General features: G+C 74.2%; 38 protein-coding genes (1 of these 38 running past the window's edge). 8 read left to right on the forward strand and 30 right to left on the reverse strand.

The window, feature by feature from the left end; genetic code table 11:
- From ACFVGO_RS24340 to ACFVGO_RS24355, 4 genes are all read left to right on the forward strand, one after another.
- Positions 1 to 730, forward strand: a 730-nt coding sequence (locus ACFVGO_RS24340) for an AAA family ATPase (RefSeq protein ID WP_380633985.1), incomplete at its 5' end; no start/stop codon positions are given.
- Entirely contained in the window at positions 730 to 3,012 is a 2,283-nt protein-coding gene (locus tag ACFVGO_RS24345; RefSeq protein WP_359899669.1) for a DUF5682 family protein, read from the forward strand. The genes ACFVGO_RS24340 and ACFVGO_RS24345, both read left to right, overlap by 1 nt.
- Entirely contained in the window at positions 3,009 to 4,151 is a 1,143-nt protein-coding gene (locus ACFVGO_RS24350) for a VWA domain-containing protein (protein WP_380357142.1), read from the forward strand. The genes ACFVGO_RS24345 and ACFVGO_RS24350 overlap by 4 nt, the downstream gene beginning before the upstream one ends.
- Positions 4,148 to 6,181 carry a hypothetical protein gene (locus ACFVGO_RS24355; RefSeq protein ID WP_380633988.1) on the forward strand — a complete coding sequence of 678 codons (2,034 nt, stop codon included), beginning with the start codon at positions 4,148 to 4,150 and terminating at the stop codon, positions 6,179 to 6,181. The genes ACFVGO_RS24350 and ACFVGO_RS24355 overlap by 4 nt, the downstream gene beginning before the upstream one ends.
- 375 nt (positions 6,182 to 6,556) lie before the next feature.
- Here the strand turns inward: ACFVGO_RS24355 and ACFVGO_RS24360 are convergent, their stop codons facing one another.
- The 7 genes from ACFVGO_RS24360 to ACFVGO_RS24390 all read right to left on the reverse strand — a co-directional run bounded on the left by ACFVGO_RS24360 (position 6,557) and on the right by ACFVGO_RS24390 (position 11,819).
- Positions 6,557 to 6,757 carry a hypothetical protein gene (locus ACFVGO_RS24360; protein WP_359899675.1) on the reverse strand — a complete coding sequence of 67 codons (201 nt, stop codon included), beginning with the start codon at positions 6,755 to 6,757 and terminating at the stop codon, positions 6,557 to 6,559.
- 227 nt (positions 6,758 to 6,984) lie between these two features.
- Positions 6,985 to 7,824 (reverse strand): SDR family NAD(P)-dependent oxidoreductase, encoded by an 840-nt coding sequence (locus ACFVGO_RS24365; RefSeq protein ID WP_380633991.1) that lies wholly within the window; start codon positions 7,822 to 7,824, stop codon positions 6,985 to 6,987.
- Positions 7,825 to 7,955: 131 nt separating this feature from the next.
- Entirely contained in the window at positions 7,956 to 8,303 is a 348-nt protein-coding gene (locus ACFVGO_RS24370; RefSeq protein WP_359899679.1) for a hypothetical protein, read from the reverse strand.
- Positions 8,304 to 8,361: 58 nt separating this feature from the next.
- Positions 8,362 to 9,105, reverse strand: a complete 744-nt coding sequence (locus tag ACFVGO_RS24375; protein ID WP_380633994.1) for a class I SAM-dependent methyltransferase — start codon at positions 9,103 to 9,105, stop codon at positions 8,362 to 8,364.
- Between the two features lie 81 nt (positions 9,106 to 9,186).
- The gene (locus ACFVGO_RS24380) at positions 9,187 to 10,665 is read right to left on the reverse strand and encodes an MFS transporter (protein ID WP_380633996.1); all 1,479 of its coding nucleotides are present in this window, start codon (positions 10,663 to 10,665) and stop codon (positions 9,187 to 9,189) included.
- An 85-nt stretch (positions 10,666 to 10,750) separates the two neighbouring features.
- Positions 10,751 to 11,197, reverse strand: a complete 447-nt coding sequence (locus ACFVGO_RS24385; protein ID WP_380633998.1) for an RrF2 family transcriptional regulator — start codon at positions 11,195 to 11,197, stop codon at positions 10,751 to 10,753.
- Positions 11,198 to 11,315: 118 nt separating this feature from the next.
- Entirely contained in the window at positions 11,316 to 11,819 is a 504-nt protein-coding gene (locus tag ACFVGO_RS24390; protein WP_359899687.1) for a nuclear transport factor 2 family protein, read from the reverse strand.
- A gap of 188 nt (positions 11,820 to 12,007) precedes the next feature.
- Here ACFVGO_RS24390 and ACFVGO_RS24395 point away from each other — a divergent pair, with 188 nt between their 5' ends.
- Entirely contained in the window at positions 12,008 to 12,793 is a 786-nt protein-coding gene (locus ACFVGO_RS24395) for an SDR family oxidoreductase (protein ID WP_359899689.1), read from the forward strand.
- A gap of 59 nt (positions 12,794 to 12,852) precedes the next feature.
- Here the strand turns inward: ACFVGO_RS24395 and ACFVGO_RS24400 are convergent, their stop codons facing one another.
- Positions 12,853 to 13,641: an SDR family oxidoreductase gene (locus ACFVGO_RS24400; RefSeq protein ID WP_380545428.1), complete on the reverse strand. Its 789-nt coding sequence runs from the start codon at positions 13,639 to 13,641 to the stop codon at positions 12,853 to 12,855.
- On the opposite strand from ACFVGO_RS24400, the gene ACFVGO_RS24405 reads away from it, so the two are divergent.
- Complete coding sequence (locus ACFVGO_RS24405) at positions 13,629 to 14,318, forward strand: response regulator transcription factor (protein WP_380634002.1); 690 nt, start codon at positions 13,629 to 13,631, stop codon at positions 14,316 to 14,318. The two genes, ACFVGO_RS24400 and ACFVGO_RS24405, sit on opposite strands and share 13 nt — an antisense overlap.
- A gap of 174 nt (positions 14,319 to 14,492) precedes the next feature.
- On the opposite strand, the gene ACFVGO_RS24410 is transcribed toward ACFVGO_RS24405, so the two are convergent.
- The 11 genes from ACFVGO_RS24410 to ACFVGO_RS24460 form a co-directional block, all read right to left on the reverse strand.
- Positions 14,493 to 15,668 carry a nucleotide disphospho-sugar-binding domain-containing protein gene (locus ACFVGO_RS24410; RefSeq protein ID WP_380634004.1) on the reverse strand — a complete coding sequence of 392 codons (1,176 nt, stop codon included), beginning with the start codon at positions 15,666 to 15,668 and terminating at the stop codon, positions 14,493 to 14,495.
- A gap of 53 nt (positions 15,669 to 15,721) precedes the next feature.
- Complete coding sequence (locus tag ACFVGO_RS24415) at positions 15,722 to 17,077, reverse strand: ATP-grasp domain-containing protein (RefSeq protein WP_359899697.1); 1,356 nt, start codon at positions 17,075 to 17,077, stop codon at positions 15,722 to 15,724.
- Positions 17,078 to 17,264: 187 nt separating this feature from the next.
- Entirely contained in the window at positions 17,265 to 19,415 is a 2,151-nt protein-coding gene (locus ACFVGO_RS24420; protein ID WP_380634007.1) for a PEP/pyruvate-binding domain-containing protein, read from the reverse strand.
- A 407-nt stretch (positions 19,416 to 19,822) separates the two neighbouring features.
- Positions 19,823 to 21,661, reverse strand: coding sequence for a glycoside hydrolase family 15 protein (locus ACFVGO_RS24425; RefSeq protein ID WP_380634009.1), 1,839 nt, complete (start codon positions 21,659 to 21,661; stop codon positions 19,823 to 19,825).
- Between the two features lie 159 nt (positions 21,662 to 21,820).
- The gene (locus ACFVGO_RS24430) at positions 21,821 to 25,087 is read right to left on the reverse strand and encodes a hypothetical protein (protein ID WP_380634011.1); all 3,267 of its coding nucleotides are present in this window, start codon (positions 25,085 to 25,087) and stop codon (positions 21,821 to 21,823) included.
- A gap of 134 nt (positions 25,088 to 25,221) precedes the next feature.
- Positions 25,222 to 31,476 (reverse strand): beta-ketoacyl synthase N-terminal-like domain-containing protein, encoded by a 6,255-nt coding sequence (locus ACFVGO_RS24435; protein ID WP_380634013.1) that lies wholly within the window; start codon positions 31,474 to 31,476, stop codon positions 25,222 to 25,224.
- A gap of 177 nt (positions 31,477 to 31,653) precedes the next feature.
- A complete protein-coding gene (locus ACFVGO_RS24440; protein ID WP_380634015.1) occupies positions 31,654 to 34,950 on the reverse strand; it encodes a tetratricopeptide repeat protein in 3,297 nt (1,098 codons plus the stop codon).
- Positions 34,951 to 34,977: 27 nt separating this feature from the next.
- Entirely contained in the window at positions 34,978 to 35,292 is a 315-nt protein-coding gene (locus ACFVGO_RS24445) for a trypco2 family protein (protein WP_359899709.1), read from the reverse strand.
- 185 nt (positions 35,293 to 35,477) lie between these two features.
- The gene (locus ACFVGO_RS24450) at positions 35,478 to 37,193 is read right to left on the reverse strand and encodes a sulfate permease (RefSeq protein WP_359899711.1); all 1,716 of its coding nucleotides are present in this window, start codon (positions 37,191 to 37,193) and stop codon (positions 35,478 to 35,480) included.
- A 28-nt stretch (positions 37,194 to 37,221) separates the two neighbouring features.
- Positions 37,222 to 39,987, reverse strand: a complete 2,766-nt coding sequence (locus ACFVGO_RS24455) for a cation-translocating P-type ATPase (RefSeq protein WP_380634018.1) — start codon at positions 39,985 to 39,987, stop codon at positions 37,222 to 37,224.
- Positions 39,988 to 40,132: 145 nt separating this feature from the next.
- On the reverse strand, positions 40,133 to 41,050 hold the full coding sequence (locus ACFVGO_RS24460; RefSeq protein ID WP_359899715.1) for a polyphosphate kinase 2 family protein: 918 nt from the start codon (positions 41,048 to 41,050) through the stop codon (positions 40,133 to 40,135).
- A 318-nt stretch (positions 41,051 to 41,368) separates the two neighbouring features.
- Here ACFVGO_RS24460 and ACFVGO_RS24465 point away from each other — a divergent pair, with 318 nt between their 5' ends.
- Entirely contained in the window at positions 41,369 to 41,860 is a 492-nt protein-coding gene (locus ACFVGO_RS24465) for a DUF1269 domain-containing protein (protein WP_359899717.1), read from the forward strand.
- Between the two features lie 81 nt (positions 41,861 to 41,941).
- Here the strand turns inward: ACFVGO_RS24465 and ACFVGO_RS24470 are convergent, their stop codons facing one another.
- From ACFVGO_RS24470 to ACFVGO_RS24495, 6 genes are all read right to left on the reverse strand, one after another.
- Complete coding sequence (locus ACFVGO_RS24470; protein ID WP_359899719.1) at positions 41,942 to 42,568, reverse strand: hypothetical protein; 627 nt, start codon at positions 42,566 to 42,568, stop codon at positions 41,942 to 41,944.
- Positions 42,569 to 42,826: 258 nt separating this feature from the next.
- Positions 42,827 to 43,564 (reverse strand): nicotinamide mononucleotide transporter family protein, encoded by a 738-nt coding sequence (locus ACFVGO_RS24475; protein WP_359898441.1) that lies wholly within the window; start codon positions 43,562 to 43,564, stop codon positions 42,827 to 42,829.
- A 214-nt stretch (positions 43,565 to 43,778) separates the two neighbouring features.
- Complete coding sequence (locus ACFVGO_RS24480) at positions 43,779 to 44,204, reverse strand: riboflavin kinase (protein ID WP_359898440.1); 426 nt, start codon at positions 44,202 to 44,204, stop codon at positions 43,779 to 43,781.
- Positions 44,197 to 44,772 (reverse strand): flavin reductase family protein, encoded by a 576-nt coding sequence (locus tag ACFVGO_RS24485; RefSeq protein WP_380634022.1) that lies wholly within the window; start codon positions 44,770 to 44,772, stop codon positions 44,197 to 44,199. The genes ACFVGO_RS24480 and ACFVGO_RS24485 overlap by 8 nt, the downstream gene beginning before the upstream one ends.
- A gap of 32 nt (positions 44,773 to 44,804) precedes the next feature.
- On the reverse strand, positions 44,805 to 46,151 hold the full coding sequence (locus tag ACFVGO_RS24490; protein WP_359898438.1) for an NtaA/DmoA family FMN-dependent monooxygenase: 1,347 nt from the start codon (positions 46,149 to 46,151) through the stop codon (positions 44,805 to 44,807).
- 101 nt (positions 46,152 to 46,252) lie between these two features.
- A complete protein-coding gene (locus ACFVGO_RS24495) occupies positions 46,253 to 47,191 on the reverse strand; it encodes a ribokinase (RefSeq protein WP_359898437.1) in 939 nt (312 codons plus the stop codon).
- A gap of 124 nt (positions 47,192 to 47,315) precedes the next feature.
- Between ACFVGO_RS24495 and ACFVGO_RS24500 the strand changes: the two genes are divergently transcribed.
- A complete protein-coding gene (locus tag ACFVGO_RS24500; protein ID WP_359898436.1) occupies positions 47,316 to 48,308 on the forward strand; it encodes a LacI family DNA-binding transcriptional regulator in 993 nt (330 codons plus the stop codon).
- A 140-nt stretch (positions 48,309 to 48,448) separates the two neighbouring features.
- Here ACFVGO_RS24500 and ACFVGO_RS24505 read toward each other — a convergent pair whose 3' ends face one another.
- From ACFVGO_RS24505 to ACFVGO_RS24525, 5 genes are all read right to left on the reverse strand, one after another.
- Positions 48,449 to 49,480 (reverse strand): NAD-dependent epimerase/dehydratase family protein, encoded by a 1,032-nt coding sequence (locus ACFVGO_RS24505; protein ID WP_359912749.1) that lies wholly within the window; start codon positions 49,478 to 49,480, stop codon positions 48,449 to 48,451.
- 16 nt (positions 49,481 to 49,496) lie between these two features.
- Entirely contained in the window at positions 49,497 to 50,075 is a 579-nt protein-coding gene (locus ACFVGO_RS24510; RefSeq protein ID WP_359912752.1) for a flavin reductase family protein, read from the reverse strand.
- Positions 50,072 to 50,569 carry an acyl-CoA thioesterase gene (locus tag ACFVGO_RS24515; RefSeq protein WP_380358024.1) on the reverse strand — a complete coding sequence of 166 codons (498 nt, stop codon included), beginning with the start codon at positions 50,567 to 50,569 and terminating at the stop codon, positions 50,072 to 50,074. The genes ACFVGO_RS24510 and ACFVGO_RS24515 overlap by 4 nt, the downstream gene beginning before the upstream one ends.
- Positions 50,569 to 56,445 carry an SDR family NAD(P)-dependent oxidoreductase gene (locus ACFVGO_RS24520; RefSeq protein WP_380634037.1) on the reverse strand — a complete coding sequence of 1,959 codons (5,877 nt, stop codon included), beginning with the start codon at positions 56,443 to 56,445 and terminating at the stop codon, positions 50,569 to 50,571. The genes ACFVGO_RS24515 and ACFVGO_RS24520 overlap by 1 nt, the downstream gene beginning before the upstream one ends.
- Positions 56,446 to 56,821: 376 nt before the next feature.
- On the reverse strand, positions 56,822 to 57,671 hold the 3' portion of the coding sequence (locus ACFVGO_RS24525) for a carboxymuconolactone decarboxylase family protein (RefSeq protein ID WP_380634026.1). It continues 212 nt past the right edge of the window; the window shows 850 of its 1,062 coding nt (coding positions 213–1,062); the start codon falls outside the window, past its right edge — the gene reads right to left on this strand; its stop codon occupies positions 56,822 to 56,824.

Here is a 57,671-nt window from a genome sequence, read left to right on the forward strand (position 1 = left end):
CCAGATCAAGTACTCGTGGAACTACGCCCTGCTGGTCTCCGAGGGCCCCTCCACCCGCTCACTGGTGCCCGCGCCGATGCTGCGCGGCATGGCCGACGGCCGGCTGGTCCGGTTCGAGGAGATCACCCGCTGCCCGCTGGAGGTGCAGGACTCACTGCTGTCCCTGCTCTCCGAGCGCGTGGTGGCGATCCCCGAACTGGACGGGCCGGAGGGGATGGTCTTCGCCAAGCAGGGCTTCAACGTGATCGCCACCGCCAACACCCGCGACCGCGGGGTGAACGAGATGAGCGCGGCGCTCAAGCGCCGGTTCAACTTCGAGACGGTCTTCCCGATCCCCGACCTGGACACCGAACTCGCCCTGGTGGAGGCCGAGTCCGCGCACCTGCTGCGCCGCTCCGGGGTGGCCGCCGCGCCCGACCGGGACCTGCTGGAGGTCCTCGTCACCACGTTCCGCGAGCTGCGGGCCGGTGAGGGCGGTGACCGCCTGTCCGCGGTGATGAGCACCGCGGAGGCGGTCTCGGTCGCCCACGCGGTCGGGCTGCGCGGCTGGTACCTGCGCGGCGAGGCCGGCAACGCGGCCGACCTGGTCGCCAGCCTGGCCGGCACCGCCGCCAAGGACAGTCCGGAGGACCTGGCCCGGCTGCGCCGCTACCTGGAGCAGCGGGTCCCGCGGCGGCGCGGCCCGCACTGGCACGCCGTGCACGAAGCCCGCCACCTGCTGGCCGGCTGATGCCCGCGGTCTTCCTCGGGGTCCGCCACCACTCCCCCGCCTGCGCCCGTCTGGTGGCGGACACCGTCCGACGGCTGCGGCCCGCGTACGTGCTCGTCGAGGGGCCGGCCGACCTCAACGGCCGCCTGGACGAGCTGGCCCTCGGCCACGACCTGCCGATCGCCGTGTTCAGCCACTACCGCGACGCCGAGCGCACCGCCACCACCTGGACGCCGCTGTGCGACTACTCGCCCGAGTGGGTGGCGCTGCGGGAGGGCCGGGCAGCCGGCGCGGAGGTGCTCTTCGTCGACCTGCCGTCCTGGCACCCGGCGTTCGAACTGCGCGCCAACCGGTACGCCGACGCGGAGGCCCGGTACGCCGAGGCCACCGCCCGGCTGTGCTCGCGCTTCGGCACCGGCTCGGTGGACGCGCTGTGGGACGGCCTGTTCGAGGTGGCGCCGGCGGACGGGCTCGCCGGGCGACTGGACGCCTACTTCGACCTGGTCCGCGGGGACGCCGAGGCGGACGAGGGCGACCGGGCCCGCGAGGCGTACATGGCGGCCTGGATCCGCGCCGTCCTGGCCGAGGCGGGACCAGCGACCGTGCTGGTGGTCACCGGCGGCTTCCACACCCCCGCGCTCCGCACCCTCGCCGAGCGGCCCGCGGAGGTGCCCGGCCGGCCCGCGCTGCCGGCGCCGCGACCCGGCGCGGTGTCCGGCAGTTACCTGGTGCCCTACTCGTTCCGGCAGCTGGACGCCTTCGCCGGCTACCAGTCGGGCATGCCCTCGCCCGCCTACTACCAGCGGCTGTGGGAGGACGGCCCCGAGGCCGCCGCCGACCATCTGCGGCAGTCCGTGGTGTCGCGGCTGCGCGGGCGCCGCCACCCCGTCTCCACGGCCGACCTGGTCGCCGCCGCCGCGCTCACCGGCGGCCTGGCCGCGCTGCGCGGCCACCCGGTGCCGGCCCGTACCGACGTGCTCGACGGCCTGGCCGGCGCGCTGGTCAAGGACGACCTGACCCGGCCGCTGCCCTGGTCGGAGCGCACCCCGCTGGCGCCCGGCAGCCACCCGGTGGTGGTCGAGATGGTCGCCGCGTGCAGCGGCTCCCGCACCGGGCGGCTGCACCCGGACACCCCGGCCCCGCCGCTGGTCCACGACGCCGCCGCCCGGCTCGCCGCGATCGGGGCCACCGGCACCCGCCCGCTGACCTGCGAGCTCACCACCGAGGACGGTCTGACGGCCAGCCGGACCCTGCACCGGCTGCGCGTCCTCGGCGTGCCCGGCCGCCACCGCACCGCCGGCCCCGCCCACGGCGCCGACCCGGTCACCACCGAACGCTGGGAAGCCGGACCGGACACCGGCCGCGACGCCGCCCTGATCGAGGCGGGCGCGTACGGCGCCACCCTCGACGAGGCCGCCGCCACCGTCCTCGCCGAACGGGCCCGCACCACCGGGCCCACGGACACCGAACTCGCCGCCCTGCTCCTCGACACCGTGCTGTGCGGCGCCACCGCCCTCACCGACCGCCTGCTGACCGCGCTCACCGCCGTCCTCGCCCGCCACCCCGACCCGGGTGCCCTCGGCTCCGTCCTCGCCACCGCGCTCGGCCTGTGGCGGCACGACCGGGTGTACGGCACCGCCCGCAGCCCGCTGCTGGCCGCCGTCGTCGACGGCGCCGTCACCCGCGTCCTGTGGCTGGTCGAGGGCGCGCACGGCCGCTCCGGCACCGACCCGGCGCGCCTCGCCGCCCTCGCCGCCGTCCGCGACGCGCTGTGCCACGCCCCCGACCTGCTCACGGTCACCCCCGAGGACGCCGCCGCCCTCGCCCTCCGCATCGCCCGCGACCCGCACGCCCCCGCCGACCTGCGCGGCGGCGCCCACGGCCTCCACCTCGCCCTCACCCCCACGGCCGATCCCGACCTCGCCTCCGCCGCCCTGCACGCCGCGGGCGACCCCGGCGCGCTCGGCGACTGGCTGGCCGGCCTGTTCGCACTCGCCCGGGAGGAGGTCACCGCCGACGCGGGCGACGGCTCCCTGCTGGCCGCCGTGGACTCCGTCCTCGCCGAGCTCACCGACGCCGAGTTCCTCATCGCCCTCCCCGCCCTGCGCCAGGCCTTCGCCTGGTTCCCGCCGCGCGAGCGCGAACGGATCGCCCGCCGTCTGATCGAGCGTCGCGGCCTGCGCGGCTCCGCCCGCGCCCTGCTCCGCACCACCGCCGACCCCGCGCACCTGGCCGCCGCCCGCGCCCTGGAGGAGAACGTGACCGCCCTGCTCGACCGCCACGGCCTGCGGAGCGCCCGGTGACCGCGCCCGAGCCGGCACCCGCAACGGCACCCGACCCCGCCCTGGAGCGCTGGCGCCTGGTCCTCGGTTCCCCCGCCGAGCCCTGGACCGGCAGCCCGGGCGCCGACGGCGCCGCCCGCGACGCCGCCCTGGAGTGGCTGTACGGCCGCGACGAGGACCTCGACCGCCGCGGCATCCGCGGTGCCGGCGCGGAACCGTCCCGGGTCACCGCGGTCGACTGGCTGGACGACATCCACCGGCTCTTCCCGCGCGAGACGATCGAGCGCCTGGAGCGCGACGCCGTCGAGCACTACGGCATCGACGAGATCGTCACCGACCCGACCGTCCTGGAGCGGGTCGAGCCGAGCGCCGCCCTGCTGCGCGCCGTGCTCCGCACCAAGCACCTGATGAACGAGCAGTTGCTCGGCCAGGCCCGCCGCATCGTGGCCGCGGTGGTCCGGCAGCTGATGGAACGCCTCACCCCGGAGCTGCGCCAGGCGTTCACCGGCGCCCGGTCCGCCCGCCCGAGCCGCCGCCCGCTCGCCCGCGACTTCGACTTCCGCCGCACCGTCCGGGCCAATCTCGGCCGCTACCGGCCCGCCGAGCGGCGGATCCTGATCGAACGCCCGCACTTCCACTCCCGCACCCGCCGGCACCTGGAGCAGTGGCAGCTGATCCTGCTCGTCGACCAGTCCGGTTCCATGGTCGGCTCGGTGATCCACTCCGCGGTCACCGCGGCCTGCCTGTGGAGCCTTCCCGGCCTGAAGACCCATCTGGTCGCCTTCGACACCCAGGTGGTGGACCTCACCTCCGACGTCACCGACCCGGTGGAGCTGCTGATGCGGGTCCAGCTCGGCGGCGGCACCGACATCGCCCGTGCCGTCGACTACGCGGCCGGGCTGGTGGAGAACCCGCGGCGCACCGTCCTCGCGGTGGTCAGCGACTTCTACGAGGGCGGCGACCGGTACCGGCTGCTGCGCACCGTCCGCTCGCTGACCGGGCAGGGCGCCACCGTGCTCGGACTCGCCGCGCTGGACGAGGAGGCCGCCCCCGCGTACGACCGCGAGCTGGCCGGGCAGCTCGCGGACGCCGGCGCGCACGTGGGCGCGATGACGCCGGGGATGCTCGCCGAGTTCGTCGCCGAGCGGCTCGGCCGATGACCGCCGCGACGCGGGCCGATCTGCTCGCCCTGGACACCGACACGCTCGCCGCACTCGCCAATCGCGGCCTGGTGAAGCGCGCCGCCCGCGAAGTCGCCGCGGGCGACGGGCCGGTGCCCGACCTCGACCCGAACGGCACGCTTCGCGGCAGCTGCCCGGACGGCAACTCCGTCGTCCTGCCGCCCGGCACCGGGCTGGACGGCGGCAGCTGCACCTGCGGAGCCCCGGGCGTGTGCCGCCACCGGATCGCCCTGGTCCTCGCCCATCAGCAGGCCGCCGCCGACGACGCCGACGCCGCCCCACCGGGTCCTCGCCCCGGCCCCGCCGCTTCCGGCAGCCCCGGCACGCCCGACACCCCCGCGCCCGCCCCCGCGTGGTCCCCCGGCGCGCTGGACGACGAGGCGCTGACCGCCGCCGTCGGCGCCCGCGCCGTGGCCGCCGCCCGCCGGACGCTGGAGCGCGGTTATGCCGCGCGGCTGCACCACGCGCGCCCGGACGATCCGCAGCCGGTCGCCGAACTGGCCGCCTGCACCGTCCGGTTCCCCGTCCCCGGCGAGCTGGGCTTCGCGGTGACCGACGCCGCGCAGGACCGCCGCGGCGAGATGATCGCCCTCGCGGTCTGGGCGTTCCGGGCCGCCGACGGCCGCCCGGCCGTCACCCTCGGCGGCCGTCCCGAGCCCGATGCGGGCATCCCGCCGGTCCTGGACGCCGCCCTCGGTCTCGCCCGCGAGCTGCTGCTCGACGGCGCCGTGCACGCCGGGCCGGTCCTCACCGCCGATCTCCACCGGGTGCGCGACGAACTCGCCGACCGTTCCCTGCACTGGCCGGCCGGCCTGGTCGCCGACCTGATCGGCCAGCTCGACGCGTACGCCGCCCGGTCCGCCGACCACCGGCCCGAGAAGCTGGCCCTGCTGCTGGCCGAGCTCCACGCCCGTCACCGCGCCGCCGCCCGCCCCGGCGCGTCCAGGTCGGAGGTACTCGGTGTCCGGGAGACCGCCGAGACCCCGCTGCGCCGGATCCGCCTGACCGCACTGGGCTGCCGGATCCGCGGCACCGCGACGACCCGGTCCGCCGAGGTCTACCTCGCCCACCCGGCCGCCGGCACCGTCCTGGTGCTCCGCCGCGGCTGGGACGTCCCGGCCGACGGCCGTCCGCCGACCGGGCACGCGCTGGCCGCCCGCCGGATCGCCGGCCACCGCCTCGACGCCCTCGCCGCCGGCAACGTGGTCAGCGAAAGCGCCGTCCGCAGCGCCGCCCGTGAACTCCGCCTCGGCCGCGGTCGGACCGCCGCCACCACCGTCACCCCGGTCGGCGGCTCCTGGACCGACCTGCCCGCCCCGCTGCTGCTCACCGACCTCGACGCCCACCTGCGCACCCTGGAGGGCCGGCCGCCGCGGCTGATCCGGCCCCGCATCGCCGCCGAGTCCCTGCACGTGGTGCGGCTCTCCGCCGTCGAGGGGGTCCGGTACGACGCCGCCGAGCAGCGCCTGGAGGCCGCGGTCCGCGACGCCGCCGGCAACCCGGCCACCCTCGCCGCCACCTACGACCCGGCCTGCCCCGGCTCCCTCGACGCGCTCGCCGCGGCGCTCGGGTCCGGCGCCGTCACTCACGTCAGCGCCACCCTCCGACGGGCGGCGGGCCGCACCGTCCTGGAGCCCGTCGCGCTCCTCGCGGGCGGCACCGTCGTCGTCCCCGACCTCGCTCCCGGCACCGCGTCCACGGCCCTCGGCCCGGCCGCACCGCCGTCGGCCGACCCCGTCGCCGCCGACCTCGCCGAGGCGCTCGCCACCCTCGCAGACACCGCCCACCGGGGCCTGCGCCACCCTGACGGCCCCACCCTGACCCGCCTGGACCGCACCGCCGCCCGGCTGGACCGCGGCGGCCTGGCCACCACCGCCGAGCTCCTGCGCGCCCTCGCCCACGCCGTACGCGCGGGCGACCCGGACGCCGCCGCCCGTACCTGGTCGGACGCGGCCGTCCGGCTCGCCGTCACCGTCGAGGCGCACCGGGAGACCGCCGGCCGCCCCTGAGCACCTTCGCCGAGGACGCCCCCCGAGGTCCCCGAGGTCCCGTACAGAATCCTCCCGCTCTCCCGGGCCCCGACGCCGGGCGCACCGTACGGAGTCGATCTCAAAAAAGTCAACGTTTCGTTTCAAGGACTGAGATACGGCGGAAGTTTCATTCTTGCGGCGCCGAATTCTTCACGAAAGCGCCACCATGGCGCCATGGACGGCGAGTCGGCCTGCTCGGCCCCCGGGGACCGACGCCGCATCCGCGTCGTGCAGGGGCGGCGGCCGCGCGGCTGACCCCCGACCGCGCTGCCGCGAGCGGCCCGGAGCCGCCCTCCGGCCAGGAGGGCGGCTCACCCGCGTGCGACGTTCCGCCCGGGGCGTCCCCCGGGCGGATCACCACTCGGCGGGAAGGCTCTTGACCCCGTACACCAGTGATTCCGTGCGGTACTCGATCTCCTCGAACGGGACCGCGAGCCGCAGGCCGGGGAAGCGACGGAACAACGCGCGCAGCGCGATGCCGAGTTCGAGGCGGGCGAGTTGCTGACCCGACCTCGTGGCGGGCGTCGGACAGCACGGTGCGGGCGTCGTCCTCACGGGTGACGAGTACGGCTCCGACTTCACCGAGCTGGGAGTTCGGCACCGGAACCCGGTGCAGCGACGGGTCCTCGTGCAGTTCCACGAGCGCGGCCCCGGGCCGGAACGGACACTCGGCCCGACGGTGGTTGTGGGGCATCGACACCGGTTCGGTCATGGCGTTCACTGCCTTCCTGACGGCACGGGGGCGATTCGGCGGAACGTGGGCACCGGCTGCGGACCGTTCGTCATGAGGCGCTTGCCGTGTCGCGCAGGAGGTCCCGTGTGATGCTGTCGAGCCGCGCCGCGGCGCCCTTGTCGAACGCCGGGCGGAGGAGACTGAGAGGTGTGCCCTCCACGAAGGCGCTCAGCGGTTCCCGGGGCGGAGCGTCGATGATCTCGACGATCGGCGGGACGGTGAACTCGACCGGCTGCGCGGCCCGCTTCATCTGCTCGATGTGCGCCGCGGTGGCGGCGTCGAACTCGCCCGCGAAGCCGGTGCGTGTCCCGCCGGGGAACAGCAGCACGTACCGGGCGCGACGCGTGCTCCCTCCCTCGGCGAACGAGACACCGAGGAGGTCGTTGAGCCGGCCGCCCTGGAACATGGCCGACCAGCCGTCGTAGCCGCGTTCGAAGCCGAGGTCGTTCCAGTGGATGCCCGGCGCCCCCACCCCAGGACCGGCGATGTTCATCACGACCGGCGTTTCGGCCTTGTTCATCACATCGGCCAGGCCGTATCCGAGCAGGTACCGGCTGAGGTAGTACAGCGCGAAATTGTGCTCGATCCCTTCGGAGGTCACCATCCGATGGCTGCGGAAGTACCGCGCGCACAGCACGAGTACGTCCACCGCCGCGAACCGGTCCGTGATCTCCGTGACGACGCGCCGGTTCTCGCTGACGAGGCTGAGATCGGCCTCGACGAAGACGGCACGGTCGGCTGCGCCCAACTTCCGTGCCGTGTCGAGGAACTGATTCCCCTTCACCGGATCCGGGGCGATGACGACCACCCGGTCCCCCCGGCCGAGACAGGTGTTCGCGAGCGCCTGCCCGATACCGGACGTGCCCCCCGTGACAACAATGGTCTTCACCGTGGTCCTCCTCGGAACACTGAGTCGTGAGATTCCGCGCGGCGGAAAGCTCCCGCCCGCGGGCAGACTTCACCCCTGGACGGGGTGGCGGGAAAAGAGAGAAATCGGGAAAGGAAGGCGGAGAAGGGAACTCAGCCGGCCGCGGCGGCGATTTCCGCCCGGACCACGTCACCGGCGAGCCCGACCGCCGCTTCCGCGGCACCAGTGGAACCCAGGGTCGACCCGTTCACGTAGACGCCGTCGATGATCAGCATGATCCGGTCGCCCAGCCGGTCCGGGTCCGCGGCCGGAGTCCTGCGTGCGAGGTCCCGCAGTTGCTCGCGCACGCGCCGGAAGTGCTTCAGGGAAACCTGATGCGCCGGATGGTCCGGGTCGGGAAACTCCGCATGCGTGTTGCGGAGGGGGCAGCCCCTGGCGTTCGGCGCCATGCCCTGGACCGCCCGGACCAACTCGACGAGCCGCTCCTCGGGCGCGTCCACCGGGTCCGGGCCCTGCGTCCCGGGCCGCGCCACCCACGCGGCCCAGGACGGCGGGGCCTCACCCGCGCTGCGCACGCACGTAGGACATCGGTGTCAGCACCCGCCCGCGTTCGTCCACCTGGATCGCGTCCGGGCCCGGCCTGGCACCGGTGTCCTGGGCACCCGCCGTGCCCAGCTTGGCCAGGAGTTCGCGGGTGAAGCTCGTGGCGAAGACGGCTTCGGAGATGTCCTGGATCTCCCAGTACCGGCCGAGGTTCGCGTGCAGGTTGGCCTCGCTGATCAGGGCCTCCTCCACGATCGGCGTCCCCGACGGCACGGATTGCGCGAAGCAGAACAGGTGGAGCACGGCACCCGGCCGGCACACCCGGTGGAGCGCGGCAGCGTACGCCGACCTCTGCTCGTCGTTCAGGCAGTGGTAGAGGCCGCTGTCGAGCACGGTGTCGAAATCGCTTCCGACACCGTCCAGTTCGGTGGCGTCCGAGGTCAGGAACCGCACCTGCACGCCATGGGCCCCGGCCCGTCGCGCCGCCTGCTCGATCGCGCTGGGTGAACCGTCCACGCCGGTCACCTCGTACCCTTGGCCCGCCAGCAGAATGGCGTTCTCACCCAGTCCGCAGCCCGCGTCGAGCACCTTGCCGCTGAAGCCTCCCGCGCGCGCCAGCTCCACCACGGCTCGCTGGGGCTCGCCGATGTCCCAGGGAATCAGCACCTCACCGGGGGCGGCGCCGTCGAAGGACGCGCGCCCCGCGTACAACGCTTCGTATTCCTTGTCCTCTTGGGAGAAAGTCCGCTGCGTGGTCATGCCGGTCCCCTTGTCGCTCGCAAGCTCGTCACCCAGCACGTGCCGGATCTGATGCGCCCCGGACGCGGGGCAGCCGCGTCCCTAGTGGACGTTGTTCGCTTCCTGCGTCGGCGCGGCCGCCGGGGCCGCCTCGGCCTTCGGCCCGGTCCCGGCCCCGGCCGTGGGACGCATCCGTGACGCGACGACGAGCGTGAGGACGACGACCGCGGCCATGGCCAGGAAGACGTCGGAGTAGGCCGAGCCGTTGTGACCGGAGTAGAGCGGGTTGATGGCGTCACTGCCGCTCTGCTGCCGCGCGGACACCAGCACACCGAACACGGCGGGGCCGGTACCGGCCCCGAGGAACTGGGCCCCCTGGAGGATCCCGAGGCCGACACCGACCTGCTCGGGGGGCAGTTCGCTCGCCGCGGCGCCGATGATGGTGGTCATCACGAACATGAAGCCGATGCTCAGCCCGAGGATCCCGATACCGGCGAAGACCACCGAGGAGCCGCCGGTGAAGGACGAGAGGAACAGCGAGAACAGCCCGATGAGGCCGAGCCCGGAGAACACCAGGACCCGCGCCTCGACACGGCCGGCGAGGCGTCCGATCCACGGCGAGAGAAGCGCGGTCACGACTCCGGCCGGGATCATCACCAAGGCGCCCTTGCCCGGGGTGAGTTCGTTGACATCCACCAGCAGCAGCGGGACGAACACCAGACCGCCGAGGTTGACGACCATGGCCAGGAACGCGACGAGGATGCCGGTCCGGTAGACGCGATTGGTGAACAGCGCCGGCGGAACGAACGGCTGGTCGACACGGACGGTGCGCACCCCGAAGAGCACGAGCGCCGCGACCGCGACCAGGAGGCTGCCCCAGGACAGGGGGTCGGTGAAGCCGGAGACCTGCGCCCGGGTCATGCCGAACAGGACGAGACCGGCTCCGAGGCCGAGGAGCACGCCACCGGGGAGGTCGAGCCGGCCCGAGCCCTGCGGAGTCTCGTCCGGGAGTACCCGCAGGGCGGGGAAGAGCAGCAGCAGCGCGACCACGAGCATGATCCAGAACAGCGCGGGCCAGCCGAGCGCTTCCCCGATGCCGCCGCCCAGCGCCGGTCCGGCCGCGGTGCCGACGCCCGCACCGGCGGAGACGACGCCGATCCCGACACTGCGCCGCTCCGGCGGCAGCAGCGTCGTGACCGCGATGATCGAGAGCACGGGGATCGCGGCCGCGCCGATGCCCGTCACGATCCTCCCGGTCACCAGCACGCCCAGGTTCGGGGAGATCGCGCAGATCAGGCTCCCGACGGCGTAGGTGAGGAGCGCGAAGGCGAAGAGACGGCGCAGGCTCACCCGGTCCGAGATGCGGCCGTACAGGGGAATCCCGACCGAGAACATCAGCAGGAACCCGGTGACGACCCAGGCGAGTTCCGCCTCGGAGACCCCGAACTCGGACCCGATCGTCGGAAGCATCAGGTTGACCATGTCACTGGCCGTGACGGTGGCGAGGATCGCCGGCATCAGCACGGCCAGTAAGCCCAGTTCTGAGCGGGTCCGCCCGGTCGTGGTCGACGTGGAAGTCATGCGAGGCCCTTCGGGTGACTTTCCGCCACCATGATAGTTACAGTTAGGGCAAAAGGACGGCGGAGGACATTGCCTCCGCCATCGGTCAGCTGGTGACGCGTTGCGCGACCTCGCGCTCGCTGGCCAGCACTTGTCGGACGAGGTGGGCGATCGTGGTCCGCCCGAGCCGTTCCTTCATGGCCCGCTCCGCGTCCTGGAACTCCGCTTCGAGCAGCTTCTGCATGCTCCGCCCCACCTCGCATTCGGCGCTCGGTGGATGCGGGTGCCGCGAAAGGATCGGCCCCGCCTCCACGGCGGCGTACGCGTCGTAGAGCGTGATCTCGCGGGCGGGCCGGGCGAGCGACCAGCCGCCGTTGCGCCCCTCGGTGGACCAGACCAGGCCGGCGTCCCGCAAACTGCCGAGGATCCGCCGCACCAGGACCGGATTGCTGGCCAGGCTCTCCGCGATCTCCGCGGAGGTCAGCGAGCGGTCCCAGCGCCCCAGCATGGTGAGCGCGTGAATCGCGACCGCACTCCTGCTGCTGATGCTCACCGTGACCCCTTCGCGACGATCGCCTCGCCGATCCAACTGCAACAACGCTAGTAGCAGTTGGATCCACGTGTCAATCCGGCACACCGGCCGCGGGGACCGTCCGGGACCGCGTGCGGCATCACCAGGGCCAGCGCCATTCCTTGTTCTGCGGAACCACCCAGTAGTGGTCCAGTTCGACGCGCTCGAACAGCCATCGCCCGTCCTCGATCACATAGGTGTCGGAGAACCGGCCGACGCTCTGGTGCACGAGGTCCGCCTTGTCGAACCTGACGTGCTCCACGAAGAAGCAGGCCCCGGACGCGCGGTCGCCGTCGACCTCCACCTGATGGGCCTGGTTGAAGTTCCTCAGGGCCACCTCGGAGGCACCCTGGAGCTCGACCATCTTCGGCAGCAGCGCGCTGTAGTACTCCCGGATCGCCACACGCCCACGGGCATCGCCGAAACTTCCGTAGGCCAGGTGCGCGTCCCTGGTGAACAGGGCGCCGAGGCCCTCCCAGTCCTGCGCGTTGAGGCAGTGGTGGAAGGCGTTGCGCAGCCTCGTGAGCTCACGGATCGCTTCGAGTTCGCGCACTCTGGCCGACAGTTCGCCGATCCGGGCCGCCAGGTCAACCTCGTCCGCCATCGTGCATCCTCTCCTGCGCCACCGGATCCCGTTCCGCCTCGTGCCGAAACCGGACCGAGAGTCGCAGCCGCACGACACGAGCCACAAGGCCCGCGCGCCTTTCCTGTGGTCGGTCCGCAATCCTCGAATTCCCTCGGGCGCTTAGGGTCGAGCCGCAGGAACGCCGGCGACACCCAACGGGAGACACCGTGAACCAGTCGAAGCGCATCGCCCTGATCAGTGGTGCGGGCCGCAACATCGGCGCCGCGACGGCCAAGGAACTGGCCGGCCGCGGCTACCACGTGATCGTGAACTACCGGAGCGACGCCGACGCGGCGGCGGACGTGGTCGCGGAGATCGAGTCGCGCGGCGGCACGGCCGAGGCGGCGCGGGCCGACGTCTGCGACGCCGGACAGGTCGGCGCCCTCGTCGAGCGGGTGCGGGCCGACCACGGGCGCATCGACCTGCTGATCTGCAACGCGAACACCGTGACACCGCCCTTCGCGTCCTTCGCCGAGCTGGACTGGGACGCGTTCGCCGCGAAGATCAACGGGGAACTCGCCGGCTCCTTCTTCCTCACCCAGTGCACGCTCGCCGTCATGCGCGAACAGCGGTCGGGCAGGATCATCTACATCTCCAGCACGGCGTCGGACACCATCGGCATGGCCCTGCCCCATTCCGTCGCCAAGGCGGCGCTGAACACGTTCGGCCGCCACATCGCCGGCATCGCCGCCGAGCACGGGGTGACCGTGAACACCGTCGCCCTCGGCGCCGTGCACACCGACGCCACATCGGAGTTCAGCGAGGAGTTCTGGAAGTACACCACCGCCCGCTCGGTGGCGGCGCGCAGGGTGGAACCGGAGGACGCCGCGCGTGCCGTGGCCCTCGTAGCCGACGACGGCTTCGGCTTCACCTCCGGCCAGGTGATCCGGGTCGACGGCGGATTCGAGGTCCTCGACCAGCAGTTGCATCCGCTGGCGCAGAGTCTCCGCTGAGGGCGGGCCGTCGGCAGCCGGCCCCACGGGACGCCCGGTGCGAGCGGGCGCCCGCCGGTCTACTCGAAGTGCCGCACCATCGGGTTGAGTTGACGGTCGAGAACCTCGAACCCGCCGTCCACGCGCAGCACTTGGCCCACCGATGCGGTGAAGTCCTCGTCGGCCAGCATCGCGATGCTGCGGGCCGCCTCGTCGGGCTCCAGCAGCCGGCCGGATGTCGATCGGCTCTCCATGAACGTGCGGAGGTCGTCCGTCATGACACCCGCGGTGGCGTCGGTCCGCACCGCGCCGAGCGCGACCGTGTTGACGACGACCCCGTACTGTGCGGCGACTCCCGCGACGTGCCGGCTGAAGGTGTTGAGCGCGGCCTTGGCCGTGGAGTGGGCCGCGACGGTGCCGATCGAATCCGCCGCGGTGCTCGACACGTAGACGATCCGGCCCTTCCGTTCCTCCGTCATGCCGCGCAGCACGCCCTGGGTGAGGAAGTACGCTCCCGCCAACTCCCCCTGCACCTTCCCGATGAAGTCGTCCCAGGAGAGCGTGAGCAGGGGCTGGAACGGCGGATTCACCGTGTTGGCGTTGCAGACCAGGGCGTCGATGCGGCCGCGGTCGGCGCGGATGCGGTCGAGCATCCCGGACACCTGCCCGGGGTCGCAGACATCGGCCCGGACGGCCTGGGCCGATCCGCCCGCGGCCTCGATCGAGCTCACCACCTCCGCCGCCGCGTCGCTGTTCTGACGGTAGTTCACGACCACGTGGTAGCCGCGCCTGCCCATCTCCCGCGCGGTAGCCGCTCCGATCCCGCGACTCGCGCCGCTGATCAGCACCACCCGCTGTGACTGCTCCACGTTTCCTCAGCGGGCAGTTCCGGCACGCCATCGACGACTACATGGCCTGCGGTTGGGTCCTCGACACCTGCTTCGTGGTCAATCCGGCAGTGATCCCCTGGCGTTCGAGGGCCGTGTTCGCAGCGCTGGGCATCCGCCGGTACGACCTGGCGCTCGCCCTCGCCGAGGAGGAGCTCATCGCGGCGAGGACCTGGGGATCGCCGCGCGGCATCGGCATCGCCCTGCATGCCGTGGGCGTGGCACGCCGGGACCACACCTCGGTCGCCGTGCTGGAGGAGGCCGTGGCACTGCTGGCCCAGGGGCACGCGCGCACCGAGTACATGCAGGCCCTCTACGACCTCGGCACGACGCAGATCCGGCGGCAGGACGTGACGGAGGGACGCAGGCGGCTCGTCGAGGCGGCCATGGTGGCGTACGAGTGTCGCAACGGCTTCTGGCAGGAGCGCATCCGCTTCGCCCTGGAGCGCCTCCAGGCGCCTGCCAACACCTCGAAGCTCACCCGGCAGGAGGAGAAGATCGCCTACCTGGCCCGCGCCGGACACAGCAACCGGCACATCGCGCACATGACGTGCCTGACGGTCCGGACCGTCGAGTTCCACCTGTCCAGCGTGTACCGGAAGCTCTCCATCTCCGGCAGACGGGAACTCGTCACCGCGCTGAGCTCCGTTCCGTCGTAGCTCGCCCGCGCCTTCGGGTCGGTGAGGACACCACCGGTGAGGACGCGACCGGTGCGGGGACCGGTCACCGCGATGACGCGTGCACCGGTGCGGCCCCTGCCGAGGAGCCCCGCCGGAAGATCCGGCGGGGCTCCTTCCTTTCCACGGTGGATCCCGTACGGGCCGGCGGCTGCCTCAGCCCGCGGTGCCGGCGAGGCCCGCGGTGCCCTCGAGGCCCGCGGTGCCGGTGAGGCCGGCGAGGCGTTCCGCGACTGCCCGTGGGCTCGGCATGGCCGCGATCTCGGCGCTGACCTCTCGCGCGGCCCGGGTGAGCTCGGTGTCGGTGAGCAGCCGGGTGAGCAGGGCCGGGCCGATGTCCTCGGCGGCGGCACGGAGGCCGGCGCCCCGGTCCCGTACCGCGTCCGCGTTGATGAAGCGGTCGGAGCCGTCGGGGAGGACGAGTTGCGGGATGCCCGCGTCCAGTGCGCCCAGGGCGGTGCTGCTGCCGCCGTGGTGGATGGCGGCCGCGCAGGTCTCCAGCAGCGCCCGCCACGGGACCCAGCCGTAGGCGCGGACGTTGTCCGGCAGGGTGTCGAGCGTGCTGAGGTCGAGGTCCCCGGTCGCCAGCACGAACTCCGCGTCGATGTCGGCGGCCGCCTCGATCACCCGCTCGATCCTGGTCAGGCCGTCCGTCTTGGGCGGAACGGTGCCCAGCGTCACCGCCACGCGCGGGCGGTGGGCGGGCACGGCCAGGTCGGCGGGGAGGCCGCCCTCCCCGTTGTAGGCGACGGGCCGCATCGAGCAGCCGTACCGCTCGTCCCCGGCCATGCTCGGTGGCGCGAGGTCGATGACCTCGGCCGGCTCGGGCAGCCGGTCGATTCCGTGCCGGGCGAAGGTGTCCGCCATCTCCGCGAGCATCAGCGCGCGCAGCTTCGGGGTGCGGACGAACCCGAGGTCGTGCTGGACCGCGGGCACGCCGAGGCGGGTCGCCGCGAGCAGGGCCACCGGGAACTGGTAGTCGTACACCACCAGGTCCGGCCGCCACCGCGCGGCGAGCTCGACCACGTCGTCGGCCACCCGGCTGTTGACGAGGGCGGCCAGCGGGACGAACGCCTCGCGATCGGCCGAATTGCTCTCGACCACCCGCTGCATCAGGTCGGGCCGCTGGGTGCGGCCGGCCTCTCTGATGACCTTGCGCCAGTCGAGCCCCGGCGCGATGGGCAGGTACGGCAGACCGGCCCCGGCGACGTCTTCGCCACCGTCCATCGAGGCCGTCGCGACCTCGTGGCCGAGCTCGTGCATCGCCCTGGCCAGCGGGACCAGCGGGAAGAGGTGGCCGATGCCGGGTACGCCGGCGAACAGTACACGCATGGAGGAACCTCGCTCGGAGGGATGGGAGTTGGGGACGAGGGGATTGGCGGGGTTCAGGAGGCGGCCCGGTGCAGGGCGGCTTCCATGCCGTTCAGCACGGCGTTGCAGTCGCGCTGCAGGGTGGCGGCGTCGACGGCGCTCAGCAGGTAGACCCCGAGCCAGTTGCGCGAGCCCGCGGACGGGTCGAAGGCGGGGACCGTCCGGCCCGCGGGCATCGCGAAGGCGGGTACGGCCTCGATGGTGCTGCCCGGGGAGAGCAGGCTCTGCCAGTCCACGGCCTGCGGGTTCCAGACCGGGCTGCTCCGCCAGGGCGCTCCCGAGGCGTCGGCCGGGACGACGGCCAGCGACGCGGCGGCCCTGACCCCGTCGGTGAGCATGGCCTCCGGGTAGTCCACCCGCTCGCCGAGCAGCTGCCGGACCAGCATGCCGATCGGGTCGAGCCCGAAGACCTCGTGGACCTGCCTGGTCGTCAGCAGGCCGCCGAACCTGGCCGCCGTCTCGATGACCACCAGCTCGCCGTCCTTCATCAGCTTCAGCTCGGTGTGGGTGCCGCAGTTCTCCAGCCCGAGCGCGTCGACGGCCTGCCGCGACACCTCCTCGATCCGGCGTTGCAGCGGCACCGGCAGGACGGAGGGCGAGGTGCTGGCCACCTCGACGAAGGACGGCACGGTCGGCAGCTTGGCGGTCATGGCCAGCGGACGGTAGACGCCGTCCGCGACGATCCCCTCCACGCTCACGTAGTCGCCGTAGCCGGGCTCCTGGTACCAGCCCTCGGTGGAGCCCTGGGCGATCGTCTCGACCAGGCGGTCCCGGTCGGTGTCCTCGGCGTACAGCTCGTTCATGCCGACCTGGCTGCCCGCCCGCAGTCCGCTCTCGATCCCGGCCCATGCCGGGGCGGCCTCCTCGACCGAGTCCAGCACGATCTGGGCGACCGACCCGGCGCCCCAGGCCGGCTTGAGCAGCAGCGGGGCTTCGAGTTCGGCCAGTGCGGAGGTCAGGTCACCGAGGCTGTCGACCCGGCGGAACGCGGGTATCGGCACCCCGGCGGCGGCCCAGGCCTCCCGCATCAGCCGCTTGTCCCTGGCGCGGACGATCCCCTCCCCCGGACCGGCCAGGTGGAGACGGCTCGCGGCGTGCGCGACGGCCAGGACCGCGAACTCCGAGAGGGTCAGCAGCGCGTCGGCCCCGATGGCCTTCGCGTACTCCACGATCAGCTCGACCAGTTCGTCGCCGCGCGGCGCCTCGGGCACCAGCTCGATGCTGGTACAGCTGGGCCGCCACACGTCCTCCCCGGACGTGGGCAGCGGCGCCAGCGCGAGGACGTGCAGCTCGCCGCAGGCGGCGATGCGCGGGAAGGCGTACTCCAGCGGGGCGCCGCCCTTGACGTAGACGTACAGGATCTTGTTCAACGTACTTACTCCTGAAGGAAGTTCAATCGTTCGCGGGCGTGCCGGAGCCACGCCGCACCGGCCCGCGGCAGGTCTGCCCGCGGCGTGTCGGCTCGCGGCGGCGTGTCGGCCCGCGGCGTGTCGGCCCATGACAGGCCGGGCCGCGGCACGCCGGGCCGGTGCGGTGCGGCGCGGCGCTCCGGCAGCGTCAGCCGGCGGTGCGGAAGGGGCGCAGCTGCAGCAGGCTGATCCGGTCGCCCTCGATCGCCCACTCGATGTCGACAGGGGCCCCGTACGTCTCGTCGGGCGAGAAGTGCGACTGCAACAGCCTGCTGATCAGGGCCAGTCGGCGCACGAGGTCCTTGGTCGCGGCATCCAGGTCGGTGGCGGCGGTGCCCAGCGAGACCGTCCGGCTTCCGCCCTCCATGGTGTTGCACAGGTACTGGAGCGGGGCGCCCCGGCCGGTCACCACGTCGGCCACCGAGCGCGGCGAGATGTTGAGGTAGACGTCGCGGAAGTCCTGCGGGCTCAGCGGGTTGCAGGTGACCAGGACGCCGCCGACGGTGGATCCGACCTGCTCCTGGACGACCACGCCCATCCGGCAGTGGTCCAGGGCGATGCCCGCCTGGCGCCGCAGCAGCACCGCGCGCGGCGAGAAGAGCGAGGCCCAGACCTCCCGGACGGCGTCGAGGACCGCGTCCGTGCCGCTGACGTGCGCCACCGATTCGTAGAGTCCGGCGGCGGAGAAGCCGGACAGGTCCTCGGCGTTGGAGGAGCTGCGGACGACCTGGACGGTGGCGCCGTACAGGTGGCGGTCGATCGCCCGGTCGACCTCGGCGCGGATCGGGTCGGGCAGCGGGGTGCTGCGGATCAGCCGCTGCACGTCGAGGCAGAGTTCCTCGATCCGCGACGTCTCCGCGTGGAGCGACGCCCGGCTCGGACCCCCCTCCCTGAGTGACGTCCCCTCCTGGGGCGAAGTCCCCTCCTGGAGAAGGGAGTCCAGCCGGTCGACGGCGTTCCGGAGCTCCGCCGAGGAGTCGAGGAAGCGCTGCTGGAGGGAGAACGGCAGCACGATCCCGCGCGGCACCTCGGCGTACTCCTTCACCAGGAGCTGCGCGGCGGCGTTCAGCTCGGCCACGTCCGCGTCCTCCGGGAGGCCGAGTTGCCGGGCCAGGTAGCGCAGCAGGTCGGCCCGGGGCGGCCGGGGCACCTGGTAGAAGCCGAGCCAGCGGGGAGAGCCGTGCTGCAGCAGGTGGGTGAGTTCACCGAGGTTGGCGGCCTTGGTGCCGAACCGGACGTGGTCCCCCGCGCGCAGTTCGGACAGCGGGGTGATCGGCGTGGGCGTGAGGTCGGGCCGGTCGACGACGATGTGATCGGCCGGCGGAGTCGGCCGGACTCCCCCGTGGCCCTCGCCGCCCTCGCGGCTGCCGTGGCCCTCGTGGCTCCCGTCGCCACCGTGGTCCCCCGGCTGAGCTGCTTCGAGGAGGAGGTCCCCGCCCTCGGCCTCGACCCGGTAGCGCACCCACCGGCCGTCCAGCCCGGCGCGGTCGATCCGTTCGACGGCGCCGATGCCGACGGCGTTGGGGATCCGCCACCCGGCGGCCATCACGTTGATGTGGGAGAGCGGCGTGGTGTGCTCGGTGTGGATGATGCCGGACACCCGGGGGATGTCCTCGGGCACCCGGGGCATCACCACGATGTCGTGCCACTCCAGCGGTTCGGCCTCGGCCCGGTACTCCTCCTCCGAGCGGAACACCCGCAGCCGCCCGTGGGCCTCCCCGGGGTTCAGCGGCACGAACGAGGCCACGGAATAGAGCTCATGGGACAGGACGCGCGGAATCTCGCTCTCCGGAATTCCGGCGAGGTAGCCCTCCTGCTGGTGGCCGGCCGGCTTCAGGACCAGCCGCAGCGAAGGATCGACGTGCTCGCGCACCCGGTGATAGAAGAAGCGCAGCATGTCCTGGGACATGGTGTCGACGTCGACCGTTTCCAGGGACAGGAAATCCTCGGCCTCGTGGCCGCTTTCCGTGGGCCGGTCGGCGCGGCCGGTATGGCGGGCGAGCGTGCCGAGATAGAAGCGGCGGTCGGGATTCCGGTAGACGTCGTCGTTGAACGAATCGAGCCTGCCGGCGAGTTCGTCGATCGACATGCCGAGGATCTCGCACGCGATGTAGCGGACATGGAGAGTGCCGTCGGCACTGTCGATGAAGTGAAGCACCGACTCGTCGCAGTCGAGCACGATCTTCACATAGGGATAGCCGCCGACCTGGCCGGCGAGCTCGGAGAACTCCTCAAGGGTGAGCTTTTCGTCCAAGAAGCGGGGCCGCGTGGTCGCGTCGTTGCGATCCGAACGGGTCATGCGCACAGAGTTCAGCCATTCGTCATCGTGTACACGATCCGTGCACACCTGTTGCAGAAGGGTCGGGTACGACCACGCCCACACTGCCATTCGGTATGAACGTTTGACGAATGATCATGCGACATCTGGCCATCATGCATCGATCCGGCCATAAGAATCCGGTCAAGGAAGCCACGACTCCGCATAAAGCTGTGGCAAAGGTCACAGCACGGGACGGCGGGCTCGTGACGGGCAATCGGGGATTTCCGGAAGTGTTGATTCCTGAACGACTGTACGACCTCGGAGGGCGGCGCACTCGCCCACCTCGCCCGTCGGCAATGCCGACAAGTGGATCGAATCATTCCTCCGAATTCCGGGCTTCCCGGCCGCGCCGAATGTCAGCCGTTCCGGACGGGGCGCCGCATTCGTCAACCGAGCGTGCGGTCCAGGTTGAAAGCGGCGCTGATCAGCGCGAGATGGGTGAACGCCTGCGGGAAGTTGCCGAGCTGCTCACCGGTCGGCCCGATCTCCTCGGCGTACAGGCCGAGGTGGTTGGCATAGGTGAGCATCTTCTCGAAGGCCAGCCGGGCCTCCTCCACGCGTCCGGCGCGGGCGAGGGCCTCGACGTACCAGAAGGAGCAGATCGAGAAGGTGCCCTCGGCCCCGCGCAGACCGTCCGGGCTGGCCTCCGGGTCGTAGCGGTAGACCAGCGAGTCGGAGACGAGTTCCGCGCTCAGCGCGTCCAGGGTCGACAGCCACTTGGGGTCGCTCGGCGAGATGAACTTGGCCAGCGGCATCATCAGCACGGAGGCGTCGAGGACGTCGCCGCCCAGGGTCTGGGCGAACGCCCTGCGGTCGGCCGACCAGCCGCGTCGCATGATCTGCCGGTAGATCGCGTCCCGGCTCCGCTGCCAGCGCGGCAGGTCCGCCGGCAGCCCGCGCCGGTTCGCCAACCTGATGGCCCGCTCGATCGCAACCCAGCACATCAGCCGTGAGTACAGGAAGTCCTTCCGGCCGCCCCTGGTCTCCCAGACGCCTTCGTCGGGCTGGTCCCAGTGGTCGCAGAGCCAGTCCACCACGGCACCGACCTCGTCCCAGTGCGCACTGCTGATCGGCTGCCCCCACTTGTCGTACAGGTAGACGGAGTCGATCAGCGCCCCGTAGATGTCCAGCTGGAGCTGGCCGGTGGCCGCGTTCCCCACCCGCACCGGGGCGGAGCCCAGGTATCCCTCCAGGTGGGACAGCTCGCGCTCGGGCAGGTCGCCGCGCCCGTCGATCCCGTACATGATCTGCAGCGGTCCCGTGGCGCCCGCGCCGCCCCGCAGGATGCCCCGGTCGGAGAGGAAGCCCATGAAGGCCTCGGCCTCCGCGGTGAAACCCAGCCGGAGCATGGCGTAGACGCAGAAGGCCGCGTCCCGGACCCACACGTACCGGTAGTCCCAGTTGCGCTCGCCGCCGATCCGCTCGGGCAGGCTCGTCGTCGGCGCGGCCACGATCGCACCGGTCGGCGCGTAGGTGAGCAGTTTCAGCACCAGCGCGGAGCGGTGCACCATCTCGCGCCACCGCCCGTGGTAGCGCGAACCGGCCAGCCAGCGGCGCCAGAACCGCACCGTCGCCTCGAACTGCTCCTCCGCCTCGGCCCGGGGACACGCCCGCGGGGCCAGGTCGCCGCCGACCCGGTCGAGGGCGAACACCGCCGACTCGCCTTCGAGGAGCTTGAAGTGCGACCCCACGTCCACGCCCTCGCGTTCGAGCGGCACGGTGGCCGTCAGCGCGAGCGCCATCGAGGGGGACTCGAAGACGGCCTCGTGGGCCCGGACGCTCACGGTGTGCGGTTCGGATCCGTAGTCGAAGCGGGGAGCCACCCGCGCCCGGAACGGAAGCGTTCCCCGGGCACACACCACCCGCCGGATCAGCCGGTGGCGACCGGCCTCGCGCGACTCGTCCACGACCGGCATGAAGTCCTGGATCTCCGCCACCCCGTCGGTGGCGAAGAACCGGGTGATCAGGACGTTGGTGTCGGGGAAGTAGAACTGCCGGGTGCGCGTCGGCACATCGGCGGCCAGCTCGAACGACCCGCCCCGGTCGGCGTCGAGGATGGACGCGAAGACGCTGGGGGCGTCGAAACGCGGGCAGCAGTACCAGTCGATCGTGCCGTCGGTCCCCACCAGCGCGGCGGAGCGGAGATCGCCGATCAGGCCGTGCTCGGCGATCGGCAGATACCGCGAGCCGTCCGCCGGCCCGATTCCGGTGCCCTGCGGTGCCATACCGGCCTCCCTACCGCCGCGGCGTGGACGCCGGGCAGAGCCGTGCCCGTTGACGGTGGAACACCGTCGTCGCGGACCTTGTTCCGGCTCACCCTGCGTATCGGGGGGCGGGAGCGGCCACGGGCCGACCCGCAGGGGTCCTCGAACGCAGGGGTCCGCTCACGCAGGGTCGGTGAACACCGCGAGCGCGGCGTCCCGGACGTCCGGCCGCGGGTGGCGGCGCAGCGCGTGCAGCACCTCCCGCCACTCGGCGGGCCAGCCCAGCTGCGCCCCCGTGCTCGTCAGTGCGACGGCGAACAGGCCGGGCGCGAGTCCGTCGTCGGCGGCCAGTCGGCGGGCCGCCGCCAGCGCGTGCTCCGGTGCCTCCCGTCGTCCGTTGCCCTGGCGGTTCAGTGCGTCGGCGGCGGCCACCGCCAGCACCGGACGGTCGGCGACCAGGACGGCCAGCTCGGCGACGCGCTCGCCCAGGTCCGGTGCGTCGAGGTCGAGCGCCTCGACCAGTCGCCGGGTGGCCTCGGGCAGCAGCGCGGGTTCGGTGAGCAGAATCGCGGCGACCTCCCGCCGGGTGGCGCGGACGGCCCGCGCGGTGGCGTTCGGGCTCCACATCCAGCCGGTGAGCGCGTCGATCCGCCGCCGGGCCGGCTGGTCGCGGCCGGGAAGCTCCGGTTCCCCGGCGCGCAGGGTCTCGATCAGGGCGGTCAGGGCATCCGCCAGGACGCTGCCCGGCGCGCAGCCGCCGAGCGGGTGCGGGGCGTCCGACAGGGCCATTCCGGTCAGCGCGCGGGCCGCTCCCTGGCAGCGGTCCTGCTCGGCGAGGTCGGTCACCAGCGGGACGAGTGCCCGCACCGCCTCCGGCGCGTACCGGCCCCAGGAGACGAGCTGCCCCTGCGCGGGTGAGGCGGTGAGGAGGTCGGCGTCGACCGCCAGCCGGGCCATCAGGCCGGCGAACGCCGGGCGGTGCTCCGCGGCTGTCCGTTCCCCGCTCAGGTGCAGGACCAGTGCGTTTCGCAGTCCCTCCGGCCCGTCGGCAGCGTCGGTGAGCACGTCCCACAGCGGCAGGTCGGCGATCCGGTCACCGACCGTCGCCAGCACCGCGGCGCGGACGTCGTGGTGCTGCCCCGGCGCGGTGTACGCCTCGCGCAGCAGGGCGGCCGCCTCGTCCAGGAGCAGGTGCGCGGCGGCGAGCCGGACGGCCTGCTTGCGGCTGGTCACCTTCGCCGCCGGATCGAGCGCGATCCGCCGCAGCGCGGGGCCCAGTTCGGAGCTCCGCGCGAACCGGGCCGCGCGGCCGGCCGCGTGGAGGGCGACCCGGGCGCGGTCGTCGGCGGCGTGGGAGAGCAGTTCGGGCAGCGCCCCGGCGGGGCGCTCGGTCCAGGGCAGCGCGGCGAGCGCGGCCTCGGCGAGGACGGTCTCGGCGGAGCCCGCGTACCGGCGCAGCAGGGCCTCGCCGTGGACGGGGATCCGGGCCGCGGCGCGCAGGGCGGCGGCGCGCTCGGCCAGGGCCCGGGTGGGGTCGCCGACCGTGCGGGCGAGCCGTTCGGCGGCCGCGTGCTGCTGTGCGGGGAGCCAGCGGTCCGCGTCGGCCAGGTCGGTCGCGGTCAGGGGGGTGTCGAGCAGGGGCCCGAGCAGATCGGTGCGGATCCGGGTCACGACGGCCCGCACCGGGGCCAGGGTGACGGCCGACGGCCTGAGCGCGAGCAGCCGGGCCACGCGTTCGCCGCCGGTGGCGGGGTCGCGCAGCAGCGGTGCGGCGGCCCGTTCGACGGCACGGTCGCCGCCCGAGCGCAGGACGCGCTCCAGCAGTTCGGCGAGGGCGGGAGCACGTCGTGCCCGGTCGCCGAGCGTCCCGGCCAGCGCGAGCAGCAGTGCGGCCTCGCTGGATCGGGCCGAGCGTTCCAGGGCGGCCCACAGCGCGTCGACGACCGCGGCCTCGCGCCGGGGCGGGACGGTGAGGCCGGCGCCGTCGGTCCGTTCGAGGGTGCGGACGGCCCAGGCGAGCAGTTCGCGGGCCGGCCCGCCCACGTGCTCGCCGAGGACGGCGCCGGCGAGGCGGCCGAGTGCGGTGCGCGTGCGCGCCGAACAGTCCCGGGCGGCCAGGGCGTCGTCGGTGAGCCGCTCCAGCGGGCCGGCGGCGGCGTCGTCGAAGAGCCGCGGCGGCACTGCCGCGACCTCCTCCAGCGCCGTGCCGCGGACCGGGTCCTGCTCGTTGCGCAGTCGGGTGAGCAGTTCGAGCGCCTCGGGCAGGGCGCCCGGTTCGCCGGAGAGTGCGGCCTGCCGGACCAGCTGTGCCCAGGCCCAGCCCCGGTCCCAGGCGTCGGCCACGCGGGTCTCGGCCAGCAGCCTCGGCCGGGCCTCGGCGACCGGCAGCAGGACGAGCGGGACGACGTCCTCGCTGTCCGCCGCCAGCCGGGCCCGCGCCCGCACGTGCCGCTCCTTCGCGGGCAGCACGGCGAGGACGTCGACGGAGTACCAGGAGCGGTACGGCCCGGGCTGCGCCGCCACCTCGTCGTAGAAGGCGGCCCGCCGGGCCGGGGGCAGCTGCCGCAGCAGCGCGAGGTGGCTCCCGTGGTGGCGGTGCGCGAGCGCGGCGAGTCCGTCCGGCCGGGCCGCGGCCAGCCGACGGGCCACGCCGGCGCGCAGCGGCGGCTCGTGGCGGTGCCGGTCGATCGCGAGCAGCAGGCGGACGGTCCGCTCGGCGGAGACGGCTGCGAGGCCGGCGAGCCGGTCGCGCAGCGGGCCGGGCAGGCCGGCCACGGGGGGGCGCTCCAGCAGCTCCAGCATCCGGGCCGGTTCGCGGCCCGCGGCGGCGGCCAGGCCGAGGGCGTGCCGGTGCCAGAAGGTGCGCCTCAAGCCGTACGGCAGGTCGGCGAGCTGACGCTCGGCCTCGTCCAGCACCGCGCCCGGGTGGCGGTGTCCGAGCGAGGTGGAGAAGGCGATCGCGTGGGCCAGCGCGGGCAGTTCGGCGGCGACGACCTCGGTCGAGCAGACCGGCAGCAGCCGGGCCGCCTCGGCGGCGCCCCAGCGCTCGCGGACGACCGGCACCAGCCGCTCGGCCACCGCTGTGCGCCCGGCCCGCAGGACGGCGCGGGCCAGCTCGTCGCGGACCGCCTTCGGGGCGGTGAGCATCGCGGCCTCGAGGTCGCCGTCCGGGAACGGCAGCTCCCCGATCGCCCGGTGCGCGTAGCGCCGCACGACGGGGTCGGGGTCGTCGATCCGGTCGATCAGATGGCGCGCTTGCCGTCCGGCGAGGGCGGCGAGCGCGGCGAGTCGGCGTTCGTACGGGCCACGGCCGTCCAGCTCGGCGAGCAGGGCCGTCAGGTCGGAGGGGGCGAGGGCGGCGGCGGTACGGGCCACCTCGCGCAGCCGGAGCGGATGGGGCAGTGGTTCGACGGCGGCGAGCAGCCGGTCGGCAGTCAGGTGAGGCATCGGCGCCGATTGTGCCCGACGGGCCCGGCGCGGGCATCCGGTTTTTCACGGCGGTACGCCAGCCGACGGCCCGGGTCCGGGTCGGTTCGGCGGGGGTCGGCTCGGGCCGGGGCTGCACGCCGACGGGCGTCCGGTCATTCCGGCTCGGTCGGCAGGGTCCGGGCGAGCCACTCCCGGACGGCCTTCGCCGTCGTGCCCACGTGTTCGTCGAGGATGGAGTAGTGGTCGCCCGGCACGTCGCCGGCCCGCAGCTGCAGGGTCGGGACGGTCGGCTCCGGCTCCTGGCGGTCGAGGAAGATGCGGGCGTAGGCGCCCATGGCGGCGAGGGCGGGCTCGTCGAGCCTGGTGGCGCTGCGGGCGGCCAGTTCGGCGAGCCGGCCCTCGTCGCGGACGGGGTGGGTGTCGAGCAGGACCACCGCCTCGGCGCCGACGCGTTCCGCGACGGCTTGGGCGACCAGCCCGCCGGAGGAGCGGCCCAGGAGCACGACCGGGCGGTCGAGTCGCCCGATCGAGGCGGCGTGGGTCCGGACGAGGCTCTCCACGTCCTCGGGGACGGGGCCGCCGTCGTACCCCGGGTGCGGGAGCAGCCACAGGCCGGGCAGGTGCCGGGCGAGGAGGGCGTACTCCCCGGGGGGAGAGGTGAGGGCGGGGAAGCAGACGACGGCCGGGCCTTCGCCGGCGCTGAGCCGCCGCGGGGCGACGGACGGGAGGGTCGTCGCCGACGGCAGCGCCCAGGAGGCGGAGACGAGCAGGTGCATGGCCTCCTGGGGCCGGCCCAGCTCGCACAGTTTGCGGTACAGGAAGGTGAGCGTCCCCGGGGCCGGTGGTGGGCGCAGCTGCTCGGCGAGGGCCCTGGGGGTGGCGGCGTCGAACACCACCGTGGCGGGGAGGCGCAGGCCGGTCCGTTCCTCCAGTCGGTTGCGCAGTTCGATGGAGGTCAGCGAGTCGAAACCGAGGTCGGGGATCGGGGTGTCCGGGTCCACGTCCGGGTAGCTGAGGACGGCGGCGACCTCGGCGCGCACCATCTCCAGCGTGCCGGCCGGCGGGGTCGGTTCCGGTGTGCTCCGCGGTTCCGGACGGTGCGGGTGGTGGGGCTGGTCGGGGCAGGCGGGCTCGGTCGGACCGTTCGGGTGGTCGAAGGCGATCGGTACCAGGACGGGTTCGTCGGTGCCCAGTGCCGCCTCCAGGAGTGCCAGGCCCTCGGCGGGCGCGAGGGGCAGCAGACCGGCGGCGGCCGTCCGGTCGGCCATCATGCCGATCGTCCAGGGCCCCCAGGCCAGGGAGAGCGCGGGGAGTCCCAACCGCCGCCGGTGGCGGGCGAGTTCGTCGAGAGAGCTGTTGGCCGCCGCGTAGTTGGCCTGCCCGGCGTGGCCGAGCACACCGGACGCCGAGGAGAACAGCACGAAGGCGTCCAGGTCCCGGTGTGCGGTCAACTCGTGCAGCTGCCAGGCGGCTTCCGCCTTGGGGCGCCACACCGTCGCCAGGCGGGCCGGGGTCATCGACGTCAGGATGCCGTCGTCGAGCACTCCGGCGGTGTGCACGACGGCCCGCAGGTCCTCGATGGAGTCGACCAGTGCGGCCAGCGCCGCCCGGTCGGTGACGTCCAGGCGCGTCTCGCCGCTGCGGCCGGCGACGACGACGCGCACTCCCCTGCCCCGCAGGTGCTCGGCGACCGCCCGGCCCAGTGCGCCGCCGCCGGTGACCAGGACGGTGCCGCGCCAGGTGAAGGTGCCGCCCGGCACGGGGACCAGGTTCGCGCGTTCGGCCACCGTGTCGGTCCGCCCGTCGCCGAGTTCGGCCAGGGTGAACCGGCCCGGGTGCTCCGTCTGCGCGACCCGCACCAGGCCGGCCACCGCCGCTCCCGCCGGATCTCCCGGCCGTACCAGGACGGTGAGGTGCTCGTGGTCGGCCTGCAGTTCCCGCAGTGCGAGCGCCAGGGCGGCGGGGGCGTCGCCGGGCCGCACCTCGTGGACCCGACCGCGCGGCCGGCCCGGGGTCCGCTGCCACTCCGGGCGGAACAGCCCGCCCCGGCCGGCCCCCGGCACGGGGTGGCCGGTCGGACGCGGTCCGGTCGAGCGGGTACCGAGCGGACCGGTGTCGGCCGCAGGGGTACTCGTCGAACGGGGTCCGAGCGCGCGCACGGTGAGTGATTCGACGCAGGCCACCGGCCGGCCCTCGTGGTCGGCGACGGCGATCCGCCCGTCACGGATGCGGACCCGCAGCCCCGTGGCCCCCCGCGCCAGCAGGTGCACCCCGCGCAGGGCGAACGGCACTCCCCCGCCGAGCAGCCGCGCCGGGTGCAGCGCCGCGTCGAGCAGGGCGGGGTGGAGCGCGAAGCGCCCCGCGTCCGGGAAGTCCCCGCGCACCTCGCCGAAGAGGTCGTCGCCGCGGCGCCACACCCTGGACAGCCCGCGGAACGCCGGTCCGTACTCGGCGTGGTCGACGTCGAGTTCCTCGGCCTCCGGCGGGGGCCACGGGCCGATGTCCACCGGCGGCGCGGGGCGGGAGTCCAGCCGGCCGCTGGCACAGAGGACGCCGTTCGCGTGCACCTCGAACGGCCGCACGCCACCGGTCCCGGGACGTACGACGATCTCGGCGCGCCGGGTCTCCGGCAGGCGCATCACCGTGTGCAGGACCAGGTCGTCGACGGTGCCGCAGCCGGCCCGCTCCCCCGCGTACAGCACCATTTCCAGGATCGCCGTGGCGGGCACGACCGCCGTTCCGTCGACGACGTGGTCGAGCAGCCACACGGGGGTGAGGTCGGCGGTGCACACCACCTCCCCGGAACCGGGCACGACGACGGTCGACTCGATCAGGGGGTGCTCGGCGGCGCGGTCGAGCCAGTAGCGCCGGCGCTGGAAGGCGCTGGTGCCCCGCAGCCGGGCCGCCGTCCGCTCGGGGTCGGTGGTGGGGATGACACCCTCGATGCCCTCCACGCCCTCGATGCCCTCCACGCCCTCCATGCCCTCGACGTCCTCCATGCCCTCCAAGTCCCCAACGCCCGGGCCCAGGTCGACGAGGGTGACGCCGTCGACCGCGGCCACCTGCTCGGCGAGGCCGACCGTCTCGTGCCGGCGCCGCAGCCAATGCTCCGGATCGTCCGGGCGGGCGCCGATGACCGGAATGAGCGGCGGGCGGTACGTCAGGGTCCGTGCCGTCTCCGCGAACTCCTCCGGCCCGCGGGCGGTGAGCAGCCTCGCCGCGTCGGGCAGGGACAGGACCCCGGCCACGTGAGCCGCCGCGATCTGCCCGGCGCCGTGCCCGATCAGCGCGTCCGGGCGGTACCCCCAGGACTCCAACAGGCGGAACAGCGCCACCTCGTGGGCGAACAGGGCCGCCCGGGCGAGGTCCGTCCGGTGCGCCGGGTCCGGTGCCGTGTTCAGCACCGGATCCAGCTGGGCGCGCGCCTCCTCGAACGCGGCGGCGAACACCGGGTACTCGGCCGCCAGGTCCCGGGTCGTCCCGCGCTGCCGCGCCCCCTGCCCGGGGAACAGGAACGCCACGCGCAGCTGCTCGTACTCCTCGACGATCACATGCGCGTTGGTCCCCGAGATCCCGAAGGCCGACACCGCGGCCCGGCGCGGACGGTTCTGCGTCGGCCGGGACGCCGACCGGCCCACCGAGCGGGACGCCGGCCGGCCCGTCGGCCAGGGCGTCGGCTCGGTGACCAGCCGGACGGCCCCGGCGGACCAGTCGACGTGCGGGCTGGGCTCGTCGACGTGCAGCGTGGCGGGCACGGTGCGGTGCCGCATCGCCATCACGGTCTTGATCACGCCGGCGACCCCGGCGGCCGCCTGGGTGTGCCCCAGGTTGGACTTGACCGTACCGACCAGGAGCGGCGCCGACCGGTCCCGGTCCTGGCCGTAGGTGGCGAGCAGCGCGGCCGCCTCGATCGGGTCGCCCAGGGCGGTGCCGGTTCCGTGGGCCTCGACCACGTCCACGTCGGCGCCGGTCAGCCCGGCATCGGCCAGCGCCTGCTGGATCACGGCCGCCTGGGCGGGGCCGCTGGGCGCCGTGAGGCCGTTCGACGCCCCGTCCTGGTTGACCGCGGAGCCGCGCAGCAGGGCAAGGATCGGGTGACCGTTGCGCAGCGCGTCGGACACCCGCTCCAGGACCAGCAGCCCCACCCCCTCCGACCAGGCGGTGCCGTCGGCGGCGGCGGAGAACGGCTTGACCCGTCCGTCCGGGGCCAGGCCGCGCTGCCGGCTGAACACGACGAAGCTGTCCGGCGTGGCCATGACGGTCGCGCCGCCCGCCAGGGCCAGGTCGCACCGGCCGTCGCGCAGGGAGTCCGCCGCGAGGTGCGTGGCGACCAGCGAGGAGGAGCAGGCGGTGTCCAGGGTGAGCGCCGGGCCGTGCAGTCCCAGGTGGTAGGCGATCCGCCCCGAGGCCACGCTGCCCGCCGCGCCCAGGGCGAGTTGGGCCTGGAGCTGGTGGGCGCTGCCCCGGAAGCGGCCGGCGTAGTCGTTGTACATCAGGCCGACGAAGACGCCGGTGTTGCTGCCGCGCAGCGATTCGGGCGCGATGCCCGTCCGTTCGAACGCCTCCCAGGCCGTCTCCAGCAGCAGTCGCTGCTGCGGGTCGGTGGCCAGGGCCTCGCGCGGCGACATGCGGAAGAACGCCGCGTCGAAGTCGGCCGCGTCCTTGAGGAAGCCGCCGCGGGTGACGTAGCTGGTGCCGATGTGGTCGGGGTCGGGGTGGAACAGGTCGTCCAGGGGCCAGCCCCGGTCGGTGGGGAACTCCGTGATCGTGTCCCGGCCGGCGGCGACCACGCGCCAGAGGTCCTCGGGGCTGCTGATCCCGCCGGGGTAGCGGCAGGCCATGCCCACGATCGCGATCGGCTCGGTGGCCGCGGCCCTGCGGGCGGGCGGTGGCGGGCCGGCGGCCGCGCCCGTGAGGTAGTCGGCCACCGCGCGGGGCGTGGGGTGGTCGAACACCAGGGACGGCGGCAGGGCGACGCCCAGGTCCGCGCCCAGCCGGTCCCGCAGCCGTACGGTGCCGAGCGAGTCCAGGCCGGCTTCGGCGAACGGCTGGTCCGCCCCGGGCGACCGGCCGGTGATCCCCGCGGTCTCCCGCCGGACCACGTCGAGCAGGTACTGGTGGCGCAGCCGCCGCCGCGCCGGTTTGCCCGAGGAGGTCTGCGGGATCCGGCTGACGGGGCGGATCTCCTGCGGCACCCGGTGCGGTGGCAGCAGGCCGCGACAGTAGGCCAGGAGCGCCGCCGGATCCGCGTCGCCCACCACGTAGGCGACCGGTACCTCGCCGAGCACCGCGTCGGGCTCTCCCGCCACGGCCACCTCCCGGACGCCGGGGTGGCGGGCCACGATCTGCTCGATCTCGGCCGGGTGGACGTTCTCCCCGCCCCGGATGATCACGTCGCTCGCCCGCCCGGTCACCACCAGTCGGCCGCCCTCCTCGTGGCCGAGGTCCCCGGTCGCGTGCCACCCGTCGGCGCCGGGCATCCGCACCCGGAGCTCGCCGTCGACGAACCGGGTGTCGATCCCGGGCAGCACCACGCCGTCGACGGCGATCTTCCCGGACGCCTCCGTGCTGCCGTAGCCGTCGTGCAGCTCACGCCCGAACGCGCGGCGGAACCGGGCCCGCAGCTCCTCCGGCAGCGGGGCACCGGCGGACAGGCAGCGCGGCGGCAGCGGCGCCCCGGCGTCCAGGAGCTGGGTGAAGACCGTAGGGACGCCGCCCAGGGCCGTGAACGGCGTCCGGCGCAGCAGGGCGGCCGCCCGGTCCGCGGTGAACCGGTCCATCACGTAGGCGCTCGCGCCCAGGGCCAGCACGCCCACCACGCACATCGAGTGCCCGAACGCGTGGAACAGCGGCAGCGGCCAGAGCAGGTGGTCGTCACCGGACATGCCCAGCTGTCCCCGGTAGGCGAGATCGGCCGACCGCAGCCAGGCCCGCTGCGCCGACAGCACGCCCTTCGGGTCCCCGCCGGTCCCCGACGTGTAGTGCAGCCAGGCGGGCTCGTCCGGTCCGAGGTCGTCCCGCGGCGGCGTACGGGTGACCCCGAGCAGCTCGTCGACGGTCACCACGCGGGCGCCGGCCACCCGCCGGACCCGCGCCAGGTGCTCGCGGTCGGTGACCAGCACCTCGGCGCCGCTGTCCGCCACCCGGAACCGGAGGTCGTCCTCGCCGCTTCGCGGGTCGAGCAGGACACCGACCGCGGCCGCGCGGGCGACCCCGAGGGTGGCCGTGACGGCGGGCACCCCGCCGGCCAGGCACAGCGCCACCCGGCCGCCGCGCCCGACCCGCAGGTTGCCCGCCACCCGGGCGGTGCGGCGGGCGAGTTCGCCGTAGTCCACCGTGCCGTCGGCGTCGGCGAAGGCGGTCTTGGCCCCGCGATCCGCTGCGTGACGGAGGATCAGTTCATGCACCTTGCACCCCTGTGGTCGGTCACGTGGCCACTCCGTCACGCGGTAACCCGGTAACGCGGCAACGGTGTTCACCGTAGCGAACTCGGAGTCCCGGTCACTGCGCACACCGAGCCCGTGTCTCCCGGCGGCCACCACGACGACGTACGGGAAGGCGAAGCCGCCGACCCCGCGGCCCGATCAGGCTCGCAGGCCCGCGAGTTCGGCCGCGACCGACGGCGCCTCCCGGGCGCCAAGGCTGTCGTACACCGCCAGAGCCTCGCGCAGGCGTCTCTCGGCCGCGTCGACCCGACCCAGGTCGCGCTCGCACCGGCCGGCGCCGAGCAGGGCCGCACCCGTCTGGCGCGGGCTTCCCAGTTCGCGGGCCAGTGCCAGGGCCGACTCGTAGTCGGCCAGCGCGGACGCGGGGTGCGACGGACGCCGCAGTGCGCCCCGGACGTTGAGGGTCTGCGCCTCGCCGTGCCGGTCGCCGATGGCCCGCGCCAGGTCGAGCGCGGCGTCGAGGTCCCGAGCCGCGAGCTCGCGCTCACCAGAGGCCAGCCGGACCTCGGCCCGGGTCCGGAGGGTGTTCCCCTGCCCTCGCCGGTCGCCCAGTTCCTCCGCGATGAGCAGGGAGCCCTCCGCCGCGGTGCCGGCCGGGAAGAGGTCGCCCCGGAGCCGGTGGGCCGCGCTGAGGTGGCGCAGCGCGTGCGACTGGGCCCGCCGGTCGCCCAGTTCCCGGGCGAGGTCCAATGCCTCCTGGTGCGCCAGGGCGGCGGCGGCCGGATCGCCCGCGGACCGGTGCACCGCCCCCAGGTAGTTGAGGCTGTAGACCTGGCCGCGCCGGTCGCCCAGCTCGCGCGAGATCCGCAGCGCCTCGTTCTGCAGGTCGAGCGCCTCGTCGGCCCGGCCGGTCAGCGACCGCAGCACGCCGAGGGCGTGGATGATGTAGGTGCTGCCGCGGCGGTCACGGATCCCGCGGGAGAGCGCGAGGGCCTGTTCGACGAGGCGGGTCCCGGAGTCGTAGTGACCGGTCTGGCGGTGGACTATCCCGAGATTGGCGAGGGCGACGGCCTCGCCCCGCCGGTCGCCGAGGTCGTGGAAGAGTTCGGCGGAGCGGGCGAGTTCCGCCTTGGCCTCGTCGTAGCGACCGACCAGGCGGTGGGCCACGCCGAGGTAGTTGAGGGCACTGGCCTCGCCTGCGCGGTCCCCGTTCTCGCGGAAGATCGGTACGGCCTCGTCGTGGGCGGCGATGGTGGCCGGGTAGTCACCGGTCTGGCCGTGGACCGCGCCGAGGTCGTTCAGCACTCGTGCTTCGAGCCGGCGGTCGCCGACGGCTTGGGCGACGGCCGTCGCGGCGCGCAGGTCGTCCGCCGCGCCCCGGTAGTCGCCGCCCAGGCGCCGCACCAGGGCGAGGTTGGTGAGGGCCTCGATCTGGAGAGTGGGCTGTGCCGACTGCCGGGCGCAATCGGCCGCCGCCGAGTGCAGGGCGACGGCCTGGTCCCAGGGGCCGACGAACCGCAGGAACCCGCTGAGTGCCTGGGCCAGTACGACGACGCGGTCGGGGTGGCCGTGGTCGGCGCAGTACCGAGCACAGGCCAGCAGGTTCGCGATCTCGGTGTCCAGCCAGTCCCGAGCCGCCTGGGCCTCGCGGGCCGTGTCCGCGCCCCCGGGCGCCGCTCCGGGCGCGATGGCGGCGACGGCGGCCACGGCGCGTTCCTCCAGGAACGTGAACAGCCGCTCCCGTGCCGCGTCCCGGTCGGCCGGTTCGTCCTCGTCGGTGAGCAGGCCTGCGTACTCCCGGACGAGGTCGTGCATCCGATAGCGGCCGGGCGCGGACTCGATGAGCAGGTGGTCGTCGTACAGGTGCTCCAGTTCGTCGGCCGCGTCGTCGGGGTCATTGCCGTGCAGTGCGGCGGCGATCTCGGCGTCGCACTCGGTGCCCGGGTTCAGGCTGAGCCGGCGGAAGAGTGCCTGGCGATCCTCGGGCAGCTCCCGGTAGGAGAGTTCGAAGGCCGCCGCGACGGCCACGTTGCCGGCGCGCAGCCGGGAGAGCCGCCGTCTGGCCCTGCCCAGGTCGGCGGCGAGGTGGGCGAAGGACCAAGTGGGGTGGTTGCGCAGGCGGCCGGCGACCAGGCCGACCGCCAGCGGCAGCCGGCCGCAGTGTTCCACGACGGCCGCCGCGGCGGCGGCCTCCGCCCCCTCCGCCGTCCGTCCCGAGCGCCCGCAGAGCATCTCGACGGCCGTCGACTCGTCCAGGATGTCGAGGGACAGCACCACCGTGTCCGGCAGCGCCGCGAGCCGGCGCCGGCTGGTGATCAGCACCAGGGACTCGGCCGCGTTGGGCAGCAGCGGCTCGACCTGACTGTGGTCGACCGCGTCGTCGAGAATGAGCAGTACGCGCTTCGAGGCCATCCGGTCCCGCCACAGGACGGCCCGGGCGTCGATCGTGGACTGGCGGTCGGGGCCGCCGGGGATCAGCTCGGGCGACACTCCGCTTGCCGACAGCAGGGCGACCAGCCCGTCGGCCGGATCCACCGGGGACTGGCCGGGGGTGTGCCCGTGCAGGGGCAGGAACAGCTGTCCGTCCGGGAAGCGGTCGGCCAGCCGGTGGCCGAGGTGGACGGCGAGCGCGGTCTTGCCGACGCCCGGCATCCCGCCGATGGCGTGGATGTCGATGACCCGCCCGGCACCGCTCACCCCGATGACCGCGTCGCTCAGTCGGGCGAGTTCGCGGTCCCGGCCGACGAAGGCGGAGAGGTCTCGGGGAAGGGTTCGCATGGCTGCCGCCAGTGTCGATCGAATGGCTGACGAATGGTCAGTACCCGAATACGATGACACGTTGATGTCGGCCAGGCCATGTCGGCGGAGGATTTCGGCCACGGCGGCGTCTGCCAGGACGGCGTCGACCGGGACGGCGGCCAGCCGGTCCGCATAGCGCAGCGGGTCCACCACGACCACGGCGAGCAGGGCCGACGGGGCGCCGTCGCGGGCCACGGTGCAGACCGGCCCGCCCGAGATGCCCGCCCAGCCCGATCGCCCGTCCCTCGTCCGGATCGGTGCAGATGCCACGGTGAGCTGGAGTCGTCCGGAGCGGGCCCCGCTGAGCGGATTCACCGTCGCGAGCACCTGGTCGACGTCCCGCCGGCGGCCCGCCATCGCGTCGGGAAACCCGCCGACCTGCACCCGGTGCCCAGGCTCGACGTCCGTGATCCGTGCCCACGCGACCGGCACCGGGGCCGACGGCGGCACCCACAGCGGGTCGACGATCTCCAGCAGCGCGGCGTCGACGCCCTCCTCCGGCCCGTCGTAGCGGATCCACCGCGTCCGGGCCCGTACCGCCCGTTCACTGTCCAGGGCCTGTACCCGGGGCTCGGCGGTGAAAACCTCACCCGACCTCAGGACGTGGGCGGCGGTCAGCACCAACCGGTCGGCGACCAGATAGCCGCTCCCCCTGGACTGTTCGGAGAGCACCTCGACAACCCGGCAGCGGTCCATTCGGCAAGCCCCCGACCCTCCGGCACGTCACCCGAGTTCGGGGTCGGTCCAGCAGGAGGCGACCTCCGCGGCCCGGCCGGTCGTGGTGTCGGTCGGTTGCAGCACGAGCTTGATCCGCTGACCCGAACCGTGGGCCAGCTCCCCCTTCGCCCCGGCCGACACGATGCCCCAGCGCAGGCCCCCGTCCACCGACCCGGTCCGCTTGAGCTCCACGTCGAACTCCAGCTCGATCTGGCCCAGTTCGAACCGGAGCCGCTTCCCGTCGCCCTCGGCCGTCGCCGCGTCCAGTTCGGCGCGCAACTGCTGGATCGCCTCGGCAAGACCGGTCCACGCCGCGTCCACGTTCCTCCCCCGATGCAGAACGTTCCCCTGGCCGGCCTTCACCGCCCCGGTCGAGTGATACCCGTCACCGCCCGGCCGCAACACACAACTTCAGTTCCATGCAGAGTTTTTGACATCGATTCACACCTAACCTTTGCCGGCTCCGAGCGCGACGGGGTGACGGCTGATCGGCCGGCGCCGGCCGATCAGCCGTCGCCCCGGGCCCAAGTGCGGTAGGCGGCCACCGCCGTGGGCAGGGTGGGGAAGATCCGGTCGGCGCCGACGGAGGTGCTCAGGCCGTAGGCGTCGAGTTCGTCGCGCAGGTCCTGCTTGACCCGGGCCAGGGCGAACACGATGCCGCGGGCTTCGAGTTCGAGGCGCAGGGCGTCCAGCGAGTCCAGCGCGGTGATGTCCACCTCGACGTTCGCCTCGGTGTTGAGGACGAACCACCGCACCGGCTCCGGCTGTTCGGCCAGGGCGGCGAGCGCCCGGCGGCGCAGGTTCTCCGCGTTGGCGAAGAACAGCGGGGAGTCGTAGCGGTAGACGAGCAGGCCGGGGACGGTCCGCGCCTCGGGGTAGTCGTCGACGTCGTGCATCCCGGCCACGCCCGGCACCAGGCCGAGCACCGCGTCGTGCGGTCGCGCGACCCGGCTGAGCAGCTCGATCACCGACAGTCCCACCGCGACCAGGACGCCGTAGAGGATGTCCAGGGTCAGCACGCCGGCCATGCATCCGAGCGCCAGCAGCAGTTCGCGGCTCCGGAAGGAGGCCAGCCGGCGGAAACCGGCGAGGTCGATCATCCGGAGTGCGGCGAACACGACCAGGGCCCCGAGCACGGCGTCCGGGGTGTCGTGCAGCAACGGGCTGAGGAACAGCAGCACGGCGACCACGCCGAGGCCGGCCGTGAGCGCGTACAGCTGGGTGCGTCCTCCGGCCGACTCGGCGAGCGCGGTACGGCTGGCGCTGCTGCTCACCGGGAAGCCCTGGAAGAAGCCCGCGCCGAGGTTGACCGCGCCGAGGCCCAGCAGTTCCTGGTTGGCGTCCAGCCGCCGCTCCTGCCCCGATCCTTCGAAGGCGCGCGCGGTGAGGATGAAGTCGGTGTAGCCGACCAGGAGGATCCCCAGTGCCGGCAGCAGCAGCCGGTTCAGCTCGGTGAGGTCCGGCAGCACGGGACGGGGCAGCCCGGCCGGGATCTCGCCGATCACGGCGAGGCCGTGGTCCTTGAGCGAGAACGCGGCCGAGACCGCGGTGCCGAGCACGACGGCCAGCAGCGGGCCGGGCAGGCGCGGGAGGAAGCGGGCCGCCAGGAGGAGGAAGAGCAGGGTGGCGGCGCTGAAGGCGACCGTCGGCAGGTGGGCCTCGGTGAGGTTCGACGCGAACGACGTCAGCTGCGGGAAGAACCCCTCTCCCCGCACGTCGATCCCGGTGAGTTTGGACAGCTGGTCCACGATCATGATCAGTGCCACGCCCGCGAGGTAGCCGATCAGCACCGGTCGGGAGAGCAGGTCGGCGACGAAGCCGAGCCTGGCCAGCCAGGCCAGCACGCACAGCAGGCCGACCACCACGGCCAGGCTCGCGGCCAGGACGGCGTAGCGGGCGGTGTCGCCGCCGGCCAGCGGGCCGATCACGGTGGCGGTCATCAGCGCCGTGGTCGACTCGGGCCCGACCGACAGCAGCCGGGACGAGCCGACCAGGGCGTACAGCACGATCGCGGGCAGGATCGCCCACAGCCCGGTGACCGGCGGCAGCCCCGCCACGCTCCCGTACGCCATGACCTGGGGCACCAGGTAGGCCACCACCGTGGCACCGGCCACCAGGTCGCCCCGCAGCCAGTCGCGACGGTAGGAGCGGAGCACCGTGAGTCCCGGCAGCGCCGGCACGACGCGGCGCCGTCGTCGCCCGGGGGGAGCACCGGCGGCCATGGATCTCCTCAAGGGCTCCGGAACGCCGTCACGGACGGGGGCCGGCCGTCGCGGCGCCGCGGGCGGCCGCCGTCCCGCCGCCGGCGCCGGACACCCTGCGGGCGACGAACTTGCCCAGTTCCCACAGCAGCAGGAGCGCGACGGCGGCCAGCAGGGCCCAGCCGAACTGCCGGGCGGTGATGTCGGTGGTTCCGAGGAGGCGGTGGAACGCGTCCATCTGGGTGACCAGCACCGCGAGGGCGAACTCGCCGAGGGCCGCCAGGTTCATCTGCTTGCTGTCGAAGGTGCTGACGGTCAGCGCGGAGCCGCGCTCGCTGCGGCATTCGTAGGCCGCCACGATCAGGCAGAGCGCGAAGGCGGTGAACGCGATCGAGTTGCCGGTCCGCGCGCTGTGGTAGTGCGCCTCGCCCAGCTTGGTCAGCCCGAGCAGGGCGACCGTGACGGCCAGCCCGGCGAGCCCGACGGTGATCATCACGGGCCCGGTCAGCACCGTCTCGCCGCGCGGGCGCGGGGTGCGCCGCATCAGGCCGGGGCTCTCCTGGTCGAAGCCCAGGGCGAAGCCGAAGGGGGCGTTGACCACGAAGTGGACCCACAGGACCTGCGCCGGGGTGAACGGCTCGCCCGCGGCGATGTTCAGGAGCGCGGCGCCGAGGAAGGTCAGCACGAACGTCACCAGCAGCACCAGGACGAACCGGATGTACTTGGTGAGGTTGTCGTAGAGCTTCCGGCCCTCCTCGACGGCGTACACGATGGTGGCGAAGTTGTCGTCGGCGAGGACCATGCGGCTCGCGTTCTTCGCCGCGTCGGTGCCGCTGCCCATGGCGATGCCGATGTCGGCGGCCTTGATCGCCGGCGCGTCGTTGACGCCGTCGCCGGTCATGGCGACCACGTCGCCCTTCCGCTTGAGCGTGGCGGCGAGCAGCACCTTGTGCTCGGGCGCGACCCGGCCGAGGACTCCGATGCCGTCGATCCGGGACAGCCGCTCCTGCTCCGGCAGGGCGGCGAAGTCGGCGCCGAGGACGGCCTCCCCGTCGATGCCGAGTTGACGGGCGATGGCCGCTCCGGTGGTGACGTCGTCGCCCGTCACCATGCGGACCCGGATGTGGGCGGCCTGCGCGCTGGCGATCGCGGCCCGTGACTCCTCGCGCGGCGGGTCGACCATGGCCACCAGGCTGGTCATCCGCAGGTCCTCGACGAACGCCAGCAGGTCGCCGTCCGGGTCGAAGTCCGCCGGGTCCAGGTCGCGGACGGCCCCGGCCATCACCCGCAGCCCTTCGCCGCCCATCCGCTCGGTCTGCGCCTGGGCGCGTCCGCCGAGCTCCGCGTCCCAGGGGACGACCACGCCGTTCGAGTCGGCCGAGGAGGCCCGGGCCATGACCGCGGGGGCCGCGCCCTTGACGAAGCACCGCACCACCGCCCGGCCGTCCGCGTCCTTCGCCTCGTTGAAGCTGGCCATCAGCTTGTAGGTGGGGTCGAACGGCAGGGTGGCGAGCCGGGGGAAGCGCTCCCGGGTGGCCTCGATGTCCAGCCCGGCCTTGTGGCAGAGGACGAGCAGCGCGCCCTCGGTCGGGTCGCCGACGACCTCGCCGTCGACCAGTTTCGCGTCGTTGGCGACCAGGTGGGGCAGGACGGCGTCCTCGATGCTCGGGGCGGAGCCCGCGGCGTGGTGGATCCGCCCGTCGAGGCGGTAGCCGGTGCCGGAGACGGTGTAGCGGTCGGCGGGGGTGAGCACCTCGACGACCGTCATCTGGTTCATCGTGAGGGTGCCGGTCTTGTCGGAGTTGATGGCCGAGGTGAAACCGAGGGTCTCGACGGACGGCAGTTCCTTGACGATCGCGTGCCGCTTGGCCAGGTTGAGGCTGCCGACGGAGAGGATGACCTGGCTGACCGTCGGCAGCGCCTCCGGGATCGCCGCGATGGCCAGCGAGACCGCGCTGACGAAGAGGGCGTCCCACGCCTGGTCGCGGCTGCGGCCGAGCGCGAACATCACGACCATGGTCAGGCCGGCCGCCGCCGCGATCCACAGCGTCAGCGTGTTCAGCTCCTTGGTGAGCGGCGACTGCTCCTTCTCGGTGGCCGACAGCATCCCGGAGATCTTGCCCAGTTCGGTGCCGGAGCCCGTCGCGGTGATGACGAGCAGTCCGCTGCCGTGGGTGACCGGGGTGTCCATGAAGGCCATGTTGGTCTGGTCGCCCGGGCCCAGCGCCCCGGCCGGCAGGGTGCCGGTGTCCTTGGCGGCGGGGACGCTCTCGCCGGTCAGCGCCGACTCGTCGATCTGCAGCGCGCTGGCCTCGACGATCCGTCCGTCCGCCGGGACCTCGTCGCCCGCCCTGACGAGCACCACGTCGCCCACGACCAGCTGTTCGGCCGGGATCTGCGCCTCCGTCCCGTCCCGCCGCACGCGCGCGGTGGCCTTCATCATCGACCTCAGCGCGTTCATCGCGCTCTCGGCCTTGCCCTCCTGCCGCAGGCCGACCACGGCGTTGAGCAGCGTCAGGACGATCAGCAGGATCCCGGTGGTCCACTCCTTGATCGCCAGGGAGACCACCGCCGCCGCCAGCAGGATGATCTGCATGTAGCTGCGGTACTGGTCGAGGAAGCGCAGCCAGTCGGGCCTCGACTTCTCCACGGGCAACGCGTTCGGCCCGTTCGCGGCGAGCAGTTCGGCCGCCCGGGCGGCGCTGAGCCCGGTCGCCGGGTCCACCCCGAGCGAGGACGCGACCTCGTGGGGAGGTCGCGCGTACCACGGGTCCGGGGACTCCTGCGGGCCGGACGGCCCAGCCTGCTCCGCCATTCTTCACTCCTCGGGATCCGGGAACGTCCCCCCTTGGACGTCGGTCGGTCCGACGCGTCGACACGGACGGGCCACGTCCGGACGGGCCACGTCCGGACGGGCCACGCGCGAACGGATCACGTCCGGACGGGCCGCGCCGGACGGATCACGTACGGCCGCCCCGGGGGGCCTCCGCCTCCAGCAGGCGCTTGGCCGCGCGCAGGTCCTTGCGGGTCCGCCCGTCGATCGTGGGGAACTGCGGATCGATCCCGATCAGCGTGTGCGCGAGCACCGCCGCCGCGCAGATGCGCGCGAACCACTTGCGGTCGGCCGGTACGACGTACCAGGGCGCCCACGGCGTGCTCGTGGCCGACAGCATGTCGGAGAACGCCTCCTGGTAGTCGTCCCAGTGCTCGCGCTCGCGGATGTCCGCCTCGGAGAACTTCCAGTTCTTCTCGGGCAGGTCGATCCGCGCCAGGAAGCGCTTGCGCTGCTCCTCCTTGGAGAGGTTCAGGAAGATCTTCACCACCTTGAACCCGTTGTCGGTGAGGTAGCGCTCCCAGTCGTTGATCTCCCGGTACCGGCGGTGCCAGACCCCGGGGCCCTTCGCCTCCTCCGGCAGCTTCTGCCGGTCGAGGTTCTCCGGGTGGACGCGCACCACGAGGACCTCCTCGTAGTGCGAACGGTTGAAGATCCCGATGTCCCCGCGCGCCGGGAGCCGCTGCGCGTACCGCCACAGGAAGTCGTGGTCGAGCTCCTCCGTGGAGGGCACCTTGAAGCTGCTCACATGGACGCCCTGCGGGTTCACCCCGCTCATGACGTGACGGATCGTTCCGTCCTTGCCGCCGGCGTCGAGCGCCTGGAGGCAGAGCAGCACGCCGTAGGTGTCCTGGGCCGCCAGCCGGGCCTGGTACTCCGAGAGCAGCGACACGCCGGTGCGCAGCAGCTCGACGCCCTCGCGCTTCTTCATGCCCGCCTTGTACCGGGGGTCGAAGTCCTCCGCGAGGTCCACCCGCGACCCCGGTTTCACCCGCAGCGGCTTGATGAACTTCGCAATGCGCCTGGCCGTCCGTCCGTCCGACATCGCCTGTACCAGCTCCTCTCGGGTCCGGCGGGCATCAGGAGGCCTGCCGTGGGTCCCGTCCGCGCGGGCGTCCTCGACGCGGCGCGGACCGGGACCGACCAGCACGGAAGAGTGCTACCTGCCACGCTGTGGCCGCCGGTCGGCCGTGTCAATCCGACGGTGTCCTTCCGGGGCGGGCCCACCCGCGCCGGCCGGCCGGGGCGGCCGGCCGGGACGCTCGCGGCCGGTTCGCCCGTCCGGCGTCCGCGTGTGGCAGCGCCCGCGGCCCGTGCCGACGATGGGGCTGCCGGTGCAGTACCCCCGCGATCGGAGGCCGTGATGGCGACCCTGACGGTATGGCGCTTTCCCACCGCGAACGGAGCCGACGAGGCCCTCGCCACACTGAGGAGGCTGGGGCGCCAGGAGCTGATCAAGGTCCAGGACGGAGCGGTGGTCACCTGGCCGGAAGGGGCCAGGAAGCCGAAGACCCGCCATCTGAGCGACATGACCGGCATGGGTGCCGTGGGCGGCGCCTTCTGGGGCTTCTTCCTCGGCATGGTCTTCTTCGTGCCCGTGCTCGGCGCGGCCCTGGGCGCGGCCGGCGGCGCGCTGGGAGGCCACCTCGCCCACGTCGGCATCGACGAGGACTTCGTCAAACGGCTGCGGGAGAAGGTCACCCCCGGCACCTCGGCCCTGTTCGTGCTCAGCTCCGACGCCGTGCTCGACCCGGTCAGGTCGGCGTTCGAGGGCCTGCACGCAGAGCTCCTGGAGACGAACCTCTCCGCGGACGAGGAGGCCCGGCTGCGCGAGGCGTTCACCGAGGGCGAGTGAAACGGCTGACGCACCGTCGGGAACGGCCCTGACCACTCGGGGAATCGAGCAGACCTGTCCCCGCGGCCGTGACCGGCCCGGTCAGCCGTTCCAGGAGCCGGCCGTGGTCGTCGTCCCGGAGGTGCCGGTCGTCCGGCTCGCGCCTCCCGTGCCGGTGACCCGGCCGCCCGGGGCGGCGGCGGGCCGCAGGAACTCCGCCCCGGCGCCCGAGGTGGTCGTCCGCACGCCCGGCGACGAGTTGCCGGTGGTGCTCGTGGTGCCGCTCGCCGGTCCGGCCGAGGTGCGCGGCGCCGAGCCGGCCGGGACCGCCGGAGCGAGGTGCGCCGCGGTGGTCCGGCGCGCGGCCGGGGCGGCGGGGGCGACCGACGGGTCGTCACCGGCCGGCGCGACCCGCTCGATCCGCAGCACCAGGTTGCGGTCCTGCCGGTCGCCGGCCAGGTCGCGGTTGCGGCTGTGCACGACCTGCGTCAGCACGCCCCGGATCTCCTGCCACCGCCCTTGCACCGCACGGATGTTGGGGCACCACTCGCCCTGGTCCCGGTGCTCCAGGTCGAGCTGCCAGCGCTCCGCCTCGACGTGGTGGACGGCGCCGACCTCGCAGGGGATCTCCACCGGAGCGGCGCCCCGGACGGTCACCACCGCCCGCTGCGGAAACCTTCCCTCCACCGCCGTCACCGTGATCCGGCTCGACCCCTGGTACCAGGCCATCGCTGTCCTCCCTCGTCCGTGCTCCGGGCCGGCTGCCGACCGTCCTCACCGGTAGCACGGACGGCGCACCCTCCGGGGTTCGATCGGCCCGCGCCCGGTCTGAACCCGGCGGCCCGCGCCTTCCGTTCAGCGGGGCGATTCCCGGCCCGGCCCGGCCCGCTCCGCAGCTTCGGCCTCCGGAAGCCGGCGCGGGCCGGCCCCGGGGTGGGGCCGGCCCGCGGACGGGGCGGGGCGCGGTGCGGTGCGGTGGTCCGACGGTCAGTCGGCGGCCCCGACCCGCGGGGCGGAGCCGCCCGGGCGGGCGTCGTCCCGGCTCTCGTCCCGGCCCTCGACCAGGACGGCGGGCTCCAGCGGCGAGGCGATCTCCTGCGGCTTGCTGCGGGACGCCCAGTCGCGGATGCCGAGCAGCACCATCACGAAGAAGATCCCGTAGACGATGCCGGAGAAGTACAGCTCGGAGTGGACGGCGAGCGGCACGCCCACCAGGTCGACGGCCAGCCAGACGAACCAGAACTCCACGTAGCGGCGGGCCTGGCTGTACATGGCGAGGATCGAGCCGACGAAGATCCAGGCGTCCGCGAGGACCATCCACCACGGCGCTCCGGGGTAGAACGAGGCGTCCGTCCCCTTCAGCACCGCGCCGAACGCGGCCGTCCCCGCCACCATCGCGGCGACCAGCACGGCGCGCTCCCGCCCCGACGCCCAGCGGACGTTGATGGTGCCTTCCTGCTCGCGGCTGCGCTTCCAGGTCGCCCAGCCCCAGGACGCCGAGACGATGATCACGATCTGTCGGGCGGCGTTGCCGCCGAGGTGCACGTTCAGGCTGGCGATCAGCAGCAGCACCGAGCCGAGGATCTGCACCGGCCAGGCCACCAGGGACCGCCGCAGGGCCAGCCAGACGGTGGCGAGCGCCAGGATGTTGCCCAGGAAGTCGGACCAGTAGACGGGGAGACCGAAGAAGTCGAACTGCTCGTTCAACCAGTGGAACGCGCTCATGACTCACACCTTTGTTCGTGCGGAGCGAGGTGGGGGAAGGGGCGGTCGGCCCCGCCGAAGCGGGGGGTGCGGGGCCGACCGGGCTCGGGGCGCAGGGCGCGCGGCCGCGTGGGGAGCGGGTGTGCGCGCCGGCAGGTGAAGGCGGTGCCGGTGGATCAGGAGGGGGAAGCGTGATGCCGGTGGATCGGGAAGGGGGAACGGCCGTGCCGGTGGGTCAGGAGAGGGCGGCCAGGACGTGCCGTCCGTGCGCGGAGTCCAGCAGGGCCTCGGAGCGGCGGACGTCCTCCCGGGCGGCGAGCAGCAGCTCGTCGACGGAGGCGAACCTCTCGGTGTCCCGGATGCGGGCGACGAACCACAGGTCGACGCGCTCGCCGTACAGGTCGCCCGGGGCGTCGTGGCAGTACACCTCGGTGTGGATCTCGGAGGTGTCGCAGAAGGTGGGGTTGGTGCCGATGCTGATCGTCGCGCGGTGCACGGTGCCGGTCGCGCGGCGGGCCAGCCAGCCGCTGTAGATCGCGGGCGGAGGGACGGGGGTGCCGGGCTCGGCGGCGATGTTGGCGGTGGGGAAGCCCAGCCCCCGCCCCCGGCCGGCACCGTGCACCACGGTGCCGGACAGGGGGGTCGTCGGAGCGTCAGCCATGGGGGGTGAGCTCACGGAACTGGCTGGTGTGGAAGACCAGCGGCTCCACCCCGGGGAACAGCTCGACGGTGAGCAGCTCCATCAGGACGATCTCGTGGTCGCCGCCGTCGTACACCGCGCTCACCCGGGCGGTCAGCCACAGCGCCGCGTCGTGGATCAGCACCGCGCCCTCCGGCGTGGCCTGCCACCCGGTGCCGTCGAAGCGGTCGCCCTCGCGGGAGGCGAGCCGCCGGCAGAGCGCGCCCTGGCCGTGGCTGAGCACGCTCAGCCCGAGCTCCGGTGCCTGAGTCAGCCTGGGCCAGGTGGTCGAGGTGCGGGCCACGCTGACCGCGACCATCGGCGGCTCCAGCGAGATCGACACGAAGGAGCTCACCGCGAGCCCGACCGGTTCGCCGTCGCGCAGCGCGCCGAGCGCGACCACTCCGGTCGGGTAGGCCCCGAACGCCTGGCGCAGCGCCGCGGCGTTGGGCTCCGCCCCGGTCGGCCGCTCCGTGTGCGGCCGCCCCGCGGTCGGCGGCTGCGCGGACGCGGCGGCGGGCGGGTTGGGGTGGTGGGCGGGAGTGACCATGGTCGTCGCCGTCCTCTCGTCGCGAGTGTGGTTCAGTGCCGGTACTGCGCGGCCGGGTGGCTGGCCGGCAGGGCCCGGTCGGACGCGCCGGTGAGCCGCTCGCGCAGCGACTCGCCGTCCGCGTACGCGCCGCGGAAGACGCCGCGGGCGCGCAGGATCGGCAGCACCGACTCGACGAACTCCGTGGTGGAGGCCGGCTGGACGGTCGGCGAGAGCAGGAAGCCGTCCAGGTCGGCGCCCTGCGCCAGGGCGCAGATCTCGTCGGCGATCTCCTCGGCGGTGCCGACCACCGGGCGGGCGCCGACGCCGTGGGTGTGCCAGTCGGCGAGCACGTCGCCGACGGTCCGGCCGGCGAACCGGGCGACCTGGGTCTGGGACATCTCGGTGGACAGCTCCGACATCGGGGTGTCCGGCGCGTACGAGGACAGGTCGAGGCCGGTGAACATGGCGTAGCTGGCGACGGTGACCTCCGGGCGCTGGGCGTCCAGGACGCGCTGCCAGCGGCGCTCGGCGTCCGCGGTGGTGGCGCCGACCACGCAGGAGAACGCCGACATCACCTTGACCTCGTCGGCGCGGCGGCCCGCCCGTACGGCCTCCTCGCGGATCGCCGCGGTGTGCCCGGCGAGCTGCCGCACCGAGCCGCTGCCGACGAACATGCACTCGCCGTGCCGCCCGCCGACCCGCCGCCCGGCCGGGGAGGCGCCGGCCTGGAACAGCACCGGGGTGCCCTGCGGGGAGCGGGCGGTGTTGCCGTAGCCGTGCGAGCGGAAGTACGGGCCCTCGTGCTCGACCGGGTGCACCTTGGCCGGGTCGGCGAAGCGGCCGCCCTTGTCCTTCTCCAGGGCGTCCGGCTCCCAGGCGCCCTCCCAGTACTTGTAGACCAGGTCGAGGAAGTCCTCGGCCATCTTGTACCGGTCGTCGTGCGCCACCATGTCCATGCCGAAGGCCTTGACCGCGGTGTCGGCGGTGCCCGTGGTCACGATGTTCCAGCCGAGCCGGCCGCCGGACAGCTGGTCCAGGGTGGCCAGCCGGCGGGCGAAGGCGTACGGCGGCTCCACCAGCACCGAGCCGGTCACCACCAGGCCCAGGTCGGTGGTGCTCGCCAGCAGCGCCGAGGCGATCACGAACGGGTCCAGGCGCGGCAGGTCCAGGGTCTCCTCGGTGGCGATCGGCGGGCGCACCCCGTCGATCTCCGACCAGCCCCAGGCGTCGGCCAGGAACAGGAAGTCGAGCTTGGCGTCCTCGCAGACCTGCGCGATCTCGCGCCAGTACCCGAGGGTGTCGAACAGGTGCCGGCGGCTGTCGGGGTGGCGCCAGGTGGCGGTGCCGCTCGCGTTGGTCTGGGCGTTCTCGAACAGGCCGAGCTTGAGGTTGCGCATGGGGTGTTCTCCGTTGAACTGGTGATGCGGGGGGGTGGGGGGACCTGGGGTCCGTCACAGCACGGGGGAACGCGGGGGGAACAGGGGGACGGCGGGGTCCGTCAGGATGCCGCGGGGACGGTGGGGGCGTCGAGGACCGCGGCGTCCGCGTCGAGCTGCGCCGCGGACGGCATGGAGGACTGGGCGCCGAGTCCGGTCACGGCCAAGGAGGCCGCGCGGACGGCGCGTCGGGCGGCGGCGAGCAGGTCGGCGCCCCGGGCGAGGGAGTCGGCGAGGGCTCCGCAGAAGGTGTCGCCGGCGCCGACGGTGTCGACGGCGTCCACGACGGGGGCCGGCAGGTGCACGGCCGGGCGGCCGGGCTGTTTGACCAGCGCCCCGTCCGCGCCGAGCGTCACCACGACCGCCCGGCAGGGCAGCGCGGCCCGTTCCAGCAGCTCGCGCGCGCCGTCCGGGCCGGCCGGCGGCTCCGCGCCGAGCAGGGCGGCGAGTTCACCGAGGTTGGGCACAAGGACGTCGACGGCGGACAGCACCTCCGGGGCGACCGGCCGGGCCGGCGCCGGGTTGAGGACGACCGTGCCGCCCTGTTCCCGGGCCCGCAGCACGGCGGCGGCGACCACGTCGGCGGCGATCTCGTGCTGCACCAGGACCACCTCGCCGGCCGAGCGGGCCAGCCGCTGCGGCAGGTCCGCGACCGTCAGCGCGGCGTTGGCGCCCGGGTTGACCACGATGGTGTTCTCGCCGGCCCGGTCGACCACCACGGAGGCGATCCCGGTGGTGCTCTCCGGTGCCGGGCGCACCGCCCCGACGTCCACCCCTTCGGCGGCTAGCGCCCGCAGGATGGGGGCGGCGTCCGTACCGACCCGGGCGACCAGGCGCACCCGCGAGCCGAGCCGGGCGGCCGCGACGGCCTGGTTGGCGCCCTTGCCGCCGACGCCCTCCACGAAGCCCCGCGCGAGCACGGTCTCGCCGGGTCGCGGCAGGTCCCCGACGGTCAGGACGAGGTCGCGGTTGATCGAACCGACGACGGTGATGAGCGGCATCCGCACTCCTTGGGAGATCGATCTCCCACACTGTGGACCAGCCCCCGAAAACCGTCAAGTACCCTCGTGCTGCGTATTGCGCCAGCTCAGCCGAGCCCTCTCCGACCGCGAAGGACCGCCCCACGTGACTGCGCCCCGACTCCTCGACGTGGCCGCGGCCGCGGGCGTCTCCCGCGCGACCGCCTCACGCGTCCTGGCCGGCACCCCGCGCAACGTCGACCCCGAACTCGCCCGCCGCGTCGAGGAGGCCGCCCAGCGCCTCGGCTACCGCCTCAACCACTCCGCGCGGGCGCTGCGCACCGGCACCACGGGCACCATCGGCGTGGTCGTCCCCTCGCTCGCCAACCCCTACTTCGTCCAGCTCGCCGACGCGCTCGCCCAGCAAGTCCGCGCCGCCGGAGGGCAGTTGGTGGTCTCCGACGCCGCCAACGACACCGCCGTCGAGGCCGAGCAGATCGAGACCCTGCTCGGCGGCCGGGTCGACGGACTGCTCGTCGTCCCCGTCTCCGCCGGCGCCTCCGGCCCCGCCGTCCGGGCCGCCGCCGAACGCACCCCCGTCGTCCTCTTCGACCGCTGGGCCACCGGCTCCGGCACGGTGGCCGTCACCCTCGACAACACCGCCGCGATGCGGCTGCTCCTCGACCACCTCGAAGGCCTCGGCCGCCACCGGATCGCCCTGGTCGCCGCCGACCAGGCCTCCTCCTCCGGCGCGGAACGCCTCGCCGCCTTCACCGAGGCCCGCGGCGCCGACGCCACCACCGTCCTGCTGCCCAGCTTCACCACCGACGCCGGCCGCACCGCGGGCCGTCGCATCGCCGAGCGGCACACCGGGATCGACGCCGTCGTCTGCGGCGCGGACGTCCTCGCGGTCGGCCTCGTCAGCACGCTGCAGCGCTCGGCGGTCCCCGTCCCCGGGCGGATCGCCGTCACCGGCTTCGACGACACCGAGATGCTCGAACTCCTCGACCCGCCCATCACCTCCATCCGCCACCCGCTCACCGCCATGGCCGAGCGCGCCCTGACCCTCCTTCAGGCCCCCGCCCGCGAACGGACGGAGCGCGTGGAGCGCTTCGCCCCGCAGCTGGTGGTGCGCTCCTCCACCGACGCCGACGCCTGACACCGCTCGCCCTACCCCTGACACCCGATGCCGGGGAACCGGCGCCCGGCTCCTGATGCCCGGAGCCGGGGAGCCGGGAACGGCCGACGGCCGGCCCCGGGCGGACTCAGGTCCACCCGGGGCCGGCCGTCGGGTACGGCTCAGCGCTCCTTGTCCACGGCCGGCAGCCCGGCCTGACCGGCGGTCAGCCGGCCCTGGGCGTACAGCCAGCGCACCGTGTCCGCCATGGTCTCCGCGGTCGGCCTCGGCGTCAGCCCCCCGGTGCTCGCCGCGGGGTCGACCGGGGTCGCACAGGCGCAGGTGTAGACGGCGCCGTACTCCGCGGGGATGTGCCAGGGCCATCCGCGCTGGAGCAGGGTGGCCAGGGCGCCGACCGGCAGCATGGCCCGGGCGGGGAGGAAGGCCGCGGGCAGCCGCCGCCCGGTGACCTCCCGCAGGGTCCGCACGTACTGCCGGGTGGGCAGGTGGTGGCCGGGTCCGAAGTGCCGGTCGGATCCCGCCCTCGGCGTGGTCAGCAGCCGGGCGTGCAGCTGCGCGGTGTCCCGGACGTCGCCGACCGGGAAGCCGCCCAGCGGCCAGATCGGCATCAGTCCGCGCAGGGTGTTGCGCAGCCGGGCGTTCTGGTCGCCCAGCCCCGGGTCCTGCGGGCCGAGCAGCGCGGGCGGGTAGCTGATGACCACCGGCGCGCCGTCCCGCTGGTGGCCCCGCGCGATCCGCTCGGCCGCCGCCTTGGTCGCCATGTACGTGTCCCGGGGACGGCCGACCGGGGAGTGCTCCCCGAGCGGCCGTCCGGGGGACGGCAGCAGCGCGACGATGCTGGAGACGTGGACGACCGGGTCGGCGCCCGACCGTCGGGCGGCGGCCAGCACCAGTTCGGTTCCCCGCTCGTTGGTCCGGCGCATCTGCGCGTTGCGCCGGCTGTCGAAGGAGTACACCGCGGCCGCGTGCAGCACCGCGTCGGCGCCGCGCACCGTGCGGGCCGCGTCGCCCTCGTCGGTCACGTCCCCGACGACCAGGTCGACGGCGCCCGGGTCCACCTCCAGCAGGCCCAGGACCCGCTCCGCGGCGGCCGGGTCGCGGACCAGCATCCGCACCCGGTGGCCGCCGCGGACCAGCGCCGCGACCGAGTGGATGCCGACGAATCCGGTGCCGCCGGTCACGCTCACCAACATCGGACCATCCCCCCGCTCAGCCGATCTCTTCCGGTTTCCCGCCGATGCCCCGGTGGAAGGCGCCGCCGTAGAACAGCAGCGCCTCCCGGTGGTCCGCCCAGTCCGAGGCGAGCACCTCGCCGAGGAAGATGGAGTGGTCGCCGCCGTCGTACTGCTCGGCGAGCTTGCACTCCAGCCAGGCCAGCGAGTCCGACAGCAGCGGGGCCCCGGTGAACGGGCCGGGCTGCCAGTCGAGGCCGTCGAACTGGGCGGCCCCGCGCGGCCTGCTCTTGTTCGCGAAGTACCGTGCCAGGTGCTCCTGTTCGGCGCCGAGCACGGAGACCGCGAAGGACCTGGACGCCATGATCGCCTCGTGCATCGTCGCGGAGCGGGCCACGCAGCACAGCACCATCGGCGGTTCCAGGGAGACCGAGCTGAACGCGTTGGCGGTCATCCCGTGGACGTGCTCGCCGCCGGTGGTCAGGACCGTGATCCCGGTGGCGAAACGGGCCATCGTCTCGCGCAGGGCGCCCGGCAGGACCGCGCGGTTCGCCGCGGCCGCCGACGTCGCGCCCGGCGCCTGGGCGGGGGCCGGGGACCGGCCGTTGCCGATCACAGCGCCCGCCCCGTCCCGACCGGCCCGCCGGGCGGGACCTGCGCCGCGAGGGCCCGCGCGACGGCCGGCCCCTCGGCGTACGGCACCAGCGCCAGGCGCAGTTCCTCGGGCACCCGGGCGGGGACGGTGGCCGTGTTCGGCCCGCGCATGCACGCGATCCGCTGCCGGCCGCGGGCCACCAGGTTCTCCTGCTCGCCGTCGATCCGCATGTAGTCGAAGCTGAACTGGATCTGGGTCTGGGTCAGCTCCTCCAGCCGCATCCGGACCGACAGCTCGTCGAACGAGGTGATCTCGGCGAAGAAGTCGCACTCCACCTTGAGGGTGAACAGCTTCAGGTCGTCCCGCAGCTCGGCGAGCACCCCCGGCGCCTTGTCCTTGAGGAACATCTCCCGGCAACGCCCCTGCCAGCGCAGGTAGTTCACGTAGTAGACGTTGCCGACGAGGTTGGTCTCCTCGAAGCCCACGGTGTGGCGGATCTCGTAGTAGGCCGACATCAGTTCTCCTTCCCGACGAGTACCGCGAAGAGCACCGGCTCCGTCCGGTCGTTGACGGTGGTGACCCAGGTGGCGACGGCCGCGTCGCCGGCGGACAGGACGACCCAACCGCCCGGGTGGACGCGGTCGAGCGTCAGCGCCTGGGTGGTCGCGCCGGACTTGCGCAGGCACTCCAGCGCGCTCCAGACCCTGGTGCCGGCCACCGCCGGGCTGCAGCCCGCCTCGGCCACCAGCAGGTCCCGCAGGGCGAGTTGACCGGTGCCCAGCAGGGCGTCCCAGTCCTCGGCGCTCCGCTCCAGGACGGTCTCGACGTCGCAGGCGAGCCGCCCGGGGCCGGCCACCGCCAGGGTCAGGCCGGGGCCGTGCGAGGCCGAGACCGTGATCCCGTCGAGTCCGGGCCCGCCGGCGAGTTCGGGCTTGCCGTCCGGCCGGTGGCGCAGGTCCACCGGCCGTCCCAGCGCCCGGCCGAGGGCGGTCGCGGTGCGGGCCCGGCGGTCGCCGTCGGCGGACTCCGCGGTGGATTCCGCGGCGGGCTTCGCCGCGGGCTCGACGACCACCGCGCGGCTGCCGCCCAGCACCCGTTCCAGGCCGCGTTCCAGGTACGAACCGAGCATCGCGGGCACCCACGGTCCGGCTCCGTCGCGCTTGCGGACGGCGACCAGGGTCAGCCCCTCCCAGCGCTCGACGACCTTCCCGGCCGGGGTGCGCACGTCGAGGTCGTAGACGTAGCTGTCCCCGTCCTGGGAGCGCTCCCTGGCGTCGAGCACCACGTACTCGGCGTCCTGGTCCGCCGGGTCGGCCAGCCAGAGCCGCTCGATGCTCTGCGGCAGCAGGGTGGCGTCCGGCACGCAGCACTGGATGGCGTGCATCATGGCGTCCCGGGTGCCGGGGTCGGCCAGTTGCTGGTCCTGCGGCAGGAAGGCCGCGAACCACGGCGCCGGGGCGGTGGTGGAGATCTCCGCCAGCGCGTGCCGGGCGCTCGCCCGCCGGTACTCCAGCAGGCGCTGGAACCGCTTGCCCTGGAAGAGCACGCTGCCGTACAGCTCGGTCACCGGGTCCACCGGCACCGCCGGCAGGCCGAATTCGACCGGCACCGGCGTCCCGGGCACCTCCGGCCGCGGGTAGCGCAGCCGGGCCCGGAAGTGGTCGGCCGCGAACTCGGTGCCCTCGCTGCGCAGCACCACGTCCACCGTCCCGGGCTCCCGGACCAGCGCCGCGATCCGGATGGTGGTCGAGCCGCCCGGCCGGACCACCACGGGCCGGCGGAACTCGACGTCCTCCAGCAGCGGCGGACCCTGGTGCCCGCTCACCGCGGCGGCCACCTGGGCCATCGCCTCCATGCCGAGCACGGCCGGGAAGAGCAGGTCGTCCTGGAGCCGGTGGTCGGTCAGATAGGGGTCGCCGCCCTCGGTCAGCTCGGTCTCGGTGATCAGCTCGATGTCCGGGTGGTGCACGACCACCCGCTCGACGAACCTGGTCAGCGGCAGCTCGCGCCGTTCGGTGGTGAGGGTGGGCAGGCCGCCGGCCCGCCCGCTGACCACCAGGACGGGGCCGGCCGAGGGGTCCGCGAGCACCTCGCGGAGCACCTGGATGCCGTTCTCGGTGGAGATCGGCGTGATGCCCTCCCGGATCAGCGCCTCGACGACGCCGAGCCGTTCGCCCATGCCCGCGCCCGACCAGACCGACCACTCCAGCGCGACGGCCCGGGCCCGCGGGTACCGGGCCTGGAAGCGGAGGGTCAGCTCGGTCATCCAGTCGTTGGCGGTGGCGTAGTGCGCCTCGCCGCGCAGTCCGGCCCGGCCGATGATCGAGCCGAAGGTGATCAGCAGCTTCAGGCGTTCCGGTTCGACGGCCGCCAGGACCGCCTCCAGACCGTCGGTCTTGGGTGCCAGGGTCCGGCGGAAGTCCTCGGCGCTCAGCGCCTCCAGGGCGGCCGGCTGGTTGCGGCCGGCGCCGTGCAGCACGGCGGTGACCGGGCCGAGCCCGTTCTCCAGCAGGGCCACCGCGGCGGCGGTCTCCTCGGCCGAGGTCACGTCGGCGCGGGCGTACCGGTGGCGCAGGCCCGCGGCCTCCATCCGGGCGAGGTTCCCGGCGAGTTCGGGGTCGGTGGCCGGATCGGCGCGGCCGATCAGGGCCAGGGCCGCCCCGGAGTCCTGGGCCATCGCGATGGCGCACTCGGCGGTGATGCCCTTGCCGCCGCCGGTGACCAGGAGGACGTCCCCGGCGTCGAGCGGGGACCCGCCCTCGGTCGCGGGGCGCAGCTGCAGCGGTCGGAGCACCGGGACGGTCCGGCGCCCGTCCGGCTGGTAGCGGACCTCCGCGAAGCCGGCCGTGGCGGCGGTCTCGGCGACCACGCGGGCCACCGCCTCGTCACGGGCCGCGCCCTCGGGGGCGGTGTCGGCCAGCTCGACCACCGTGACCGGGACCGACGGGTGCTCCAGGTGCAGGGTCTTCGCCAGGCCGGAGGCCCCCAGCCGGTGCTGGACCACGACCAGCCGGGTGCCCTCGGGGGCGGCCAGGACGGCCCGCCCGGCGGTCAGGAAGAGCTCCGCCTCCTGCGGTCCGCACGCGTCGGGGAGGCAGAGCAGCACGCCGTCCCCGACGCCGGCCGCGGCGAGCGCGGCGCCCAGCGGTTCGGCGAGCGGGTGGCCGGGGGTGCCGTGCACCGTCCACCGCCCGGCGGGGGCGGGGTCCTCCGCGGGCTGCGGCCGGGCCGGCAGGACGGCCTCCCGGTGCTCGACCGCGAAGGGCCGCACCCACGGGGCCACACCGGCGACCTCGCCCGCCGACTGGCCGCCGTCCTGCGCGGTGTCCGCCAGCTGGTCGATCAGTTCGGCGATCCCGCCCAGGTTGACGGTCGCGTAGTTGGGCGTCGCGGCGAGCACGGGCCGGCCGAGCGCCCGGGTGACGTCGTTGACGATCTGGCCGATGGTGATGGAGCTCAGGTGCAGGTCGTCCATCGGGTGGGTCTGCGCGGTGACGGAGTCCAGCGGCAGTTCGACCCGCTCGGCCGCGAGCCTGCGCAGCAGCTCCAGGGTGGAGTCCTGGCCGTCGCCGGTGTCCGCGGACACCGCCGCGCCGGCCCGCTCGTCCCGGCCCGGCCCGCCGTCCGCCGCCAGCTCCGCGCCGATGGCCGGGGCCGCCTCGCAGGGGTTGGCCAGGAAGGTCATCGCACCGTCCGCCGGCAGCTGCCGGATCAGGCGGTCGCCGAACAGGGCCGCGGTCCGCAGCGGTACGCCGAGCACGAACGCGGCGCCGGCGACCCTGAGCAGCGGGCCGAGCGAGGCGCTGTCGGTGTCCACCGCGAGGGTGGTGAGGTTCGGGGCGATCTCCGCCAGCAGGCCGGAGAGCACCCGGCCGGGACCGACCTCCACGACCAGGTCGGCGTCGGCGACCGCCACGGCGGCGGCCTCCTGGAACCGGACCGGGAGCAGGACCTGTCCGCGCAGGACCTCGCGCAGGTCGGCGGACGGGTCCAGGAGCCGTCCGGTGACCGTGGAGGCGATCGGGCGGACGGGTTCCCGGAAGTCGAACCGCGCGAGCTCGGCGGCCATCGCGACCGCGGCCGGCTCGACCAGCGGCGAGTGGAAGGCGTGCGACACGTTCAGCCGGGTCGCCGTGACGCCCTCGCCCGCGGCCCGGCGGCAGACCTCGTCGACCGCCTCGGCGGGGCCGGAGAGCACGGTCTGCCGGGGCCCGTTGTAGCCCGCGATCACCACGTCCTGTCCGGCGGACAGCCGGGTGGCCTGCTCCGGGGTCGCCGCCAGTCCGGCCATCGCGCCGCCGCCGTGGCTGGCCTGGGCCATCACCCGGCCGCGGATCGTGGCGAGGCGCACCACCTGTTCCTCGGTCATCGCGCCCGCCCAGTGCAGGGCGGTGAGCTCCCCGAGGCTGTGGCCGACGGCGGTGTCGGCCCGGATGCCGACCGCGTCCAGCACCCGCAGGGCGGCCAGCGAGCCGGTGACGATGCGCGGCTGGGCGACCTGGGTGGCGACCTGGTCGTCGCCGTTGGGCAGGGCGGCGGCGCGGAACACCTCCTCCGCCGCGGCGAACCGGCGCCGGATCGCGCCGACGGCGCCGCGGCCGGAGCCCTGGCCCGGGAAGAGGTAGGCGATCCGGGGGGCGGTCCGGGCGTGGCCGAGGAAGATCCCCTCACCGGCCGAGGACACCTCCCGCGCTCCGGAGTCGAGCAGGGCGAGCAGCCGTTCGAGGCCGCGCACGGCGTCGTCCGGGCCGGTCGCCACCACGGCGGCCCGCACCGGGCCGTCGGCGAGCCGGTCGGCCAGGGTGCCGGCCAGGTCCGCGAGTTCGGCCTGCGCCAGCTTCGGCACCAGGTCGAGCAGCCGGGTCAGCTCCGCGCGCAGCGCGGCCGTGTCCGCCGCGTCCAGCAGCAGGAGTTCGGCGTCCTGGCGGCCGGCGACCAGCCGGGTGGTGCGCGCGTCGAGCGCCTCGCGCCGGGTGCTGCCGGGTGCCTCGGCGAGGGTGACGTGGGTGTTGATCCCGCCGAAGCCCATGGCCGACACCCCGGCCCGGACCGGGTGGCCGGCCGGCCAGAGTTCGGCCTGGCGCGGGACGTACATCGCCGCCTCGTCACCGAGCAGGCCGGGGTGCGGGTCGACGTGGCCGGTGGCCGGGGGGATCACCTGGTGGTGCACGGCGAGGGTCGCCTTGATCAGGCCGGCCACGCCCGCGGCGGCCTTGGTGTGCCCGAAGTTCCCCTTGACCGTCCCGAGCGCGGCCGGACGGGCCGTCGGGTCCGCGGTGCGGCGGGCGGAGGACAGCGCCTCGATCTCGGTCGCGTCGCCGAGGGCCGTGCCGGTGCCGTGGCCCTCGAAGTACGAGACCGTCTCGACGCCGTAGCCGGCCCGCCGGTAGGCGCGGGTCAGTGCCAGCCGGTGGCCGCTCGCCTCCGGCCGGGTGATGCCGCCCTTGCCGTCCGAGGAGACGCCCCAGCCGCTGATGCTCGCGTAGATCCGCCGCCCCTGCGCCAGCGCGTCCCGCTCGCGCATCAGCACGAGCATGCCGGAGCCCTCGCCGGGCCAGAAGCCGTTGGAGTCCCGGTCGTAGACCTTCATCTCGCCGGTGGCCAGTGCGCCCGTCTTGGCGAAGCCGATCACCTCGAACGGGTCGATGGACAGGTCGACGCCTCCGGCGACGGCCACGTCCAGCTCGCCGTCGGCCAGTGCCTTCGCCGCCGTGACGACGGACAGCAGGGAGGAGGAGCAGGCCCCGTCGACCGTGTAGCCGCCGCCGCGCAGGTCGAAGTGGTTGCAGATGCGGCCGGCGATGGTGTTGGCGAGGCCGCCGGCCAGCGAGTCCTCGTCGATGGCCGGGAAGGGCGCCTTGTACTGCGGCTCCAGCTCCTGGAGGAGCTTCGCGACGTCCTCCTCGGACCAGCCCTGGCCGGTGAGCGCGGCGGCCACCGTGCGGCGCACGTAGGGCCACCGCAGCCGCATGATGTTGGCCCGCGAGAATTCCCCGGTGAGGCTGTTTCCGACCACCACGCCGGTGCTCTGGTGGGGAAGTCCCGCGCCGTCCGGGAATCCGGCGTCGGCAAGCGCCTCGGCGGCCACGTCGAGGGCCAGCCAGTGCGTCAGGTCGGTCGCCCGGTACGTGCTCCCGGCGACGCTGTATTTGATGCGGTCGAACGCGTAGTCCCGCAGGACCGCGGCCTTTTTCGTGTAGTGCCGGTCCGGCGCACTCCGGTCCTCCGACCAGTAGTCCGCCTGGTTCATCCGCTCGTCCGGCAACCGCCGGAAGGCTCGCCGGCCGCCCAGTACGTTGTCCCACAGTTCGCTCGCCGAATTGGCGTCCGGATAACGGAGGCCAATTCCTACGATAGCGATCCGCTCACTGCTCACGTATTCACCACCCATGGAGATGAATTGACGGCGAATCTCCTCGCCGACTCGACTCGCCTGCACTGTCGTCAAGAATGCATCTGCGGCCACCCCGATGTCTTCTCCGAGTTTGCTTTCCGCCTGGTGGGGGGCGCTGCTTTTCCATAACGGTGTGATTTCTCGGCGCCGCTATTCAATAACGCCGTCATTTCCTGGGCGGGCCGCGCCCGTCCGGACGACCGTGCCGGTGGACGTGCCGATGCCCGTGCGGACGGTCGTGCGGGCAACTGGGCGGGCGGCTGGGCGGGCAACCGTGCCGACGCCCGTGCCGATGCCCGTGCGGGCGGGCGGGAACGCGCCGAGGCTCCCGCCGGTCGGCGGGAGCCTCGGTCGTGCGGGGCCGTGCGCGGGGTCAGCCGTCGGCGGCCTCGGGCAGGCGGGCACCGAGCCGGGCGCCCAGCTCCCGGGCCGCCGCCAGGGCGGCCCAGGAGGTGAGCTCGATCAGCGCGGTGTCACCGGGCCGGTCGCTCCGGAACTCGGCGAGGAGGCCGTCGTCGACCTGGTAGGAGGCCTGGGCGGTCAGCAGGGCCAGCCGGCCAGCCGCACGCTGGTCCCCGGGCAGGGCCGACACCGCGTCCTCGACCCAGGCGCGGCTGATCCCCGGCGGCCGGCCGTCCCACCCGGCCAGCCGGTCCGCCACCAGGGCGCGGACGCCGTCCGGCACCGACCGGGCCCCCGCCGCGTCGATCGCGGCGGCCGCCCGGGCGAACGCGCCGGCGACGCTGGGGATGCCCGCCGCCCAGCTCAGGTCCCCGGGCAGCGGCGCGGAGGGCAGCAGGTCGAGGGAGGTCCCGGCCGGCGGGGCGAGGCGCGCGCTGCGGCGCATCAGCCGGCCGAGGACCGCCCTCGCCGCCGACCGCGCGGCCGGCGGGAGACCGGCCGGCAGCGGGCTCTGCGCGAGGAACAGGTTGACCATGCGGTTCAGGTAGTGGAAGGTGACGGCCACCCCGACCAGCTCGGGCGCCGCCTGCGCGGGGAACGGCGGCCGGTCGTCCGGCGCCGGCCCCCGGTCGCCGTCCGCCCGGAACCAGTCGGCCCACCCCTCGGCCGTCGCGCGGGCCGTGCCCGGGGCGGCGGCCCCGGGCAGCAGCGCGGCCAGCGCCGTGCCGTGCACCTCCACGCAGTACGGGCAGGCGTTGGCGGCCGAGACCGCCGCGGCCACCGCCTCCTTGGTCGCGCGGTCGACCCGCCCGCCGGCCACC

The organism is Kitasatospora sp. NPDC057738, assembly GCF_042798815.1.
Classification (GTDB): Bacteria; Actinomycetota; Actinomycetes; order Streptomycetales; family Streptomycetaceae; genus Kitasatospora; species Kitasatospora lactacystinica.

Bases quoted from the DNA above. Each gene is read 5' to 3' on its own strand.
- ACFVGO_RS24345 (WP_359899669.1), top strand. From the start codon at position 730: ATGCCCGCGGTCTTCCTCGGGGTCCGCCACCACTCCCCCGCCTGCGCC.
- ACFVGO_RS24355 (WP_380633988.1), top strand. From the start codon at position 4,148: ATGACCGCCGCGACGCGGGCCGATCTGCTCGCCCTGGACACCGACACG.
- ACFVGO_RS24375 (WP_380633994.1), bottom strand. From the start codon at position 9,105: ATGACCACGCAGCGGACTTTCTCCCAAGAGGACAAGGAATACGAAGCG.
- ACFVGO_RS24380 (WP_380633996.1), bottom strand. From the start codon at position 10,665: ATGACTTCCACGTCGACCACGACCGGGCGGACCCGCTCAGAACTGGGC.
- ACFVGO_RS24390 (WP_359899687.1), bottom strand. From the start codon at position 11,819: ATGGCGGACGAGGTTGACCTGGCGGCCCGGATCGGCGAACTGTCGGCC.
- ACFVGO_RS24410 (WP_380634004.1), bottom strand. From the start codon at position 15,668: ATGCGTGTACTGTTCGCCGGCGTACCCGGCATCGGCCACCTCTTCCCG.
- ACFVGO_RS24420 (WP_380634007.1), bottom strand. From the start codon at position 19,415: ATGACCCGTTCGGATCGCAACGACGCGACCACGCGGCCCCGCTTCTTG.
- ACFVGO_RS24425 (WP_380634009.1), bottom strand. From the start codon at position 21,661: ATGGCACCGCAGGGCACCGGAATCGGGCCGGCGGACGGCTCGCGGTAT.
- ACFVGO_RS24430 (WP_380634011.1), bottom strand. From the start codon at position 25,087: ATGCCTCACCTGACTGCCGACCGGCTGCTCGCCGCCGTCGAACCACTG.
- ACFVGO_RS24440 (WP_380634015.1), bottom strand. From the start codon at position 34,950: ATGGACCGCTGCCGGGTTGTCGAGGTGCTCTCCGAACAGTCCAGGGGG.
- ACFVGO_RS24450 (WP_359899711.1), bottom strand. From the start codon at position 37,193: ATGGCCGCCGGTGCTCCCCCCGGGCGACGACGGCGCCGCGTCGTGCCG.
- ACFVGO_RS24455 (WP_380634018.1), bottom strand. From the start codon at position 39,987: ATGGCGGAGCAGGCTGGGCCGTCCGGCCCGCAGGAGTCCCCGGACCCG.
- ACFVGO_RS24460 (WP_359899715.1), bottom strand. From the start codon at position 41,050: ATGTCGGACGGACGGACGGCCAGGCGCATTGCGAAGTTCATCAAGCCG.
- ACFVGO_RS24465 (WP_359899717.1), top strand. From the start codon at position 41,369: ATGGCGACCCTGACGGTATGGCGCTTTCCCACCGCGAACGGAGCCGAC.
- ACFVGO_RS24470 (WP_359899719.1), bottom strand. From the start codon at position 42,568: ATGGCCTGGTACCAGGGGTCGAGCCGGATCACGGTGACGGCGGTGGAG.
- ACFVGO_RS24475 (WP_359898441.1), bottom strand. From the start codon at position 43,564: ATGAGCGCGTTCCACTGGTTGAACGAGCAGTTCGACTTCTTCGGTCTC.
- ACFVGO_RS24480 (WP_359898440.1), bottom strand. From the start codon at position 44,204: ATGGCTGACGCTCCGACGACCCCCCTGTCCGGCACCGTGGTGCACGGT.
- ACFVGO_RS24485 (WP_380634022.1), bottom strand. From the start codon at position 44,772: ATGGTCACTCCCGCCCACCACCCCAACCCGCCCGCCGCCGCGTCCGCG.
- ACFVGO_RS24490 (WP_359898438.1), bottom strand. From the start codon at position 46,151: ATGCGCAACCTCAAGCTCGGCCTGTTCGAGAACGCCCAGACCAACGCG.
- ACFVGO_RS24495 (WP_359898437.1), bottom strand. From the start codon at position 47,191: ATGCCGCTCATCACCGTCGTCGGTTCGATCAACCGCGACCTCGTCCTG.
- ACFVGO_RS24505 (WP_359912749.1), bottom strand. From the start codon at position 49,480: ATGTTGGTGAGCGTGACCGGCGGCACCGGATTCGTCGGCATCCACTCG.
- ACFVGO_RS24515 (WP_380358024.1), bottom strand. From the start codon at position 50,569: ATGTCGGCCTACTACGAGATCCGCCACACCGTGGGCTTCGAGGAGACC.
- ACFVGO_RS24520 (WP_380634037.1), bottom strand. From the start codon at position 56,445: ATGGGTGGTGAATACGTGAGCAGTGAGCGGATCGCTATCGTAGGAATT.